Consider the following 46,206-nt stretch of genomic DNA (forward strand, 5'->3'; position numbering starts at 1 on the left):
AGTTCTTTTAGTTGTTGATTTCATAACACTCTCCAATTTTGGGGGTGGAAAGTGTCAACTTTATTTAGGACGGCACAGTTCCATATAAAAAAACGCCGGTAGTTACCGGCGTTTTTTTATACATACATTAGTTCAATTCTAGAAACTGTACTTGATGCCAACGGCGCCGCCAAGTTGCAAGTCAGCACCTTTGTAAAGATCTAGCTCTGGGTGTATTTGGCCATAAAGGTCCCAGCCGCGTGATAAATCCCAGTTCACACCAAGTGGTACTCTCACACCAAACTCGTCATCCCATTCATACCAGCCACCAACGCCGACATACCAAGTCACAGGCATGTTTTGATCGAATGTTCCACGCTTAGCGATGTAATCAAACGCCATACCATCGTTTCCGATAATGCCACGATATTTGTTATCTAACTCTACAACAACACTTAATTGTTGATCGACAGCCATACCAACTGATAGATCCGTTGGCTCGCTTGCCGCCATTGCCGTACTAGAAACTAGTCCCAAAACTAAAATGAATTTGTTCTTCATACACGTTATCAATTATTCAAAAAAACATTATTCGCTATTCAAACATAATGGCATATCAATATGTCAACGATGGGTAAGCTCGATGTATGAAAAAGCTGACAAAAGTAAAGATGAGTTTAGGATCACACTAAAAAAGGAACTGTCAGTTAATAAAATAGGAACTAAAAAAGGAGGCCGAAGCCTCCTTTTATGCATTACTATGAATGACTGCGATTAACCGTGGTTACGAATCCACTCATCCATTTCAGTTTTTAGGTTATCAGACTTAGTACCGAAGATAGCCTGTACACCACCAGCTACAACTACAACACCAGCAGCGCCTAGTTGTTTTAGCTTGTCTTGGTCAACAGCTGCTGTATCTGCAACTGCTACACGTAGACGTGTGATACATGCATCTAGACCAGTAATGTTAGCTTTACCGCCAAACGCTGCAACCAGTTCACCGCCCATATCAGAGCCAGAAGTTACAGCTGCACTTTCCGTTTCATCTTCACGGCCAGGTGTTTTTAGATCAAGCGCTGTGATTACACCACGGAACACTACGTAGTAAATTACTGCGTAAACTAGACCAACGGCAATCATTAGCACCATCTTCTGAGCGTTACCAGATAGAACTAGGAAGTCGATCAGACCGTGAGAGAAAGAAGTACCGTGTACAAAGCCTAGAGTGTTCGAAACGATGTATGCAGAACCAGCTAGTAGAGCGTGGATACCGTATAGTAGTGGAGCAACGAATAGGAATGAGAATTCGATTGGCTCAGTAATACCAGTTAGGAATGAAGTCAGTGCAGCTGACGCCATGATACCCATTACTTTTGCACGGTTTTCTGGTTTAGCACAATGAGCAATTGCGATTGCTGCAGCTGGTAGACCGAACATCTTGAACATGTAACCACCCGCTAGCTGACCGAAGCCATTACCAGCAGCACGAGATGCTTCATCAGCAACTAGGTAACAAGTTAGTACACCATTTTGAGCTTCACCGGCAGCGTTAACACAGGAACCTGCTTCGAAGAAGAACGGTACGTTCCATACGTGGTGTAGACCGAATGGGATTAGAGAACGCTCAACAACACCGTAGATACCGAATGCTAGCTGTGGGTTTTGGTGTGCAGCCCAATCAGAGAATGCAGAAATTGCACCGCCAATTGGTGGCCAGATAACAGAAAGGATAACACCTAGGATGATCGCAGCAAAACCAGTGATGATTGGCACTGCGCGCTTACCAGCGAAGAAGCCAAGGTACTCTGGAAGTTGGATTTTGAAGAAACGGTTGAATGCCCAAGCAGCCACACCACCGACAAGGATACCACCTAGTACACCTGTATCGATTTTCTCAACACCCATAACGCCCGCCATTACACCTAGCGTTGCCGTCATGATGCCGTAACCAACGATAGCTGCAAGACCTGCAACACCGTCGTTGTTAGTGAAGCCTAGAGCTACACCTACTGCAAATAGAAGTGCCATTTGGCCGAATACTGAACCACCAGCTTGTTCCATAAGATTAGAAACGATCTCTGGAATAAAGCTTAGATGGGCAGCACCCACACCTAATAAAATACCTGCAACTGGTAAAACTGATACTGGAAGCATCAGAGCCTTACCAACTTTTTGCAGGTTAGCAAAAAGGTTCTTAAACATGTTTATGCTCCTGATAAATTTATAAGTATTATTTGGGCACTAACGGCACACCCCCGTAGCCTAAAGGTTAGCACCCAATGAAAATGTAACCACAACTGCATTATATTTTCCGGCTCTAAATATATATTGATGACCCTCAAACTTTCCACACAGTTACGAAATTTAGTTTCAAAACAAGTCTTGGATCACACCCAAAAACAGCCGATGAAAAGGTTTGCATTGCACTTATATTACTGTTTTATAAAGAATTAATTATTTATATAATTAATTTTAAGGCGTAAATAAAATACGCCTCAATGTTATTTTTAGTAACAAAATTACATTTGTGATTTTTGAATGTTATTAAATCAACATTTTTAGTAAACATTAAACTCGTGAGCGTATCTGTTGTTTTTATCAACAAAAAAGGAGCCTAAGCTCCTTTTTTATGCTCTTATTATTTTTTCATCACAAAAAAAGATTTCGGAAGTTTTCGGTGGTTTTTTGTGCCACTTCAGAAAGAGAGCACGATTTGAGTTGCGCAATATAAGAAGCGACTTCGACAACGTAAGCGGGTTGATTCTCTTTGCCACGATGAGGGACAGGAGCCAAGTAAGGAGAATCTGTCTCAATAAGAAACTTCTCTAAAGGTAGAGTCTTCACCACTTCTTTTAACTCTGTAGCTTGACGGAAAGTAACAATCCCCGAGATAGAAATATAAAACCCCAGGTCCAGTGCAGCTTCAGCAAATGGAAGATCTTCTGTAAAACAGTGGATAACACCACCACATTTCTCTGCCCCACCCTTACGCAAAATATCTAGAGTATCCGCACGTGCGTTTCTGGTATGGATAATTAAAGGTTTGTTGAGCTCCACTGCAAGATCAACGTGTTGCTCAAAGCGCTCTTTCTGTAACGCGGCCGTTTCGGGCTTGTAATGATAATCTAAACCCGTTTCGCCAATAGCGACGACTTTTGCATTCGACGCATGGTGGCGCAATACGTCCATCGAAAAGTCGCTTTCAACATCAAGTGGGTGCACACCGCACGAAGCATAAACATTGTCATAAGGCTCGATCATTTCCATCATTTTCGGGAAAGAATCCAGCGTTACTCCAACAGAAAGTAGCTCAGTTACGTTTGCTTGTTTAGCTTTGTTAATAACGTCTTCCACATTGATGTGGAGATCGTCGTAATTCAATTTGTCTAAATGACAATGAGAATCTACGAACATAATGCCTCTCGTGATTCAATTAACCAATTCATTGATAGTAGTTCAAGGTTCAGGCCAGGAAAGGCTTGCACCTGAGCTTTCAGGTTCATCAGCGCCTTCGCTGATGAGTACAAACCGTTATAGTTGTCCGGTTGAAACTTTGTCGCGCCCGGAAGCATTTGAGCTTCTGATACACCAAACTGCGCTTTCTGAGCATCTGTCAGTAAATACCATGCCCAGTCTAATGATTGCTCTGAGTGTTTAGCGATTAAAGAAGCACACTCAGAAACGTCTGAAACAGGCGAAGACATTGCCTTAATAAAACTGCGTTCAAAAGCCAAGTAAGCTTCGAGCTCACCATTATTTAACGCATCCAATGTTTTTATTGGAGAGCCCATATTCAGTTTTAAGGCATAAGCAGGAACTTGCTTCGCCCCTTGTTCGTGCATCCATTGCATCGCTTGTTCCGCTGACGGAGGCGCAACAACCCAGTGTTGGCAACGGCTACGAATCGTTGGGAGCAGACGCTCCTGATTGTGGGTAACGAGCAAAAACAAGCACTTTGCCCCAGGCTCTTCTAGCGTCTTTAACAGCGCATTCGATGCCGACTCGTTCATAGAGTCCGCCGGTTCTATTACAAATAGGCGGTAACCATTAAGCTGAGATGATTCCTGAGCAAGACGGTTACAAGCGCGAATTTGGTCCACCGTTATCGCCTTTCCTTCTTTCTCTGGCTTGATCCAGTGTAAATCAGGGTGGTTTTGAGATTGATTTAGCTGGCAGCTATGACAAAAACCGCATGCTTCACTCGCGTAATTTTGGCAAAGAAGTGCTTGGCTAAAAAACTCGATAAGTTTTTCGATGCCCAAGCCCTGCTCGCTTTGTAATAAAAGCGCACCTGGTATTCTGTCCGACTCTAACCCTACTTTGAGGTTATCCCATATTGGCTGTAGCCATGGATAATCATTTAACATGAGTCACCTAAATTTACGTTTCACTTATTGACGAGCTAGCCACTCGTTTAGAGCGTCCCGAATATCACGCGACACGCCTTCAATCGTCTGTTCTGCGTTAATGATAACGATGGAAGGATCGGCATGAGCAATCTCCAAATAACGCTCACGTGTACGCTCGAAGAAACTAATATCCATCTTCTCTATACGATCTAACTCACCACGACCACGTGCACGCTCAAGCCCAACACGAGGGTCAATATCCATATAGAGAGTGAGAGCAGGTTTAAAATCACCAAGCGTTGTATCTCGGAGATTTTTCATTAACGATGCGTCAATCTGACGGCCACCACCTTGATAAGCTTGCGACGACATATCGTGTCGGTCACCAACCACCCACTGACCGTTTTCCAAAGCTGGTTTGATCACGTTCTCAACCAACTGAACACGTGCAGCGTACAGAAGAAGCAACTCCGTCATGTCCTTAAGTTCTTCGCCTTCGTGCTCTTCTTTCACCAGAGCGCGCATTTTTTCTGCTAGCGGTGTTCCTCCTGGCTCACGGGTATTTACGATATCCTCAATACCGGCCGCTTTTAGCGTATCTAAAACGGTTTTAATCGCAGTGCTTTTACCCGCGCCTTCTAGGCCTTCAACGACAATAAAGTTTGCTTTCATCATTTGTTCTTTCTTAGTTCTCTTAAATAGGCACGAACAGCACGGTTGTGCTCAGCAAGGGATTTCGAAAATACATGTCCGCCCTTTCCACTTGCTACAAAATATAAATAGTTGCTGCTTTCTGGATTCAAAGCCGCTTCAATGGAAGCTTCACCAGCCATCGCAATCGGTGTTGGTGGCAAACCATTGATGGTATAAGTGTTATATGGTGTCGGCGTACGCAAATCTTTCTTACGAATATTGCCATCGTATGCATCACCCATACCATAAATAACTGTCGGATCAGTTTGTAACCGCATGCGTTTGTTCAATCGGTTGATAAACACAGAAGCGACGCGCTCACGCTCAGAATCAATAGCCGTCTCTTTCTCGATGATAGACGCGAGAATCAAGGCTTCGTATTTGTCCTGTAATGGCAGCTTTTCTTGACGAGCTTCCCAGCTAGCGTCCAGTATTTTATTGAGTTTTCGATGCGCTCGTTTTAATAACTGGCTTTCACTCGCACCCGCTGTGTAATGGTAGGTTTCTGCTAAAAACAACCCTTCTAGCTTTTCTCTCTCAATTCCGAGCTTCGCAGCCATTTCTTTTTCTGAAAGATCGGTTAAATCATGCTTTAAATAAGGAGCACTTTTTAGTTGATCTACCCATTCAGAAAAGCGGCTGCCTTCAACAAAAGTGATCGCAAACTGGTATTCTTTTCCAGTATTCAGATGCTCCAATGTTTGCGAAAGCGACATACCAGGCTCAAGTTGGTAAGTACCCGCTCGCACTTGCAACAATTCTGGATATAAGTGAGGAATTAAACGGATGTACTCCGATGTTTCAATCACCTCATCTTCAACTAAGGCGCGCATGACATGATGAAAGCTTGTACCACTTTCTACAGTAAACAGCTGAGGTTGTTCCAATAGAATAGGCTTTTCAACGTATTGTTTAGCCTGTGAAATTATATAAAAAACAGCTGCTGCGCCTATCACTGCGATCAGCACAACAAAAGCCAACAGTTTTTTAATCACGTAGTTAAATTCCCTTGCAGTCGTTGAGTCAATTTTCCTATCGGAAATATAGTCTTAGAGTTCGATGTCACTATGCTGCGAATAGGTGCGACACCTAATATTGAGTTACACATGAAAGCCTCGTCAGCACTCAGCAAATCTGGAAGTATAAAACGCCCCTCGATGACTTCAATATGACTTACTTTAAGTAACTCAAGCACCTTACGACGCATTACGCCCGTAACACCTGATAAGGTTAGCTCCGGCGTAAATACTTTATTACCTTTAACCCAAAAAAGGTTGGCCATTGTAGTTTCAATGACATGGTTTTGCACATTTAACGTTATTGCATCTGCAAACTCTGTATTGTCGATTTCAGCCTTGGCGAGAATCTGCTCTAAACGGTTGTTGTGCTTATGTCCCGCAAGTAAAGGTTGAATCCCTAGACGAGTATTACAAACGCCCAAGTCCACACCTTGTTCTTGCCAAGATGAATAATGAGAAGGAAATGCAAAATTGGAAATCGTCACGATAGGGCCTTTAATCCCATTAGGGCTATACCCTCGCCCGCCAATACCGCGGCTAACGTGAATCTTCACCCCCGCTCGTGCGTCAGATAAAACCGCTTTGCTTGCCCAACCATGCACAACTTTCCAGTCAGGTGAAGAGATCTTCAAAGCGTCAAGGCAAGCACTCATGCGCTCAGTATGCTCCTGCCAGTAAACCAACTCTCCATTTTGGGTCAGGATGGTGGTAAAGCCTCCATCACCGTATTGGAATGAGCGATCACCTAGCTCTACATGCGTTTGCGGAACTCCATTTACCCAAAACATTCACGTACCTTCAAATTAGCAGACAACAAATAAAACAAAACGGCTCAATGCTAAGCATCGAGCCGTTAGAATACAAGTTTCGCTTATCTAAATAAGGTTAGATAGTGTTACTCAGCGAACTTCTTGAAGATCAAAGAACCGTTTGTACCACCAAAGCCAAACGAGTTACAGATAGCGTACTCCATACCTTCAACTTTGCGCGCTGTATGCGGCACAAGGTCGATGTCTAGACCTTCTTCTGGATCATCAAGGTTAATGGTTGGCGGAACAATTTGGTCAACCAAAGACATAACCGTGATAATTGCTTCAACAGAGCCTGCAGCACCTAATAGGTGACCCGTCATAGACTTAGTTGAAGACACAAGAACTTGCTTCGCACCTTCTTCACCAAGAGCACGTTTCACGCCCTTGATTTCTGCAACATCACCAGCAGGAGTAGAAGTACCGTGAGCATTCACATAACCTACTTGAGTACCTGTGATGTTAGCGTCACGCATCGCCGCTTCCATAGCAAGTGCACCACCAGAGCCGTCTTCGCTTGGAGATGTCATGTGGTAAGCATCACCAGACATACCAAAACCAACCAGTTCTGCGTAAATCTTCGCGCCACGTGCTTTTGCGTGTTCGTACTCTTCAAGCACCATCATGCCAGCACCATCACCTAGAACAAAACCATCACGGCCTTTATCCCATGGGCGAGACGCTTTTTGAGGCTCTTCATTACGAGTAGATAGTGCTTTAGCTGCACCGAAGCCAGCCATGCCAAGAGGCGTAGAAGCTTTTTCTGCACCACCAGCAACCATCGCATCTGCATCGCCGTAGGCAATCATACGTGCTGCATGGCCGATATTATGCAGGCCAGTAGTACATGCGGTAGAAATCGCGATATTTGGACCACGAAGACCACGCATGATAGATAGGTTACCTGCAACCATGTTTACAATTGTCGAAGGAACAAAAAATGGGCTAACTTTGCGAGGGCCTTTGTCTACTAATGCAGTATGGCCAGTTTCGATAAGGTCAAGACCGCCAATGCCTGAGCCGATAGCAACACCAACTCGAGCCGCATTTTCTTCGGTAATTTGTAAGCCAGAGTTATCAAGAGCTTGAATACCCGCTGCAATGCCGTACTGGATGAAAAGGTCCATCTTACGAGCATCTTTTTTAGACATGTACTCTGTGCAATCGAAATCTTTAACAAGACCTGCAAAACGAGTTGAGAAGTTCGTAGTATCAAAGTGCTCGATATTTACGATACCACTTTGACCTTCTAGCAGGGCTTTCCAAGATGATTCTACTGTGTTGCCTACCGGTGACAACATACCCATGCCAGTGACAACTACACGACGCTTGGACACGATATAATTCTCCGGGAATTGAATATTTCTATGAGAGGATAGAAGAAGTTAGAAAGAACACAGGCGGTCTAGGAGACCGCCTGGGAGAGCTAATTACTGAGCGCTGTTTACGTAGTCGATTGCAGCTTGAACAGTAGTGATCTTCTCAGCTTCTTCGTCAGGAATCTCAGTGTCGAATTCCTCTTCTAGAGCCATAACTAGTTCTACAGTGTCTAGAGAATCAGCACCTAGATCGTCAACGAAAGAAGCTTCGTTTTTAACTTCTGCTTCGTCTACACCTAGCTGTTCAACAATGATTTTCTTTACGCGTTCTTCGATGTTGCTCATTTTTCTTTTCCTTTACAGATTTCGCCTAATGCGATGATTCCGTAGTTTATTCGAACTATTGAAAGTTGCAAGGGGGTCCTTGCTGGTCAAACCACAAAATTAGCGAATTTAACCGAATTTCAATACATTTTTGACTTAAATCATGCACAAATCTTGCGCATAAGCATGACAAGTTCATGACAGTTAACTGCAACTATAGGCTATTTTTCACAATGTAAAATAGCTTATTTTGCATAAACTGTCGCATTAAACCATGTACATGCCACCATTTACATGCAAAGTTTCACCAGTAATGTACGCTGCTTCAGGAGAAGCAAGGAAAACTACTGCTGATGCAATTTCACGTGGGTCACCTAAACGACCTGCTGGCACGTTCGACAATGTTGCCGCACGTTGGTCATCATTTAGTGCCTTAGTCATGTCAGTTTCGATGAAACCAGGAGCAACAGTGTTCACTGTTACACCACGAGACGCAACTTCACGAGCCATTGATTTAGTAAAACCAATCACGCCCGCTTTCGCTGCTGCGTAGTTAGTTTGACCAGCATTACCCATGGTACCAACAACAGAGCCTACGTTGATGATACGACCCGCACGTTTTTTCATCATACCGCGTAAAACCGCTTTAGACATGCGGTAGATTGGCGTTAGGTTGGTATCGATGATGTCGTTCCACTCATCATCTTTCATGCGCATCAATAGGTTGTCACGAGTAATACCAGCGTTATTCACCAGAATATCGATCACACCAAATTCTTCGTTGATCGTTTTTAATGTCGCTTCGATAGACTCGACATCAGTCACGTTAAGCGCTAAGCCTTTACCGTTATCACCAAGATACTCGCTGATAGCAGCCGCACCACTTTCAGAAGTAGCAGTACCGATAACCGTAGCACCTCGCTCGACAAGAAGTTCCGCGATCGCGCGGCCAATACCACGGCTTGCGCCGGTAACTAGCGCGATCTTACCTTCTAGATTCATCATGTTGTGTTTCCTTTTCTTATCGCAAATTTATCGCTTGATGGATTACTTCGCAGCGTCTAGCGATGCGATATCATTCACTGCGGCTGCAGTTAGCGTTTTCACGATACGTTTTGTTAGACCTGTTAAAACTTTACCAGGACCAAGCTCAAGAAGATTTTCTACGCCTTGTTCGTGCATCAGTTCAACTGTCTCAGTCCAACGAACTGGGCTATGTAGCTGACGAACAAGCGCATCTTTGATTTTTGCAGGATCTGTCTCAGCAACCACATCAACGTTGTTGATAACTGGCAGCTGTGGTGAGTTAAATTCGATAGACTCGAGAGCTACAGCAAGTTTTTCCGCTGCTGGCTTCATAAGTGCACAGTGTGAAGGTACTGAAACAGGAAGAGGAAGCGCACGCTTCGCACCAGCTTCTTTACATAGCGCACCAGCTCGCTCTACTGCGTCTTTGCTACCAGCGATAACGACTTGACCAGGCGAGTTAAAGTTTACTGGAGAGACCACTTCGCCTTGCGCTGCGTCTTCACACGCTTTTGCAATCGCATCATCAGCCAAACCGATAATCGCGTACATTGCGCCAGTACCAGCTGGTACTGCTTCTTGCATAAGTTGACCACGTAATTCAACCAGCTTGATGGCTTCTTTAAAGTCAATAACACCCGCACATACAAGTGCTGAGTACTCACCTAGGCTGTGACCGGCTAGGTTTGCTGGTTGCTCTAAGCCAAGTTCCTGCCATACACGCCAGATTGCAACAGATGAAGCTAGCAAAGCTGGTTGAGTACGGAAAGTCTCGTTTAAATCTTCTGCAGGTCCATTTTGAACAAGCGCCCATAGATCGTAACCTAGTGCGTCAGATGCTTCTGCAAATGTTTGTTTTACTACGTCATATTGTTCGCCTAGTTCTGCAAGCATACCTACAGCTTGAGAACCTTGACCTGGAAATACGATAGCAAACTTGCTCATGTTGTTTTCCTTTAAGCAAAGTAAAAAGAAATAAGATGCACCAAGTGCACCTTAAATTTTGAATTCTTGTGAAACTTAGAACTTAACAAGGGCCGAGCCCCAAGTGAATCCGCCGCCAAACGCTTCAAGAAGCAGAGTTTGACCGCGTTTAATACGACCATCACGTACCGCTTCATCTAGTGCTGTTGGCACCGTCGCAGCTGATGTGTTGCCGTGTTTATCAAGTGTAATCACGACTTGGTCTAGTGACATCGAAAGTTTCTTCGCTGTCGCTGAAATAATGCGGTAGTTCGCTTGGTGCGGCACTAGCCAGTCTAGTTCAGACTTATGCATGTTGTTGGCTTCAAGCGTATCTTTTACTAGTTTCGATAGCTGAGTGACAGCGACTTTGAATACTTCGTTCCCAGCCATATGAAGCCATTTATCCGCATCTTGCCCCCGCACAGGTACAGGTAGGCTTAGAAGCTCTCCGAATTGACCATCCGAGTATATGTGGGTAGAGATAATGCCAGGCTCTTGGCTAGCGCCTACGACAACGGCTCCGGCACCATCACCAAATAGGATAATGGTTGAACGGTCTGTCGGATCACACGTTTTAGACAAAGCATCTGAACCAATCACAAGTACGTTTTTGCACATACCAGATTTGATATGTTGGTCTGCAACAGATAATGCGTACACAAAACCAGAACAAGCAGCGGCTAAGTCAAAAGCTGGACAACCTTTAATGCCAAGCTTTGCCTGCACCTGACACGCAGATGAAGGGAAAGTATGGCTACTGCTCGTTGTGGCTACGATAATCAGGTCGATATCGTTTTTATCAATACCCGCCATATCGATAGCGTTTTCAGCTGCGTAGAATGCCATGTCTGCTACAGTCTCGTTTTCTGCAGCAATTCGACGCTCTTTAATACCCGTGCGAGCAACGATCCACTCATCACTTGTATCTACCATTTTCTCTAGATCTGCGTTTGTACGCACCTGAGATGGCAGGTAGCTGCCAGTACCTAAAATTTTGCTATACATGAAGACTAATAATGCCTCTCGAGTAAAACCGCTTCCAAACGATCGCTAATACGGCTTGGTACTTGTCGTTTGACCTCGTGTACTGCCTCGCCAAGTGCATTGACAATCGCAGATACATCCGCACTTCCATGGCTTTTTATGACAATGCCGCGCAATCCTAGCAAACTTGCGCCGTTATACTGGTCGGGGTTCAGTGTTTTTAGTTCATTAAACAGCCTAGAAAACAACTTTCTAGCTATCCAACCCTTTATCGTTGATGCCATTATGCTGGTTTTAATTTTTTCGATAAAAAGTTGAGCTGTTCCCTCACTGGCTTTCAAGCATACGTTGCCGACAAATCCATCACAAACAATGACGTCAGCAACATCATGCAAAATTTGATTACCTTCAATATAACCGACAAAGTTAATCGCATCGGTCTGAGAAAGCATTTCTGCGCAACGTTTGACTAAATCGTTACCTTTAATCTCTTCTGCGCCAATATTGAGCACAGCAACGCGAGGAGGACGACCCAAGTGTTCTTCAGCTAATGCACTGCCCATTACAGCAAATTGGAACAAGCTATCAGCATCGCACGATACATTCGCCCCCAGATCTAGCATCCAAGTGCGCTTTCCGGTAATCGTCGGTAAAGCGGAAACTAAAGCAGGACGTTCAATGCCAGGAAGTAACTTAAGAATGAAACGCGATAGTGCCATTAATGCACCGGTGTTGCCACCACTAACACAAGCATCCGCTTTCTGCTCAGAAACCAAATCGATAGCCATACGCATAGAACTATTTTGGCTATTACGTAACGCCAATGAAGGTTTTTCTGAGTTCGAGATAACTTTCTCGCTGTGAAGAATAGTCAAGCGGGAACTGGTCGAGGTACCGAGTTGAGATAATTGAGACGTGATCAGAGATTGATCACCAATAAGAATCACTTTTAGCTCTGGGAAATGAGACAGTGCCTGCACGGCGGCAGGCACTGTTACGCGTGGACCGAAATCCCCGCCCATTGCATCAAGTGCAACGGTAATACTTTGCAAAGGTTCAACCTTACTTGTTGATAACCTTTTGACCACGGTAGTAACCTTCAGCAGTTACGTTGTGGCGTAGGTGAGTTTCACCAGAAGTCGCGTCTACAGATAGAGCAGCTGTAGTTAGCGCATCGTGTGAACGACGCATACCGCGCTTAGAACGAGTTTTACGGTTTTTCTGTACGGCCATTGACCCTACTCCTATACTATTGGGTTAAAAACCTGAAGAAGAATCGGCTACCACACCTATTACTTTTTCAGACTTTTCAAAACGTCGAATGGATTCGGTTTTTCTTCCTCAATTTCTTCAGGAATCTCACCAAAAACCATGTTATTTGAATCAACGCTACAATCCGCTTCATCGTGCATCGCAATTTGAGGTAATGCTAAGATGAACTCGTCTTCAACAAGTTGTATGAGGTCTAATTCACCATATTCATTTAGATCTACCAAATCATAAATTTCTGGTGCTTCCTGTTCTGTTTTCTCACCGTAGTAAGGAGTAGAAAGGAATTCAACTTCGCACTCATGTGCGAATACCTCATTACAACGCTGACACTCTAAATCGACTTCGATGTTAGCTTTACCAGAGATAACAACGAGTCGCTGTTCATCCATCCCAAATGACAATGAGACTTCTGCGTCGCGTTTTACGCCTTCAGTTGTTTCCACTAAGCGCTTGAAAAGACTAGCTTGGATGATGCCATCGTAATCCAATCGTTTCTGTGCAGCTTTAGCTGGGTCAACCGTTCGCGGTATTTTTACCTTTTGCATAGGGCGCGAATATTATCTTCCAAATCAAAATTAGTCAAAGAAAAAGGCAAAAAAGTTGTACTTTTTTACGCTTAACATACAGAGCATTAGCCAGAATCATTTTTGATCTATTATCCTATTGGAAATGCTCCCACGAATTGTAATTCAAAATGAAAAATTACCAACTGGTTTTAGCCTCAACCTCCCCTTTTCGTAAACAACTGCTTGAAAAGCTCTCACTACCATTCGTTTGTTTATCACCTGATTGCGATGAAACACCTTTTGACCAAGAAACGCCAACTGAACTTGTGCAGAGACTGGCCCAAGAGAAAGCAATATCTTGCCAGACGGATAAAGCAAGTTTAGTTATCGGCAGTGACCAAGTTTGTGTCATTAATGGTGAAATCGTTGGCAAGCCTTTAAATAGAGATAACGCGATAAATCAACTTTTGGCTCAAAGTGGAAAAGTCATCACTTTCTATACTGGTCTTGCGGTACATAACACCGTGACAAACCATACAGAAGTCGGCTTTGATTCTTTCGAGGTGCACTTTAGAGATTTAACGCTTGAACAAATCGAACGCTACGTCGACAGGGAAGAACCTTTTTACTGCGCAGGCAGCTTTAAAAGCGAAGGCATCGGAATTTGTTTGTTTACGAAATTAGTTGGTAAAGACCCGAACACACTTGTCGGACTACCATTGATTGATTTGATTGATATGTTGCATGTTCAAGGACTCGATGTCCTTTAACCCAAATACGATAAAAGGGAGCCACAGGCTCCCTTTTGCATCCGCGAGGAAAACATGGTTACGCGTTTCTTAAACCCGCCAACACTTTTTCTAGTTTCGGTTCCATCGGTGCGTTGATTTCCATCCACTCATCATTTGATGGGTGTTGGAACTTGATGTTTGCCGCGTGTAGGAACAAACGATCTAAACCAACTTGACCTGTGTAAGCGTCAAAGCGACGATCACCGTAGCGATCATCCCAAGCGATTGGGTGACCAGTGTATTGCGTATGAACTCGTATTTGGTGAGTTCGACCAGTAATCGGACTCGCCTGAATCAATGTAGCTTGTTCGAACTTTTCCAAAATCTTAAAACGCGTTTCTGACGGCTTACCATTAGGGTTAACACGAACAATACTGTTCACTTCGTTTTTGAGCAGTGGCGCGTTCACAACCTTACAACTGCTTTTCCATTGCCCCATGACAAGAGCTAAGTAAAACTTCTTTACTGTCTTTTCACGAAACTGGGCTTGCAAGTGACGAAGTGCAGAACGCTTCTTAGCAACCAGCAAAATCCCTGAAGTATCACGGTCAATACGATGCACAAGTTCAAGAAAGCGAGCTTGAGGACGCAGAGCCCTAAGCGCTTCAATCGCACCAAACTTTAAACCACTGCCACCATGCACAGCGGTGCCAGATGGTTTGTTTAGAATCAACATATGGTCATCTTCGAAGATAATCATATTTTCCAACTCAGCGACTTTGTTAAGTTTCGTACTTGGTGCGACATCGTCATCTTTTTTCTCGACGGTCACCGGTGGAATACGAACGAGATCGCCTGCTTTTAACTTGTACTCTGCTTTTATACGCTTTTTATTTACGCGCACTTCGCCCTTACGCACAATTCGGTAAATCATGCTTTTAGGAATGTCTTTTAATTGGTTGCGCAAAAAATTATCAATGCGCTGACCCGCCATATCTTCGTCGATGTCGACGAACTGGACTTTTGTTCTTATTTCGTTCATGGGCGGTATTGTAAACTCAATTTCGTGCGACTTCACATTATTCTTGTCGTAAAAGAAACACTCTGTGGCACATACTGGTCTAAATTTCGCCAAGCTTTTGTTTAAATTATTAAAACTCTCAATCAAGTTCTCAATTTGTTTTCTGTCCTGAACAGTTTGCACATCTCAATTGCTTATGAAACAGCCAGTTATAAATTAGAAATTTTGAGTTTAGCGGCAAATTTTCTATCGTTTGCGTGAAAGCAGATTGCTGATAGCCACGCGCACTGCTATAGTTCACAGCTGCTAAGGAAGGTTTGGTTACATTTTATTCATTACCAATCATTTATCCTCAAGCAATGTGAGTAGATCGTTGAAGGTCGAGTGCAGCATTGGCGTGAGACACATCGAATTCAACACTCTTGCCACCCTACTCCTCGCATATTCACGTTGAGTACCTACCGCCCAAATAGCGGGTCACAAGTCTACGTTTCCAACAGAAACCACAAGAGGCTTGTGATGACTGAAGTGCCCGAGAGCATCCCCTTCCAGCCGGGAGGCTGCAAAATACAAGCCATGGGATCAGGCACCGTGAAAGAGCGAAAAAACAGTGGCAAGTCGACAAGAAAGATATAAAAGAAAAGACAACGAGAATTTTCAATGAAAAGAATGTTAATTAACGCAACTCAAAAAGAAGAGTTGCGTGTCGCTCTGGTTGATGGCCAGCGACTTTTCGATCTTGATATCGAGAGTCCAGGTCATGAATCTAAAAAAGCGAATATCTACAAAGGACGTATCACACGTATCGAACCAAGCTTAGAAGCCGCATTTGTTGATTACGGCGCCGAGCGTCACGGTTTCCTCCCTCTCAAAGAAATTGCCCGCGAATATTTCCCTGAAGGTTACACCTACCAAGGTCGTCCAAGCATCAAAGAAGTGCTAACGGAAGGCCAAGAAGTTATCGTTCAAGTGGAAAAAGAAGAACGTGGAAGCAAGGGCGCAGCTCTTACTACTTTCATTTCTCTTGCTGGTAGTTACCTTGTTCTGATGCCTAACAACCCTCGTGCTGGCGGTATTTCTCGTCGAATCGAAGGTGACGAGCGTACTCAACTAAAAGCCGCATTAAGTACTTTGGAACTGCCTCAGGGCATGGGCCTAATCGTACGTACTGCTGGCGTTGGCAAGAGTGCTGAAGAGCTTGAGTGGGATTTGAATGTACTACTTAACCACTGGGGTGCAATCAAAGGTGCAGCGGACTCTAACCCTGCTCCATTCTTAATCCACCAAGAAAGTAACGTTATCGTTCGTGCAATCCGTGACTATTTGCGTCGTGATATTGGCGAAATCTTAATTGATAGCAACACCATCTACGAACGTGCAAAAGAGCACATTCAATTGGTGCGCCCTGATTTCCTTAACCGCGTTAAGAAATATGAAGGTGAAGTTCCACTATTCAGCCACTACCAAATCGAAAGCCAAATTGAATCGGCTTTCCAACGTGAAGTGCGTCTGCCATCTGGTGGTTCTATTGTTATTGACCCGACTGAAGCACTAACGTCTATCGATATCAACTCTGCTCGTGCAACCAAGGGCGGCGATATTGAAGAAACAGCTCTAAACACGAACCTAGAAGCAGCCGACGAAATTGCTCGCCAATTGCGTCTACGTGACTTAGGTGGCTTAGTGGTTATCGACTTTATCGATATGACCCCAGTTCGTCACCAACGAGAAGTAGAAAACCGTCTACGTGAAGCCGTTCGCCTTGACCGCGCTCGTGTACAAATCGGTCGTATTTCTCGCTTTGGTTTGTTGGAGATGTCACGCCAGCGCTTGAGCCCTTCTCTTGCAGAAGCAAGCCATCACATCTGTCCTCGCTGTAGCGGAACTGGTGTCGTTCGCGACAACGAATCTCTAGCACTTTCTGTACTTCGTTTAATTGAAGAGGAAGCGCTAAAAGACAATACAGCACAAGTACTTGCAGTCGTACCTGTACCAATCGCCTCTTACTTATTGAACGAAAAACGTCGTTCAGTAAACCATATCGAACGCATTCAAGAAGTGAAAATTACGGTTGTTCCTAACTCTGATATGGAAACACCGCACTTTGAAGTTATCCGTGTTCGTGAAGGCGAAGAGTTCGATCTGATATCTTACTTACTTCCTAAGAAACTGGAAGCAATGAAAGAAGCAGAAGGTAAAGAGCCAGCGGAAGTTGACGTAAAACCAAAACGAATTGAAGAGCCAGTTCTTAAAGGCTTTGCTGCTCCGTCTCAAACCGCACCTGCACCAGCAGCTAAACCAGCTCCTGAGGCGAAGAAGAAAGAACAAAATGTTGAACAAGAAGAGAAACCTGGATTGTTCAGCCGTCTGTTTAAAGCACTTGGTAGCTTCCTATTCGGTGGTTCTGAAGAAACAAAAGAAGAACAGAAACCTCAGGAAGAGAAAAAACCAAATCGCGATAATCGACGTAATAAGCGTGATCGCAACGATCGTCGTCGCAATAACAACCAGCGCGATAATCGTGATAACCGCGACAATCGCGATAACCGACGTCGTCGTAAGCCTCGTGATGAGCAAGCGAATGAGCAAAACGAAGCTCAACAACAAACCAATAAACAGCAAAACCGCAACCAAAAGCGTAAGCCTAAAGCTCAACAAGCAGACAAAGCCCAAGAGCAAAAAGCAAATGCAAAAGTAGCGGAAAAAGGCCTGCAGCTAGCGGCGGAAGCTCGAACTGAAACAAAACCAGAAGAGAGCAAACCAAAGCAACAAAACGCGAAAGCAGAAAAAGTGAAGGAGCGTCGCCAACGTCGCAAACTGAACAAGTCTGTACGTGTTAAAGACCAAGAAGCGGTTGAGAGGAAAGCCGAAGAAACAGCGGTTAAGACTCAAGAAACGGTTGAAACCAAAGTTGAGAAGCCAACAGAAGCAGCGGTAGAAGCACAGCAAGACAACAAGCAAGCAGAGTCTAAGCAACGTCGTAATCGTCGTTCGCCACGTCACCTGCGTGCAAGCGGCCAGCGTCGTCGCCGTGGCCGTGATCGCCGCCCTAACCCGTTCCGCCTACGTAAGGGAGGTGTCGCTTCTCCTGAAATGGCTATGGGTAAAGTAATGCCACGTTACATTCCGAAACCAGCACCTAAGAAGGAAGAGCGAGTTAAGGAAGAAGCTGTAGCAGCAGTACCTACAATCCAAGGTGGCTTTGCGTGTCCAGAAATGGCAATGGGTAAAGTGATTATTCGTCGCGAGCAACCTGTCGTAACAGATGCTCCAGTTGTTGAACACAAGGTTCAAGAAACCGTTGAAGCGAAAGTTGAATCTCCAGCAGTAGAAGCACCTGTTGTGGAAGCAGTAATCGCAGAAAAAACTGAATCGGCAGTAGTAGAAACAGCCTCTGTAGAGCCTATCGTTGAAACTCCTGCAACTGAACATGCTGAACCGGTTGATGCCATTGTAGAAACGGCACCAGCTGAAGAGCCTGTGGTTGAAGCAGCAAAAGAGATTGCAGCCGAAGCGCCAGTAGCTAAACCAGAGCCTAAAGTCGAAGCCATCAAAGTTGCTGCTAAGCTAAACGCTAGCGCACCGATGACAAAAGCACCTGGCCCTCAAGAGCTACGCGAAATCACGGTTGCAGCAGCACCGTTCAAAACCGAACGTTACCAAGCTAAAGGTGCGGGTAGCCAAGTGGCTAAAAACCGCGCATCGGCAGAGATGACAAAGCCTAACTTTAACTAGGCTAAATCATTACGTTCAACTGCTTAACGGCATAAATAAATTAAAGGCTACCATCTGGTAGCCTTTTTTATCTTCATATCTGCCCAATAAATTGTTCATATAAATACCAATTCGCGATCACATTTGTACGCCATTATTCGTATCATTCTTGAACTTAATCACACTTTTCGGTAGCATGCGCCGACTCAAGTTTTCGACACCATTCTGATGCTGCTCTTTTAATACTACGGTTTACACTGCAATGTTTGATTAGAAATCAACCACTCAGTGGCTTGTGCAAATACGAATATGTGTCGGGTTTAACTCATTGCAAAGAGAACTTAAAAACAAACATGTTCGAATTTCCCCAATTTTCTAAGCACTCCGTAAAAAATGATGTGCTATCAGGCTTAACCGTTGCGCTAGCATTGGTTCCTGAAGCTGTCGCATTTGCGTTCGTCGCAGGCGTAGATCCGATGGTCGGTCTTTACGCTGCATTCATCGTTGGTCTTATTACTTCCATTTTCGGTGGTCGTCCCGGCATGATCTCTGGTGCAACAGGTGCCATGGCAGTCGTAATGGTTTCGCTTGTCGCGACTCACGGTGTCCAGTACCTATTCGCAGCCATCATGCTCGCTGGTATTCTTCAAATTGCCGCTGGTATGTTTAAATTGGGTAAGTTCATCCGTATCGTACCTCACCCTGTGATGATCGGTTTTGTGAACGGTCTGGCTATTGTTATCTTCCTAGCTCAGTTGGGTCAGTTTAAAGCGCCTGACATCAACGGCATGCTTACTTGGCTACCACAAGACCAGATGCTGCTAATGCTTGGTTTGGTTGCGCTGACTATGGCAATCATTCACTTTCTACCAAAAATCACAACAGCTGTACCCTCTTCACTTGTTGCGATCGTAACGGTGACGGCTTTAGTGGTTGGCTTGGATCTGGAAACTCGCACTGTTGTTGACTTCCTGCGTACAATGTCTGGAGATGAAGCTGCAACACTCGCAGGTTCACTACCAACCTTCTCTATTCCTGCGGTACCATTTACACTAGAGACACTACAAATCATTCTTCCATACGCGATCATTCTCGCGGCCATTGGTCTAATTGAATCTCTACTAACACTGACAGTTTTAGATGAGATGACGAATACTCGTGGTCAATCTAACCGCGAATGTATCGGTCAAGGTATGGCAAACATGACGTGTTCTGTGTTTGGCGCAATGGGTGGTTGTGCGATGATTGGTCAGTCGATGATCAACGTAAACTCAGGTGGTCGCGGCCGTCTATCTGGTATCGTTGCGGCTATCGCTCTATTGATGTTTATCTTATTCGCTTCTTCGCTAATTGAAATGATCCCACTCGCTGCTCTGGTTGGTGTGATGTTCATGGTTGTCATTGGTACATTCGAATGGGCAACATTTAAGCTAGCACGCCGCGTACCGAAGCAAGACTTCTTCGTTATTGTTCTTGTGACCGTTGTTACTGTTCTTACTGACCTTGCTGTTGCCGTAGCGGTTGGTGTTATCGTTTCTGCATTAATGTTTGCATGGCAACACGCTAAGCACATCTATGCCGACACGTGCTTAAACGAGGAAGGTTCAAAAGAGTACAAGATTCACGGCCCTATTTTCTTTGGCTCTGCGGCTAACTTCCTGGAGTTGTTTAACGCGCCTGAAGATCCAAAAGATGTGATTGTCGATTTTGCAGACTCTCGCGTGACAGATCACTCTGCAATTGAAGCCATTGAAACACTGGCTGAGCGTTACAATGCTCAAGGTAAAACGCTGCACCTTCGTCACCTAAGCCCAGATTGTCGTAAACTTTTGGACAAAGCTGGCAGCTTGGTTGAAATTAACGTGAAGGAAGACCCAAGCTACAAAGTCGCAACCGACATACTAGCGGGTTAACACGAATAAAAAGGGATGAGCTGAGCTCATCCCTTTTTCTATTGTCTTCAAGCCCGGCGATTATAGCTTCTTCAAAATAGCATCTGATGCCTCTTCGATTAAATCAAGCACCAGTTCAAAGCCATCTTCCCCACCATAGTATGGATCAGGGACTTCGTCGTAACCTGACCCAGAATGACTTAAAAATAACGATACTTTGTGTCGATACTTCAACGGACAAATATCCAATAAATCGGCCAAATTTGCTTTATCTGCGGCTAATATAAGGTCAAACTTTTCAAAGTCATCAATGGTGACTTGGCGCGCTTGCATTCCTCTAAAAGAATAGCCTCGCAGCTTTCCTGCTGCCATCGCTCTTGAATCCGGTCGGTTTCCTGCGTGGTAGCCAATTGTACCTGCCGACTCAACCTCTACTTCAACGCCTAGCTTTTGAGCTTTCGCTCTTAACACTGCCTCTCCAGTTGGTGACCGACAAATGTTTCCCATACAAACAACAAGTATTTTCTTCATTTTATTCCCTGAATTATCGGTGGTTTTTCTTCACGATATGTTGGTCTATCATAGCGAGATAAATCAATGAACCCAAATTAGCTTGGGCACAGCACGAAAAGGAATTGAGGAAGTATTATGTCTATCGAAGAAAATAAAGAAGCACGCCATAAAGCTCGCCAACAAAAAGTCAAAGAACAGGTAGACGCAAAAATCGCTGCTGCTCAAGAGGAAAAAGGTCTGCTACTGATCATTACCGGAAATGGTAAAGGTAAATCGACATCAGGATTCGGTACGATCGCACGCGCAGTGGGTCATGGTTTGAATTGTGCTGTCGCGCAGTTTATTAAAGGTACTTGGGACAACGGTGAGCGCAACCTACTTGAGAAACTCGGCGTTGAATTCCAAGTAATGGCGACCGGCTTTACATGGGAAACTCAAAACAAAGCCGCTGATACCGAAGCAGCGCAAGGCGTATGGCAAGAATGTAAACGCATGCTGCAAGACGACTCTATCGATGTCATCTTGTTTGACGAGCTAACTTATATGGTGAGCTACGGCTACATCGACTTAGACGAAGTGGTCGAAGCGCTGAGCAACCGACCTAAAATGCAGTCGGTTATTATTACTGGGCGTGGCGCACATCGAACCCTGATTGAAATGGCCGATACCGTTTCTGAAGTGAAAAATGTAAAGCACGCATTTGAATCTGGCGTAAAAGCCCTCAAAGGCGTCGATTGGTAACACTCGCAGAGTAATTTAAAAAGGGTTGGCAAAATGCCAACCCTTTTGGTTTTCACGCACGGTTAGTTGAAAAGATTCTTCAATAAACCATCGACCGCATCTTTGGTTTTCTCGTCTTTGATTTTGTCCGTTAGCTTCTCCACGCCACGATCGATTTCTTTTTGAGCTTTCTGCTTCAGAACATCATCGAATACGAGCTTGAATTTAGGTTCTGCCCACTTACCAGACACATTGATTGGAATCGTGATGTCTTTCAGCTCATCTATATCTTTACCGCCCTGGCCTTCTAGGCTGCCTACAACTGACGTGCTGATAGTAAAGTCGACTGTTTCATTGATGTAGTTTGCGGTACCTTTACCACGAACACGTAACAATGGAGACTGAGCTTGCATATTATCCGTTGATACTACACCTTTGTTGAGTTTCAATGTCGCCGTCATCGCACTGAAGTCTGTTTTCTTAGCTTCATTGGTGCCTTCAACTTTTTGCCCTTTAAATTTCGCATAGTTTTCACGAATCAACTGAGCAACGTTGATGCCATTCACCGCACCGTCAGCAAAATTGATAACAACCGTACCAGATAGATTCTTCTTGATACCGGTAGGCGTGAGACTCTTACCTGTAACATTCACATCAATGTTACCTGTCCCTTCAAGTTTGTCGTTTTCAGCAACGTCTATAAGTAGCGGTTGAACTTTCACGCCTTTGATTGACTTTTTAACACTGTAAGTCGCTGGTGATTGGCGTGCATCTAACTTCGCTGTCGCTGAGATTGAGCCTTGGTACAACTTCGAACTAAAAGATGTAAGCTCAAACACGCCACGATTTACAGTGAAGCTCGTTTTTACCGCTTCCATCTTCGCATTTGCCGCTTTGAATTTGTCGATGGTAATGTCACCCTTTACATCTAACGTTTTCAACGCAGACAAATCAGGCTCAACCTCAGGTCCGGCAGGAGCACTCTCGCCACCAGAAGCAGGCTTATTACCTTCGGCAGCTTGCTTATCTAACCCTAAGAACTCATCAAGATCGATATTGGGGCTATGGAGAGCAAAGCGTACTTTAGGAATATCACCGAGTGTCACATCTGCCTTACCATCTAGGGCGATAGCATTCGCTGTTAACTTCTCTAGAACAAAACTCAGATGGTTTTTCGTTAGGTCGAAAGACAGATCAGACACCATGTCGAATTTCATCGGGGACTGAGGTAAGGCATCACCCTCAAAAGTCGATTTAAGAGTTAACTTATCCAACTGTACTTTGCTGATAGCCTTGTCCAAGCTAAGTTGACCAGCACCCTGCATATCTAACTTCATACCACCAGCGTCACCCTTAATGGCATAAGTCAGGTTATTTACTTTATCGAATTCAAACGTGTCTAAACCGATCGTTGCCGATTCAATTTTATTGGCAGGGTCAGAGTATGTCGCATCAAAGTTGATGTTCTTTAGCGCGTAGTTTGCCAAACCTTTTTCTAGCTTAAAGTCTGCCTGACCTTTCGCGGTGAACTTTTGGTCGTTCATTTCGCCCTTCACGCCAAAATCAGCCGTTGTCCAGTTGTCAAAAGCGAATTCGGAAAGGTTTAATGAAATATCATAAAGTTTGGTGTAACTACCGGCTTGCTTATCCTGCATTTCTAATGAACCGTTAGAAACAGTAACGCCAGCAAGATTAATACTCCAATCAGAACCAGAAGTTTGCGTTTCACCATTTTGCGTAGGCGCAGCATTGCTCTCTTGTTCTGCTTGTTGTGTTTGGGCTTTCGTCAATGCATCAATATTCTTGCTGCCATCTTTCTTGGTTTCAATGTAGGACTCAGCACCATCAAGCGTGACGTTTCCAATTTCAAGCTGCTGACTAAAAAGTGGCATAACAGAGATGTCTACACCAACGGTATCAACTTTGAATAAATTGGGTTTACTAAAGCCTTGTGGATTTCGCAATTCTGTATGTCCCAACTCAAAGCCAATCGATGGGAAAAATTGCCAACTGATATCCCCTTCAATCACCAACTCTAATCCCGTTTGCTTTTGCGCTTGCTCAACAATAAGGGGTTTAAACTGATTCGGATTGACGAAGATGGTTAACGCTAAAATTGCGACCAAAATGACCACAATCGGTATTGCTAGAATTAAGAGCAGTTTCTTCATTTGTTTTTCCTTGCTCGAGTGTTTTTACAATTATAAGCGCAGACTCCATTTACCGCTGACAGTTCCACAAAAGCGTGAAAAGTGTCTGGTTTTAACCTGCAACTGACTAATTTAAAAACAAAAAAAGAAGTGGCACTTAAGGTGCCACTTCTTCTCTTAAAAATAAAGCGATATAGCCGTCTATAGGCTTAAGCTTTCAAAAGTCTTGCAATGTGAGCTTTTAATACATCAATTGCGATACGGTTTTTACCACCGCGAGGAACAATAATGTCCGCATATTGCTTAGAAGGTTCGATAAACTGCATGAACATCGGACGTACTGTTTGTTGGTATTGCTTAAGAACAGACTCCATAGTTCGGCCTCGTTCTTCCACATCACGCTTAACACGGCGAAGCAAGCAAATATCTAACGGTGTGTCCATAAATACTGTCGCATGCATCAAATCACGAAGACGAGGGTCTGTAAGAAGAAGGATACCTTCTAGAATGATCACCTTTTTAGGTGTCATTGTGGTGGTGTTAATTGTTCTTGTGTGCTCAGTGTAGCTGTACTCAGGCACTTCTACTGCTTCACCACGTACCAATTTTTCTAGGTGCTCACACAGTAGGTCGTGGTCCAACGCACTCGGGTGATCGTAGTTCGTCTTTACTCGCTCTTCCATGCTTAGGTGGCTTTGGTCGTTGTAGTAGCAATCTTCCGTGATGACACCGATTTGATGATCGCCTACTTTCGCGCGAAGCTCATTATAAATAGTGCTCGCGATCAGACTTTTTCCAGAAGCAGAAGCGCCAGCAATACCTACGATGACGCATTGATTATTATCAGACATTAGTTTGCACCCGATGATGATTTCTAGTCACATAAAAAGATAAACTGCCTGATTATAGGGAGTTCACCCCATAGTTACTAGTTGGAATTAGGGTTTAGTCATAAGTTTCTGCCTGCTCAGAGGATTAACCTCCGAGCAAACGTTAAAATGTGCAATTATCAACCAGCAGGCATAGTAAACTTAGTTCACCATTGTAAAGCTAATCGCATCTGGTTTTGCTTTGCCTTGCCAAAACATCGTGCTACATACGCGATCGGCAAGTTGCTTATAATACCCTGCATGCTCACTTTCTGGGCGTCTTGCTACCGTTGGCACGCCAGCGTCAATATCTTCTCGCATAGAGATATGAAGCGGAATTTGTCCTAACAATGCTAAGCCAAATTCTTGCGACATTTTTTCAGCTCCGCCCATACCAAAAATATGCTCTTTCGCGCCACATTGACTACAAATGTGATAACTCATGTTTTCCACAACACCAATAACCGGGACATGGACTTTGTTAAACATTGCCGCTCCCTTCCTTGCATCGGCAAGGGCTAAATCTTGCGGTGTTGTGACTAGCACGCTACCTGTTACCGGAATTTGTTGTGACAGAGTCAATTGAATATCCCCCGTACCTGGCGGCATATCAATCACCAAATAATCCAAATCTGGCCAATCTGTTTCAGTTAATAACTGCGACAATGCTTTTGAAGCCATTGGACCGCGCCATATCGCCGCTTCTAATTTATCCACCAAATAACCGATAGAATGAGTATAGATGCCGTGAGCAAAAATGGGTTCCATCCACTTGCCATCACGAACTTCTGGTTTAGCATCTTCTTGCCCCAACATCATAGGTACAGACGGACCATAGATATCTGCATCCAACAATCCCACTTTCGCCCCAGATTGAGCAATCGCCAACGCTAAGTTAACTGCGGTAGTAGATTTACCAACGCCACCTTTCGCAGAACTGACGGCAATGATGTTCTTAACACCCTTAACCGAGTGAGCCACTTGAGTTTCTAAAGCTTTAACTCCAAGGCGAATATTAAATGGGAATTCAGCCACTTTACCCGAGGCTTGCTGCTGTTTGATCCAGTCATGCAGTACGGTTTGAAGCTCATTACTTGCGAATGGCAACGTTATATCAATAGAACCCTGTGTCGTAATCGAAATTGCGCCATGAATATCTGCCCAGTTTTCCACCAACTGTGGATGTTGGAATTGGTTAAACCAGTGACAAAAATCTTGTTTTGAAGTGAACTGATGCATAAGCCCTCCTTTTAGATGTCATGCTACCACCGTCCAGGCTCAACCAGAACCCCAAAAAAACTAAGGCATTCCGCAGTTTGACACCTTGGAGTTAGTCAGTTCATGGGGTAGTATTATCCATCAAAATTTATTTATACCTATCAAGAAAAGCGAATATTAAGTATGGCAAACGATCCAAAAAACTTTCCGTCAAGGAAAATGCTGGTAACTTGTGCCCTTCCGTACGCTAACGGTTCGATCCACCTTGGTCATATGCTTGAGCATATCCAAGCGGACATTTGGGTTCGTTACCAACGCCTACGCGGCAACACTGTAAACTTCATCTGTGCTGACGATGCTCACGGCACGCCAATCATGCTTAAAGCGCAACAGATGGGTATTACTCCTGAAGAAATGATTGCCGCAGTTAGCGAAGAGCACCAAAAAGACTTCGCTGGATTTGATATCAGCTTTGATAACTACCACAGCACACACTCAGATGAGAACCGTGAGCTAGCGTCACACATTTATCTTGAGTTGAAGAAAAATGGCTTTATCTCTAGCCGAACTATCTCTCAGCTGTTCGATCCAGAAAAAGAGATGTTCTTACCGGACCGTTTCGTAAAAGGTACCTGTCCAAAATGTAAGTCTGAAGACCAGTACGGTGACAACTGTGACAACTGTGGTGAGACTTACAGCCCAACAGAACTGATCAATCCTAAATCTGCGGTTTCTGGTGCGACGCCAGTAATGAAAGATTCTGAGCACTTCTTCTTCGACCTGCCTCAGTTTGAAAGCATGCTAAAAGAGTGGACTCGCTCTGGCTCGCTACAAGCTGAAACAGCGAACAAAATGCAAGAATGGTTCGAATCTGGTTTGCAGCAATGGGATATCTCACGTGATGCGCCATACTTTGGCTTCGAAATCCCAGGAGAGAAGAACAAATTCTTCTACGTATGGCTAGACGCACCTATCGGCTACATGGGCTCTTTCAAAAATCTATGTGACAAGCGCGACGACCTAGATTTCGACGAGTACTGGAAGAAAGACAGCTCAGCAGAGCTGTACCACTTCATCGGTAAAGACATCGTTTACTTCCACAGCCTATTTTGGCCAGCAATGCTAGAAGGTTCTGGCTTCCGCAAGCCTAACAACGTATTCGTACACGGTTACGTAACCGTAAACGGCGCGAAAATGTCGAAGTCTAAAGGTACGTTCGTAAAAGCAAGCACTTACCTAGAGCACCTAGACCCTGAGTGTCTACGTTACTACTACGCTGCGAAGCTAAACAGCCGTATCGACGATCTAGATCTTAACCTTGAAGACTTCACTCAGCGCGTAAACGCTGACGTTGTTAACAAGATCGTTAACCTGGCATCTCGTAACGCAGGTTTCATCGCGAAACGTTTTGAAGGCAAACTGTCTGACAACTTTGCAGAGCCTGAACTTTACAACGAATTTGTTGCTGCTGCTGACCGTATCGCTGAGCTTTACGAAACGCGTGAGTTTGGTCGTGCAATCCGTGAAATCACGGCATTGGCAGACAAAGCTAACCAATACGTTGATGAAAAAGCACCGTGGGTTGTAGCAAAAGAAGAAGGCAAAGATCAGGAACTACAAGACATCTGTTCTGTCGGTATCAACCTATTCCGCGTACTGATGACTTACCTGAAACCAGTAATGCCATCGCTAGCTGCGCGTACTGAAGCGTTTCTAAACCAAGAGCTAACTTGGGAAAACATCGCTGCTCCACTAACAGGCCACGAGATCACTAAGTTCAAAGCACTGTTCAACCGTATCGATCCGAAGAGTGTTGAAGCGATGATCGAAGCGTCTAAAGAAGATGCGGCGGCAGAAATGGCGGCGAAAGAGAAAGCTGAAGCGGAAAAGAACAAGGCTAGCCAAACCGAGCTAGACAAAGAACCAATCGCTGAAGAGATTGAGTTCGATGCTTTTGCTGCAGTAGATATGCGTATCGCTCGTATCATCTCTTGTGAAGAAGTACCAAAAGCCAACAAACTGCTTAAGTTCCAATTGGACATCGGTGGTGAAACTCGTCAGGTATTCTCTGGCATCAAGTCAGCTTACAAACCTGAAGAGCTAGAAGGCAAGCTAACGGTAATGGTAGCAAACCTAAAACCTCGTAAGATGAAGTTTGGTATGTCTGAAGGTATGATCCTAGCGGCAGGCCCTGGTGGTAGCGACCTGTGGATCCTTGAGCCACACGAAGGCGCTCAACCTGGCATGCGCGTAATGTAAGTTGTAGCTTTACGATCAAATTTAAAAAGTCCTCGCCAGTTCAGCGGGGACTTTTTTTGACTGAATTCACACTTTTGGGGAATTTGTGCACCAAACTTGTACAGCATCTTTCCCGTCACAAGCCTAACTCACTGTTTTAGTAGAAGTTAATTAGTGGCATCAAAACTGCAATCTTCCTTGTTAGGTCCAAACACTAACAAGGAGTTGGTTATGTTTGTTTTGATTTCCACACTATTGTCCATCGCTATTTTAGCCGGAATATATCACTTATCTTCTAAACGAGAGCAGCAACATGCGCGCAAATATCAGCTGTTAACATTGTTGCGAGATGTTGTTCACCTTCTGAGACACCACCGAGCTGCTACTCACTACTCGCTTCAATTCCAACAAAACGATCAACAAAAATTGGACGCTCTTCATGATGCTCTGACTAACAAGCTGCATCTTTTAGTCGAAACATCACGGTTTGAAAACAAACCCATGTATCGCGTATTACAGATTAAAGTAGGGAAACTACTTGAACAATGGAATGACCATAGTGTTGCAAGAAACCAGATGGAGCATGGTAAGTTAATTCGTCATTGCTTGTTTTTGATGGATGAAGTAACCATCGCATGGCTAGCGGTTGAGCAAAGAGATGACTTGCATAATGAGTATCACATGAACTGGCAAAACATTATAGATAGCTTGGAGACCCTGACTCAGTTACGAATCAGCATTCAAGATTTAGGAGAACAAGGCGGAAATGAGCGTTTCAAAAACTATGCATCGGTCATGATGCGTAAGCTAAACCAACTAGCGGTTATCGCTCCACTTAGCATTACCTCTCCTGCTTCCACGCGCTCAATACAGACGCTAAATGAATACGTGACAGGGAGTCATGTCGACTTAACAGAAGCAGAGCTTTATGGCGTCACATCGGACTTGTCATTGACCATCTTCAATACTTACGACCATGTCCTTTCAGATGTCGTAGAGTCATTATATCTACCGTTACCCAGACTCTCGCTAGCAGGATAAACGTTCCATGCCTTATTATTGGTGCTTGGTCCGTCGCCGACTTATAAATAAAAACAAAAAAACCGCAGGCCTAAGGCACTGCGGTTTTCGTTTATCCAACTTGTCAGCGCTTAGCTGTCGTCTTCCGTGAAGTTCGTTGGTAATTGCTTTTTCATTTCGTTCCAGATCAACGCACTTTCCATACCATAATGACGAATCACTACTGGTAGTTGTTCACGCTGGCCACTTTCACAAGTTTCGAGCAATTGATGGTAAAACTTCAGAGCTAGCTCACGAGAAGCTGGATTTGAGAAGTAGTAGCTACCGACACGATCGTAGAGCTTCTTCAAACCATTAAAGATCAAACCGTAAATTTGATTTCCTGAATGGAATGCTAGGCGCTGGAAAAGCATATAATCGTAAAAGTTGAACGTTTTAGCAATCAAGATTTCTTGACGCTTCGCTTCATCTTTCTCGTTATCTTCTTTCACATTCTGCAGAACTTTTTCAGCATACGGCGAAGAAGCGATGAATTCGTCCCAGGAAGCCGCATTCATTAAAGCTTCACAAGATTCGATTACGTTCTTAATTGTACGCTCAGAGCTCTCTTTGTTCGCTTTAAATGCATAGCGCATAAAGATAGGACTGATGTTAGTACGTGCCGCAAGCAGATCTTCTACAATGTTTGTCGCATTATCAACGTCTAGCGTCATTAAAGTATCCAAAATATGCAGACCAGAGGTCTCCATAAATTGGTTAACTTTCGTAGGTTTGCCGTGCTGGATAGTCAGCCATCCATCACGGGCTAGTCGTTGAAGAACCTCTCTTAAAGTCGTTCGAGTAACACCAATCAGTTCGGACAGCTCGCGCTCAGCAGGTAAAATTGAGCCTGGAGGAAAACGGCCGTTCCAAATGCTCTCGATAATATATTTTTCTGCGAATCCCGCAGGGCTTTTCGCCTTTATGACCATTCTACTTTTTATCCAATATTGATTTCTGAGGGTCGATACTACTCATCATACCACTACTTAGCGGTTTGAGAAAATTTACGATCAATAGTGGAAACGACTCCATAACATAGAGTTAATACTCTATATGTTGTGTCAATTTAAGAGGCTCTAACATGCGAGCGAAAGCAGTAAAATATGAATTTTCATTTAATTAAACAGCTCACAAATCTCGGAGAAATAAAGACAACCGTGTCACATTTTTATATTCAAAATATGAAAAATTACTTTGTATATCACAGTTAATATTCTTTCTTAATTTGCCTTTTCTCGTCACTGACCGTCATTTAAAATCCAAGAGGATTTTTTTAAGACTTTCATGGTATAGTAACGCCGTTTTGATCGCGTTATTACATTTAAAAAGTCATTTTAGTCGGTAGCATCACGTTTTGTTATTGACTAATAAATGCCTGAGTGTAGAGTTTGCGGTCGAAAGTGAGCGGTGCTTGAGTTCAGGGGAAGTAACTTGGCAAGACTACAATAAACAAAGGATTGTTGTTTTACTAAGTTATTGTTTTTAAAGACTAGTTAATAAGTCTAACAAACAGATACTTAAGCACTATTGTAGTGTCTATTCATAATTTTGTTATAAAGAGAATTATCATGCCGATATCGCTCGGAAACGCTTTTATCAAGAACTTCCTTGGTAAAGCGCCTGATTGGTACAAAGTTGCCATTATAGCCTTCTTAATAATTAACCCGATTGTATTCTTCCTAATAAACCCATTTGTAGCTGGATGGTTGTTGGTCGCTGAATTTATTTTCACGCTAGCAATGGCATTAAAATGCTACCCATTACAACCTGGCGGTTTACTTGCTATTGAAGCCATTGCTATCGGCATGACTAGCCCTGCGCAAGTTAAGCACGAATTAGTAGCAAATATCGAAGTACTGCTACTTCTGGTATTTATGGTTGCGGGCATCTACTTCATGAAGCAGCTATTGCTGTTCATTTTTACCAAAATTTTACTTGGCATTCGCTCTAAAACCCTACTATCACTCGCGTTCTGCTTTGCTGCGGCATTTTTGTCTGCATTTTTGGATGCCTTGACGGTTATCGCCGTTGTTATCAGCGTGGCGATCGGCTTTTACTCTATCTATCACAAAGTAGCGTCTGGTAACCCTATCGGTGACCATGACCATACACAAGATGACACGATCACTGAACTAACGCGTGATGACTTAGAAAACTATCGTGCCTTTTTGCGCTCTTTGTTGATGCATGCTGGTGTAGGTACTGCCTTAGGTGGCGTAACCACGATGGTTGGTGAACCTCAAAACTTAATTATTGCAGACCAAGCGGGTTGGTTATTTGGTGAATTCCTAATCCGTATGTCTCCAGTGACACTACCTGTATTTTTCTGTGGTCTCGTCACTTGTGCTTTAGTTGAAAAGCTTAAAGTGTTTGGCTACGGCGCAAAGCTTCCTAACAACGTTCGTCAGATCCTCGTCGATTTTGACCGTGAAGAGCGTAAAACGCGAACAAATCAAGATGTCGCAAAACTCTGGGTTCAAGGTCTTATTGCGGTTTGGTTGATCGTTGCACTCGCTTTGCACTTAGCGGCTGTCGGCTTAATTGGCCTTTCTGTGATCATATTAGCGACCGCATTTACTGGTGTCATTGAAGAGCACTCCATGGGGAAAGCGTTTGAAGAGGCCCTGCCCTTCACTGCACTGCTTGCAGTATTTTTCTCGATCGTTGCCGTAATCATTGACCAAGAGCTGTTTAAACCAGTCATCGATGCGGTGCTTGCCGTTGAAGATAAAGGTACTCAGCTAGCTCTGTTCTATGTGGCGAATGGCTTATTATCTATGGTGTCGGATAACGTGTTCGTTGGTACGGTTTACATCAATGAAGTAAAAACTGCACTCATTGAGGGTCTCATTACTCGTGATCAGTTCGACTTACTGGCGGTGGCAATCAATACTGGTACTAACCTGCCTTCTGTTGCAACGCCAAACGGTCAAGCGGCATTCCTATTCTTACTCACATCGGCTCTCGCTCCATTAATTCGTCTGTCTTACGGTCGAATGGTTATCATGGCGCTGCCTTACACCGTCGTTCTTGCGATTGTCGGTCTGATGGGAATCATGTTCTTCCTAGAGCCTGCAACAGCTTCTTTCTACGAAGCTGGTTGGATTTTACCTCATAGTGGTGATCTGACTCCCGTAGTATCCGGTGGTCACTAAAATTTGAGTTGATTAGGAAACTTATCCACGATAAAAAGCTCTGAGTATTCAGAGCTTTTTCTATTTCAGACAGGAACAAAAACGTGACTATTTTAAATTCACTTAACCAGTTTTCAAAGGGACGTTTATCGTGGCTACTGCTTCTGCTATTTGTCGTTTTCTTTGAAGCATGTGCCCTCTATTTTCAGCACGTCATGATGCTTGCACCATGTGTCATGTGTATTTATGAAAGAGTCGCGATGATGGGAGTGGGCGTCGCTGCAATGGTTGGTATATTGGCACCCAAGAACCCAATTTTCCGCTGGCTAGGTTTGATAGGCTGGGGATTAAGTGCTTACAAGGGTTTGTTACTTGCGATGCAGCACGTTGACTACCAGTTTAATCCATCACCATTCGCGACTTGCGATTTATTCGTCACATTCCCTAGCTGGGCTCCGCTCAATCAGTGGGTTCCTTGGATGTTTGAAGCATATGGTGATTGCTCTAAGGTTGTATGGCAGTTCCTTGATTTATCAATGCCACAATGGTTAGTCGTAATTTTTGCAGGCAATTTAATCGCTTTGGCATTAATTGTAATTGCACAATTCTTCCCTGCAAAACGCGTTAATCCAATTCGTTAATCCTACTGACGCGTAAAAATTAACAAAAAGCCGACCATCTGGTCGGCTTTTTGTTAAGTGGATAGCGCGGCGATTCGATTTAGCCGCGTGATTGACCACAGCACTGCTTGAATTTTTTTCCGCTCTCACAAGGACAGGGATCATTGCGCCCGATACCTTTGAATGGGTTTAGGCTTTGAGCTTTATTGCCTACCATCAACTCATCCGCGCCCAGCGCGACTTCACCGACCATTAAATCAAGCTGATCGACTAAATCTGTCAGGGCCGGTGGCGTTTCAATACCTGCGTCGCGCATCTGTTGCTGCGTTGCTGGCTCATCGATAGCCAGCATCAAAGTGGTCAGTAATGCTTGCAACATACGCTGTAATCCATCATTGAGCTCAACGTCTTGCCACTGCTCTTCAATCATTGGCCAAACAGACATAAAGCCTTCGGCAAAATCAGCAAGTTGTTCAGGTTCTTTGCCTGTTAGCTCTAGCACGGAATATTCGTTTCGTTGAATTCGGTTATGCTGCTTGTGAATTTGCTCTTCCACAGCTGGTTGAGTCGCTTTGAATCCCTCACCTAATAGCGGCTCTAACCACTTTTCAGGAGCGAGTGGTTTTGTCGTCAGATTCGCAGCTAACACTGCGCCTTCGATAAATAGGCAAGATTCATCGACGTGAACTTCACCTTTTTCAATCAATGTGTATTGCATGACATCTGGTTTCCCATAAATTTGGCGGCATTATACCTCAGAGCTCAAAAGCAAGTAACCTAACGTTGTGTGTTTGACGGCATTGGGCTCTTCGAGTCTTTTAATGACAAACTTAACTTACATCGCTACAATCGCCCTCTTTTTTACCACCAAACTGTATTAGGCAAGCTATGCGAGTTGTACTAGGCCCAATGGAAGGCGTTTTAGATCATTTGATGCGCCAAATCCTGACCGAGATAAACGACTATGACCTGTGTGTTACGGAGTTTGTTCGCGTAATCGACCAGCTATTACCCGATCATGTGTTTCACCGTTTATGCCCAGAGCTGTTGCAAGGTTCTCAGACTGCATCTGGTGTGCCAGTACATGTGCAATTGTTGGGACAAGAACCGAACTGGATGGCTGAGAACGCAATTAAAGCGGCAAATCTTGGCGCAAGAGGCATTGATATAAACTTTGGTTGCCCAGCCAAAATGGTCAACAAAAGTAAAGGTGGAGCAGCGCTACTCCAACATCCAGAGCTCATTCACCGTGTGGTTAAAGCTTGTCGAGAAGCCGTTCCAGAAGCCATTCCCGTAACTGCAAAAATTCGTCTTGGCTGGGAAAACCCTGAAGATTGCTTTGAAATTGTCGATGCCATTCAGTCTGCTGGCGCAAATGAATTGACCGTACACGCACGTACTAAACAAGGTGGTTATAAAGCTTCTGAGATAAAATGGGATTACATCAACCAAATTCGCGAACGTTTCTATATCCCACTGATAGCGAATGGTGAAATTTGGAATTATGAAGACGGTCAACGTTGCATTGAAACGACTGGCGTTAACTCTTTGATGGTGTGCCGAGGCGCTTTCAATATCCCTAACTTAGGCAATATGGTAAAACATAACCACCAGCCAATGTCATGGCCCGAGGTGGTTGAGTTGCTCATCTATTACTCCAAGTTTGAGATGAAAGGCGATAAAGGCTTGTATTACCCAAACCGCGTAAAACAATGGTTCTCTTATTTGCGTCAGGCTTATCCTGAAGCAAAAGACCTATTTAGAGAAATCAGAACGTTCAATAAAGCCGCACCAATTGTTGAGCATATTCAACGCTACCGCGATGACTTAAACTCTCAGGTTGCATAACTCCCGAACACAAAAAAGGACGAATATCTCGTCCTTTTTTGTACCTAAATCCTAGTAACAGATCTTATTTTTGCCGGTACTTTTGGCTTGATATAACTTTTCATCCGCCGCTTTAAACAATTCATCAAAGTTCTCTACTCGGCTCTCTTTACTAAACACCACACCGCCAGAGATCGTAAAGCCTTCTTTCGTTACGCGTATCGAGCGCTCATCTATGGCTTTTTTTACTCTGTCTAAAATGAGTTTAATGCCTTCTGAATCTTCGTCATAAATCGCTAAAACGAATTCTTCGCCACCAAACCTTGAGGCAACATCGGTATGGCGAATATTTTCACGTATACATTTTGCAACAAGCTGAATTGCAGAATCACCGACATCATGACCATAGGTGTCGTTGATCTTCTTGAAGTTATCAATATCGAACACTGCTAAAGCAACCTGTTTTTTTGTCATCTTATTACGCCACACGGTTTGCATACCTCGACGATTCAATAAGCTGGTCATTGGGTCTCTTGCTGCCAGTTCTTTAAAGTAACGTCGCTCGCTATGCATATTCACATAGAACAAGACGACGGTACTCAGCACGTAAATAAATAGTGCGACAATAAGGCTGTATTTTTCAAAAACCGCTAGGTTCTTAGCTTCATCCCAAAGGTTGTACTCGTAGTACATGCTGTGATTCGCACTCAATCGCTCTAACTCGACTGGTTTGATTCGTGTACTGTTTGAAGGAATGGATTGTAAATTGGAAACCAAATGAAACTGACCTACAAGACCTAGCGACGAAGCCATAAGCGTATTGATGTCAAAATCAATAGACAAAACACCTTGGTGTTCTCCTTTCTCATAGACGGGTACCGTCATACTAATGACTTGACCTTCCATCGAGTCCAACACAGGCCCTGGTCCAGCCAAGGTAATGTTCACTTTATCTTGCGCGGTTTTTTGCCAAAAAGGTCGGGCTTTTAGCGTTGACAAAAGCTCTCTTGTGAAATTTTTTGCGTAGGTATCTGGTGAGGAGATAACGTAACCGCGCTTGTCAATGTAATGGATTCCAACAATGTGCGATTCAATATCGTGCAGAAATGACAATGACGGCGCAAAACCCGCCTTTTGTTCAGCTAACTGGTTAATCGTTGAACCTTGCTGACATAAGCTTTCGTCCCCTACGATCATATAATCAAGGTCAACCGCAGGTAACCCTTCACTATAAACACTTTCGAGTAATAACACATCTATAGGCCAAAGATAACAAAGCCCTTCTTTGACTAAAGAATTATGTTCTTCAAACAGTGGGTTAGCGTAATTGGTATAGTTGGTGAAGCTGTAATCTAAAGCCGTGAGTACTTTAATACCGCGAGACATTGCACGCTCGATACGCGAATACTCAGAATCGATATAGCGGTTAACCGCATCATAGTAATTTTTCGTTGTCACGAGTAAAACCACTACAAATAACGCCAGAGGAAAAAAGATGACAAATGAGAGGCTAAATCGCCTTTGGTTTACCATTGAGTACCATGCATATGAAAGGTCAATAGTCTCTTATGACTGCTATTAAATTGATACTCGTTATCTGGTGACGCATGCAATGCAGCACCAGATAACAAGAGACCAAACAAATGTGTGCGCGCTGTTTGAGACCGTTTATATATTAAAGGAGTTTAATCAATATAGAGTGTGGTGTCACTTTAGTCGCCATAATTTGCAGCTCTGTGCCGACATATTGACAGAGATATGACCTTTATAATCAACCTGTTCTGTGTCATCTAACAACGATATAACTTGGCTAACCTCCAAGCCCAGTTGCCACATAGGTAAATCGATTGAACATTCATTACCACTGAGATTAATCATAACAACGACTGCTTCACGACCCAGTACACGTGCGTACGCCAACTGGTTGTTAGTGCAATGCAGCCATTGAATACAGCCCGACTGTAAAGGCTTACATTGTTTACGTATCTTGATCCATTGTTGGTAAAGCGATAGCCATTGTGAACTTTCGATTTCATTCCAAGGAAAACAACGACGATTATCCGGGTCTAGACCTCCTTCTAGACCGACTTCACTCCCGTAGTAAATACAAGGCGTGCCAACGTAAGTCATAAGCATTGCTAGCGCGATGTTCATTTTACGCTTATCACCATCAACCAGTGTGATAAACCGAGCAGTATCGTGACTATCGAGTTGATTCAGCTGCGATAGCTGATTCGAAAATGGGATTTTTGCTCTGGCTTCGTCCAACCATACTTTAAACTCCAAACCATCAATGTTGATTGGATCGTACATAATGTCTTGTCGTGCGATAAAAGCTCGGACTGGATGAGCAAAACCGTAGTAGTTCATCGCCCCATCCTCTTGATCACCTTGCAACCACTGCGTTGCTTCAAAAAAGTGCTCACCTAACACATAAGCATTCGGGTTTACTGACTTAGTTGCATGACGAAACGCTGCCACATAATGAGCATTGTTTTTCGCGCCTTCCCCTTCGCCAAGCATATGGATTACATCAAACCGCCAGCCATCAACCAAGTACGGTGGCTTCAGCCAATACTTGATGACAGACTCTTCACTTTGGTAGATGTAGTCGCGCACCTGTTCATTTTCAAAGTTCAGAACCGGTAAGTTACCAATGCCTTTCCAACCCATGTAGTGATTGGTTTCGCCTTCGAAAAAGTAGTAATCACGGAACTTTGACTGCGGATTGCCATACGCTCCTTCTCCTTTTTGTTCGATATCAAACCAAGGATGATGCACTGACGTGTGGTTAAACACCGCGTCTAAGACAATCTTCATATTCTTACCACGGATTTTCTCACACAGTTCAGCAAACTGATCATTGGTGCCGAACATAGGGTCAACAGTGAAGTAATCAGTGGTGTCGTATTTATGATTACTTGGTGAAGAAAAGATCGGATTAAAATAAAGCGCAGTAACGCCGAGCTGTTCAAGATAGTCCAACTTTTGCTCCACACCTTTGAGGTCGCCGCCAAAGAATTCACGCGCCCCGGTATTTTGGTGAGAGCCTACCGCGTCTCCCCACGGCTTGACGATCGATGCAGAATCATACTGAGCATAAGCGTGGCGAATATCAGACTCACTTTTACTAGCAGAAAAACGGTCAGGAAAGATTTGATAGAAAACTTGCTCTTGGACCCAGCTTGGTGGTTGATGCTCTACATTCAACTTAAAGTGGAACTCTTTGGGTGGAATACGCTTTTGTACGCCTCGTGCATCGAGCCAGTATTGTTGTCCGTCTTTGAGGAGCTTAAACACATAATGCGTGACATCTCGATCTTGATTTGGTCGAAACGATGCCTCCCATAGTAATAATTCACCAGCCGTTCCTACTTGAGCCATGTCGACCAGATATTCTTCGTTGTCCGGCTCAATACGCACATAGACGGAATCAAAATCCAATGTCTCGGTTTTCAGTCTGACTGTAACTTGCTCGTCATTAAAAGCTAAACCATCAATAGTTTGACTATGAAAAATAAATGGCAGGTTCATTATGGGCACTCCTCGTCATCGGATATGCCACTATGTTATTGAAGAATTAGAGACAAGAAATCCTCCTTGCGAGTTGACATATCAGCCAATTTTCTCAAGGAGGATCACACTTAGTAGGCGTAGTGACTTGTCGGATACCGCTTAGTTCAACAAAAGACTGTCATCTGCCAGCTCTTCACCACGCACTTTGGAGAACATATCCAACAAGTCTGGTACTTGCATGTTAGCGCGCTGCTCTCCAGCCACATCAAGCACAATTTCACCTTGGTGAAGCATTACGGTCCTATCGCCACATGCTAATGCGTCTTTCATCGAATGCGTCACCATCATCACGGTTAAATCGAACTCATCGACAATACGTTTAGTTAAGTCGATAACAAACGCCGCCATACGAGGATCAAGCGCAGCCGTGTGTTCATCAAGCAACAACAACTTACTCTCCGATAACGTCGCCATCACAAGGCTAACGGCTTGTCGTTGTCCACCAGACAGCAACCCAATGCTATCGCCTAAGCGGTCTTCTAAACCAAGACCGAGGATGCTAATTCGCTCTTGGAACAGCTTACGACGTTTGGTAGAGAGCGCCAACCCCCAGCTGCGTTTTTTACCACGCATGTGCGCTAGAGCCATGTTCTCTTCTATCGTCAGTTCACCACAAGTCCCGGCCAATGGATCTTGAAACACTCGGGCGCATTGCGTCGCACGTTGGGCAACCGTCTGCTTGGTGACGTCTTTGCCATCAATGATCACCTGACCACCTATCATCGGCGTCTCACCTGTCACCGCACCAAGCAACGTCGATTTTCCTGCGCCATTAGAACCAATCACGGTAAGAAATTGATGCTCTGGAACCTCTAAAGAGACGCCTTTCAATGCACGATTTTCCAAAATCGTCCCAGGGTTGAACGTGACCTGAATATTATTTAGTTCGATCATAATGCCTCCCCAGAACCATTTTTTGATGCCGCTTGTTTAGCATCAGTAACGCGTTGTTTCGCTCTCATGCTCTGTTTTAGCTTTGGAGCAATAAGCGCCACAGCCACCAATACTGCGGTAACAAGGTTGAGGTCTGAAGCTTGTAAACCAAACATGCCAGAGCTCAAAGCGAAAGCCACTGCAAGGCGATAAAGTACCGAACCGATGATGACCGCAAATACCGCAACCCAAATCTTGCGCCCGGGAATAAGGGTCTGCCCCAAAATCACAGCTGCCAAACCAACGACAATGGTGCCCACGCCAGAGGTCACATCCGCAAAGCTGTTCGTTTGTGCAAACAACGCGCCTGCGAATCCCACAAACCCGTTGGATAAAGCCAAGCCAAAGTAGGTATAAAAGCCAGTGCTCGCCCCTTGCGCAGAAACCATACGCGCATTCACACCCGTGGCTCGTAAACCAAGACCAAAGTCGCTGTTCAGCAGGCGAATGACAAAGAGAGCGGAAAGAAGAACTAAGACCCCAACAACCAGAGGGCGAATAAACATCGCATCGCCCAATGCTTCAAACGGAGTGAGAATCGTATCCTCTCCAAGCAACGCCATATTAGGTTTGCCCATAATACGAATATTAATTGAAAATGCAGCGATCATGGTAAGAATGGAAGCTAACAGGTGTAAAATACCACACCGAACAGCCAGAAAAGCGGTTACCCACCCCGTCATACTACCAGCTATCATCGCCATTATTGTCGCAAGCCAAGGATTAATACCTGCGACAATCGCCGTTGCAGCCACCGCCGCTCCCATTGGAAAGCTGCCATCCACACTCAAATCGGGGAAATCGAGAACACGGAACGTAAGATACACACCCAGAGCGACTAGGCCATAAATCAAGCCAATTTCGAGTGCGCCAAAAAAAGCAAATGCAGACATAACTGCTCCTTTCTGCATGCTCAGGCTGGCTAATACCAACCTGAACTTAAGACTTCTAACGTATACTCCCCTTCTTCTCTAGCAGAATGCTCTACACGAGAAATCCGGCGAGTATCAATTTTGGGGCAAGCGTCTACCAACCAACGTGACAGGCTTAACCCCAAAAAGCGTTACTTATTGCATGCTTGTCGCACGTTCAACCACAGAACTTGGCAGCTTGATACCGAGCTTAGATGCTGCGCTTTCATTAATTACAAGGTCAGAGCCCGTCGCGACTTTTACATCCAGCTTGCCTGGTTCTTGACCATCAAGAATCGCCGCCACGTAATCCGCGGTTTGTACACCAACCTGGTAGTAGTCAAAACCTAAGCCTGCAATAGCACCCTTTTCGACATACGACGTCGCGCCACCAAATACAGGTTTCTTCGCTTGATTCGCTGCCACAATCATCCCTTCAATCGCACTTGCAACTGTATTGTCTGTTGGGGCGTAAAGAATGTCTGATTTCGCTGCAATCGCTTGAGTCGCAGACTGAACATCAGCACTTTTTAGTGCGGTCGCTTCAACCACTTGTATGCCTTTTGCTTTTGCGCTTTCTTTTAATAATTCAACTAAAGTCACGGCATTAGCTTCACCGGGATTAAATACAACCCCGATGCTTTTCACCTGAGGAAGAATTTCTTGGATGAGATCGACATGCTGAGCAACGGGTGAAAGATCAGACAGGCCAGTTACGTTTTTGCCTGGTTGTTCCATCGACTTAACCAATTTCGCACCAACCGGATCTGTTACCGCAGTAAAGACAACAGGAATAGAGCGAGTAGCCGACACCAAAGCTTGTGCCGAAGGTGTCGCGATGCCAACTAACACATCAGGATTTTCACCGACGTACTGACGGGCAATTTGCACCGCAATCGCTGGATTACCCTGTGCGGTCTTATAATCAAATTCTAGATTTTTGCCTTCTTCGTAGCCTTTCGCTTTCAAACCATCAAGCAATCCTTGGCGCGTCGCGTCTAACGCCGGGTGTTCGACAATCTGTGAAACTGCGACAGTTGCAGTGGCGGCCAGTACATTGGTAGAAGAGAAAATAGCAGTAGCTGATAGAACGGCAGTGGCTAATAAACGTTTCGTTTTCATCATAACTCCTTGATGTGACTTCGTCCTTGTTTCACGAGCTTTCAATATGTGTATCGACTCGTGAATTCAAATGTTTGAAGGCGGTATTGTTGTGTTCATATAACTGTGCACTTCTTGCGCATCTTGTTTTTATTATTACTACTAAGTCTTAGTAAAGAAAAGAAAGATTTAACACTAAAGCAACATTTGTGATCGGGGGGACTTCTTCATCCGGAAAGAATCTTTGGTAAACAAAGCTTCGCTCGCTTCATCAACGACCGTCAAAGTAGGTAATAGAGGCAGGATCAAAAATGGAGCGGCCAGTGCACACTCCATTTCAAACAATTTAAATTAGGACCAACGCTCTAATGACGATTTATCGAGCTGGCGAAACGCTCGGTTCAGTATTATCGCAAGCTCTTTGTAACGAGGGCGAGCTTTGACAGGCTCTAATGCAAAACCTGTTTCCACAATTTTTTGATGCAACTCCCGATACCAAGAGGCCAAAGAAGGCGGCAATTTCGTGTTGGATCGAGCACCAAGCCACCAAATGCCTTGAAGTGGCAAGCTAATCGCAAACAAGGCAACAACAATGGATTGAGGTAACGCGTGGTAATTGTTGAATGCCATTTGAGTGAGTACGCTGATCGCAGCAACGGCCGGCATGACTTTAATGCCAAAGCGAGTCGCCTTAATGATACGCTGTTCCGGAAATATGGCGCTTAGCTCTTTACGAACTGGCCAGATCTCCATGTAATTCTGGCCATCTTTCAGGCTATGGATCAATCCGACTTTATTACTCATACCGCTCTCTCACTAAAAAATAGTTGAACATTTCAACTGAAGGTACAAAAAATTGATGAAAGTTAATATTCTTTCAAATTTTTTTTGTTATCATTGCTTATTATCGCTATCCTTTGCAGACCCTCAATCTCATTGTTGCTGTTATTTACAATTTAAGCAACTCCGAGATATCTATCTGCACGGATCGCATCATAGTGATGGAAGGGTTCATCACTATTTCTTTATATGGAATTAGAACAATTTTTGACCAGGATTAGTACGCAGCCTTCTGGGTATCGGCTATTCTTGTGATTAATTTTTCATTCTTTAACTGATTTTTTTATCAGACGAATAACAGGTAGTCATACATGTCTAAGCTAGTTTTAGTTTTAAACTGCGGTAGTTCTTCTCTTAAATTTGCCGTTGTTGATGCCGAGAACGGCGACGAGCACTTGTCAGGTCTTGCTGAGTGTCTTCACCTTCCTGAAGCTCGCATCAAGTGGAAACTTGATGGCAAGCACGAAGCTCAACTAGGCAATGGTGCAGCTCACGAAGAAGCACTAGCGTTTATGGTAGAAACTATTCTTGCTTCTAAGCCAGAGCTTAAAGCTAACCTAGGCGCAATCGGTCACCGTATCGTTCACGGCGGCGAGCAGTTCACTCAATCTGCACTAATTACTGATGAAGTTCTAAAAGGTATTCAAGACGCTGCAACATTTGCACCTCTTCATAACCCTGCTCACATCATCGGTATCGAAGCGGCTAAGAAAAACTTCCCAGAGCTGAAAAACGTTGCTGTATTTGACACTGCGTTCCACCAAACTATGCCTGAAGAGTCTTACCTATACGCTCTTCCATACAACCTATACAAAGAACACGGTATCCGTCGTTACGGCATGCACGGTACTTCTCACTTGTTCATCACTCGTGAAGTTGCAGGCCTACTAAACAAACCAGTTGAAGAAGTAAACATCATCAACTGTCACCTAGGTAACGGCGCATCTGTATGTGCGATCAAGAACGGTCAATCTGTAGACACTTCTATGGGTCTTACTCCACTTGAAGGTCTGGTAATGGGTACTCGCTGTGGCGACATCGACCCTGCTATCGTCTTCCACCTACACGACGCTCTAGGTTACTCTGTTGATCAAATCAACACGATGCTAACTAAAGAGTCTGGTCTTCAAGGTCTAACTGAAGTGACTTCTGACTGTCGTTTCGTTGAAGACAACTACGGTCAAAAAGAAGAAGCAACGCGCGCAATGGACGTGTTCTGTCACCGTCTAGCTAAATACGTTGCTGGCTACACTGCTTCAATGGAAGGCCGTCTAGACGCAATCACTTTCACTGGCGGTATCGGCGAGAACTCTGGCCCTATCCGTGAAATGGTTCTAAACCGTCTTGGCATCTTCGGTATCGAAGTAGATAGCGAAGCTAACCTTAAAGCTCGCTTCGGCGGCGAAGGCGTTATCACGACTGAAAACAGCCGTATCCCTGCAATGGTTATCTCTACTAACGAAGAGCTAGTCATCGCTGAAGACACTGCTCGCCTGACAGGTCTTTAATTGAATTCCTGGCTAGCCACTCGGCTAGCCAGATTTTCAATCAAACGAATTTCTTAGGGGCTCAACTCCTATTCTTCGAGCTTCATGGAATAAGAGTTGAGCTTTTATCCCCCAAATAGCTAAAGGTACTCTACGAATGTCTCGTACTATTATGCTTATCCCTACTAGCGCAGGCGTTGGCCTAACAAGCGTTAGCATGGGTGTTCTTCGCGCTATGGAGCGTAAAGGCGTTAAAGTTTCTTTCTACAAGCCAATCTGTCAGCCACGTTCAGGTGGTGATCAGCCAGATCTGACTTCAACTATCGTTGGTCGTAACAGCGATATGAAGATCGGTGAACCAATGGCGATGTCTGTTGCTGAAAGCCTAATCGGTAACGACAACATGGACGAGCTGCTAGAAACCGTTGTTGAACGTTACAACCAAATCAACAAAGACGCAGACGTTACGCTAATCGAAGGTCTTGTACCTACTCGTAAGCACCCATTTGCAAACCAAGTAAACGCGGAAATCGCGGCAACACTTGGTGCAGAAATCGTGCTAGTTGCGACTCCAGGTACTGATAACCCTGCGCAACTGAAAGAGCGTATCGAAGTAGCATGTTCTAACTTCGGCGGCACTAAAAACAAAAACATCTCTGGTGTTATCATCAACAAACTAAACGCTCCTGTTGACGAAGCTGGCCGTACTCGCCCTGACCTATCTGAAATCTTTGACGATGCAGACAGCGCGAAACAAAACGAATTGAAAGTGATGGAAATTTTCAACACTTCTCCAATTCGTGTACTAGGTTGTGTGCCATGGAGCATTGATCTGATTGCGACTCGTGCAATCGACATGGCTAAACACCTGAAAGCAGATATCATCAACGAAGGTGACATCAACACTCGTCGCATCAAGAGCATCACTTTCTGTGCACGTTCTCTGCCAAACATGATTGAGCACTTCAAACCGGGTTCTCTACTTGTTACTTCTGCAGACCGTCCTGATGTTATCGTTGCTGCTTCTCTTGCTGCAATGAACGGTGTGGATATTGGTGCAGTACTGCTAACTGGCGGTTACGATATCCCTAGCGAAATCGAAGGCCTATGTAAACCAGCATTCGACACTGGTCTACCTATCTTCAAAGCACAAGGTAACACTTGGCAAACGTCTCTAAACCTACAGAGCTTCAGCATCGAAGTACCTGCAGACGATAAAGAGCGTATCGAGTTCATCAACGAACACGTTGCTGGCCACATCGACGGTAACTGGATCGAGTCTATGACTGAAGGCACTCAGAAGTCTCGTCGTCTAAGCCCACCAGCGTTCCGTTACCAGCTAACTGAACTTGCTCGTAAAGCAGGTAAGCGTATCGTTCTTCCAGAAGGTGACGAACCACGCACAGTTAAAGCAGCGGCAATCTGTGCTGAACGCGGCATTGCAGACTGTGTACTTCTAGGTAACCCAGATGAAATCCGTCGCGTAGCGGCTCAACAAGGCGTTGAGCTAGGTACTGGTGTAACCATCATCGATGCAGATGCTGTTCGTGAAAACTACGTTGCTCGCCTAGTTGAGTTGCGCGGTGCGAAAGGCATGACTGAAGTTGTGGCTCGTGAGAAGCTACAAGATTCAGTATTCCTAGGCACAATGATGCTTGAGAACGACGAAGTTGACGGCCTAGTTTCTGGTGCTGTTCACACTACGGCGAACACTATCGTTCCTCCGTTCCAAATCATCAAGACGGCACCAAATGCGTCTATCGTATCTTCAGTATTCTTCATGCTTCTACCTGATCAAGTACTGGTTTACGGTGACTGTGCAATCAACCCAGATCCAACTGCTGAACAGCTTGCTGAAATCGCTATCCAATCTGCTGACTCTGCAGCAGCATTCGGTATCGAACCACGCGTTGCAATGATCTCTTACTCTACTGGTGAATCTGGTAAGGGTGCAGACGTTGATAAAGTACGTGAAGCAACAAAACTGGCTCAAGAGAAACGTCCTGATCTTATCATTGACGGTCCTCTGCAGTACGACGCTGCTATTATGGAAAACGTTGCTGCTTCTAAAGCACCAAACTCTCCAGTTGCAGGTAAAGCGACAGTATTTGTATTCCCAGACCTAAACACGGGTAACACAACTTACAAAGCGGTACAACGTTCAGCTGACCTAGTATCTATCGGTCCAATGCTGCAAGGTATGCGTAAGCCTGTAAACGACTTATCTCGTGGCGCGCTAGTAGACGACATCGTGTACACCATCGCTCTAACAGCTATCCAAGCAGACCAAGAAGCTAAATAATCGCTTCTGACATCTAGTTGGATGACCCGTCCTGATATGGGTTGACACTTTTTAACTAAAACGCTCGATGTACTTCATCGGGCGTTTTGTATTTTAAA

At 44.4% G+C, this 46,206-nt stretch carries 39 protein-coding genes; 11 read left to right on the plus strand and 28 right to left on the minus strand.

The features are described from left to right. Window positions 1–138 precede the first annotated feature (138 nt). The 15 genes from R8O10_RS21690 to yceD form a co-directional block, all read right to left on the minus strand. Window positions 139–540, minus strand: a complete 402-nt coding sequence (locus R8O10_RS21690) for a hypothetical protein (RefSeq protein WP_005372960.1) — start codon at window positions 538–540, stop codon at window positions 139–141. 213 nt (window positions 541–753) lie between these two features. Next, the gene (ptsG, locus tag R8O10_RS21695; RefSeq protein ID WP_005372959.1) at window positions 754–2,184 is read right to left on the minus strand and encodes a PTS glucose transporter subunit IIBC; all 1,431 of its coding nucleotides are present in this window, start codon (window positions 2,182–2,184) and stop codon (window positions 754–756) included. A 447-nt stretch (window positions 2,185–2,631) separates the two neighbouring features. After that, window positions 2,632–3,396 carry a YchF/TatD family DNA exonuclease gene (locus tag R8O10_RS21700; RefSeq protein WP_318191725.1) on the minus strand — a complete coding sequence of 255 codons (765 nt, stop codon included), beginning with the start codon at window positions 3,394–3,396 and terminating at the stop codon, window positions 2,632–2,634. Beyond that, the gene (locus tag R8O10_RS21705; protein WP_054729226.1) at window positions 3,387–4,349 is read right to left on the minus strand and encodes a DNA polymerase III subunit delta'; all 963 of its coding nucleotides are present in this window, start codon (window positions 4,347–4,349) and stop codon (window positions 3,387–3,389) included. The genes R8O10_RS21700 and R8O10_RS21705 overlap by 10 nt, the downstream gene beginning before the upstream one ends. 24 nt (window positions 4,350–4,373) lie before the next feature. Next, the gene (tmk, locus tag R8O10_RS21710; protein WP_005387350.1) at window positions 4,374–5,006 is read right to left on the minus strand and encodes a dTMP kinase; all 633 of its coding nucleotides are present in this window, start codon (window positions 5,004–5,006) and stop codon (window positions 4,374–4,376) included. Next, entirely contained in the window at window positions 5,003–6,019 is a 1,017-nt protein-coding gene (gene mltG, locus R8O10_RS21715) for an endolytic transglycosylase MltG (protein ID WP_005372950.1), read from the minus strand. Before mltG ends, tmk begins: the two co-directional genes overlap by 4 nt. After that, entirely contained in the window at window positions 6,016–6,831 is an 816-nt protein-coding gene (gene pabC, locus R8O10_RS21720) for an aminodeoxychorismate lyase (RefSeq protein WP_042523095.1), read from the minus strand. The genes mltG and pabC overlap by 4 nt, the downstream gene beginning before the upstream one ends. A 107-nt stretch (window positions 6,832–6,938) precedes the next feature. Continuing rightward, window positions 6,939–8,189, minus strand: coding sequence for a beta-ketoacyl-ACP synthase II (gene fabF, locus R8O10_RS21725; RefSeq protein WP_005372948.1), 1,251 nt, complete (start codon window positions 8,187–8,189; stop codon window positions 6,939–6,941). A 93-nt stretch (window positions 8,190–8,282) separates the two neighbouring features. Further along, window positions 8,283–8,516: an acyl carrier protein gene (gene acpP / locus R8O10_RS21730; protein ID WP_004406112.1), complete on the minus strand. Its 234-nt coding sequence runs from the start codon at window positions 8,514–8,516 to the stop codon at window positions 8,283–8,285. 246 nt (window positions 8,517–8,762) lie between these two features. Continuing rightward, window positions 8,763–9,497, minus strand: a complete 735-nt coding sequence (gene fabG / locus R8O10_RS21735) for a 3-oxoacyl-ACP reductase FabG (RefSeq protein WP_031781117.1) — start codon at window positions 9,495–9,497, stop codon at window positions 8,763–8,765. A 45-nt stretch (window positions 9,498–9,542) separates the two neighbouring features. Next, entirely contained in the window at window positions 9,543–10,466 is a 924-nt protein-coding gene (gene fabD / locus R8O10_RS21740; RefSeq protein WP_005387313.1) for an ACP S-malonyltransferase, read from the minus strand. Window positions 10,467–10,541: 75 nt separating this feature from the next. Continuing rightward, window positions 10,542–11,492, minus strand: coding sequence for a beta-ketoacyl-ACP synthase III (locus R8O10_RS21745; protein ID WP_017821385.1), 951 nt, complete (start codon window positions 11,490–11,492; stop codon window positions 10,542–10,544). Between the two features lie 5 nt (window positions 11,493–11,497). Further along, on the minus strand, window positions 11,498–12,523 hold the full coding sequence (gene plsX / locus R8O10_RS21750) for a phosphate acyltransferase PlsX (protein ID WP_017633846.1): 1,026 nt from the start codon (window positions 12,521–12,523) through the stop codon (window positions 11,498–11,500). 10 nt (window positions 12,524–12,533) lie between these two features. Next, a complete protein-coding gene (gene rpmF, locus R8O10_RS21755; protein WP_005396978.1) occupies window positions 12,534–12,704 on the minus strand; it encodes a 50S ribosomal protein L32 in 171 nt (56 codons plus the stop codon). Window positions 12,705–12,763: 59 nt separating this feature from the next. Next, window positions 12,764–13,288: a 23S rRNA accumulation protein YceD gene (gene yceD / locus R8O10_RS21760; protein WP_005387307.1), complete on the minus strand. Its 525-nt coding sequence runs from the start codon at window positions 13,286–13,288 to the stop codon at window positions 12,764–12,766. A 149-nt stretch (window positions 13,289–13,437) separates the two neighbouring features. Here yceD and R8O10_RS21765 point away from each other — a divergent pair, with 149 nt between their 5' ends. Then, window positions 13,438–14,019, plus strand: coding sequence for a nucleoside triphosphate pyrophosphatase (locus tag R8O10_RS21765; protein ID WP_318191726.1), 582 nt, complete (start codon window positions 13,438–13,440; stop codon window positions 14,017–14,019). Window positions 14,020–14,077: 58 nt separating this feature from the next. On the opposite strand, the gene rluC is transcribed toward R8O10_RS21765, so the two are convergent. Next, window positions 14,078–15,022, minus strand: coding sequence for a 23S rRNA pseudouridine(955/2504/2580) synthase RluC (gene rluC, locus R8O10_RS21770; protein WP_021033985.1), 945 nt, complete (start codon window positions 15,020–15,022; stop codon window positions 14,078–14,080). A gap of 639 nt (window positions 15,023–15,661) precedes the next feature. Here rluC and rne point away from each other — a divergent pair. Both rne and R8O10_RS21780 read left to right on the plus strand, forming a co-directional pair. Then, the gene (gene rne, locus R8O10_RS21775) at window positions 15,662–18,736 is read left to right on the plus strand and encodes a ribonuclease E (protein ID WP_193837603.1); all 3,075 of its coding nucleotides are present in this window, start codon (window positions 15,662–15,664) and stop codon (window positions 18,734–18,736) included. Window positions 18,737–19,068: 332 nt separating this feature from the next. Next, window positions 19,069–20,628 carry a SulP family inorganic anion transporter gene (locus R8O10_RS21780; protein WP_005380840.1) on the plus strand — a complete coding sequence of 520 codons (1,560 nt, stop codon included), beginning with the start codon at window positions 19,069–19,071 and terminating at the stop codon, window positions 20,626–20,628. 60 nt (window positions 20,629–20,688) lie between these two features. Here R8O10_RS21780 and R8O10_RS21785 read toward each other — a convergent pair whose 3' ends face one another. After that, window positions 20,689–21,138 (minus strand): low molecular weight protein-tyrosine-phosphatase, encoded by a 450-nt coding sequence (locus tag R8O10_RS21785; protein ID WP_176311094.1) that lies wholly within the window; start codon window positions 21,136–21,138, stop codon window positions 20,689–20,691. Between the two features lie 117 nt (window positions 21,139–21,255). Between R8O10_RS21785 and cobO the strand changes: the two genes are divergently transcribed. Then, complete coding sequence (gene cobO, locus R8O10_RS21790) at window positions 21,256–21,861, plus strand: cob(I)yrinic acid a,c-diamide adenosyltransferase (protein ID WP_005380837.1); 606 nt, start codon at window positions 21,256–21,258, stop codon at window positions 21,859–21,861. 62 nt (window positions 21,862–21,923) lie between these two features. Here the strand turns inward: cobO and R8O10_RS21795 are convergent, their stop codons facing one another. The 3 genes from R8O10_RS21795 to apbC form a co-directional block, all read right to left on the minus strand. Beyond that, window positions 21,924–24,011 carry an AsmA family protein gene (locus R8O10_RS21795; protein ID WP_318191727.1) on the minus strand — a complete coding sequence of 696 codons (2,088 nt, stop codon included), beginning with the start codon at window positions 24,009–24,011 and terminating at the stop codon, window positions 21,924–21,926. Between the two features lie 188 nt (window positions 24,012–24,199). Then, window positions 24,200–24,841, minus strand: coding sequence for a uridine kinase (gene udk, locus R8O10_RS21800; protein ID WP_005380833.1), 642 nt, complete (start codon window positions 24,839–24,841; stop codon window positions 24,200–24,202). 180 nt (window positions 24,842–25,021) lie between these two features. Beyond that, window positions 25,022–26,098, minus strand: coding sequence for an iron-sulfur cluster carrier protein ApbC (apbC, locus tag R8O10_RS21805; RefSeq protein WP_262592379.1), 1,077 nt, complete (start codon window positions 26,096–26,098; stop codon window positions 25,022–25,024). A 162-nt stretch (window positions 26,099–26,260) separates the two neighbouring features. On the opposite strand from apbC, the gene metG reads away from it, so the two are divergent. Then, a complete protein-coding gene (metG, locus tag R8O10_RS21810) occupies window positions 26,261–28,336 on the plus strand; it encodes a methionine--tRNA ligase (protein ID WP_308386778.1) in 2,076 nt (691 codons plus the stop codon). Window positions 28,337–28,546: 210 nt separating this feature from the next. Continuing rightward, on the plus strand, window positions 28,547–29,356 hold the full coding sequence (locus R8O10_RS21815) for a hypothetical protein (RefSeq protein ID WP_318191728.1): 810 nt from the start codon (window positions 28,547–28,549) through the stop codon (window positions 29,354–29,356). A gap of 110 nt (window positions 29,357–29,466) precedes the next feature. Here R8O10_RS21815 and fadR read toward each other — a convergent pair whose 3' ends face one another. After that, window positions 29,467–30,306 (minus strand): fatty acid metabolism transcriptional regulator FadR, encoded by an 840-nt coding sequence (gene fadR, locus R8O10_RS21820; RefSeq protein ID WP_005380824.1) that lies wholly within the window; start codon window positions 30,304–30,306, stop codon window positions 29,467–29,469. A gap of 639 nt (window positions 30,307–30,945) precedes the next feature. Here fadR and nhaB point away from each other — a divergent pair. Further along, window positions 30,946–32,532 (plus strand): Na(+)/H(+) antiporter NhaB, encoded by a 1,587-nt coding sequence (nhaB, locus tag R8O10_RS21825; RefSeq protein ID WP_154205151.1) that lies wholly within the window; start codon window positions 30,946–30,948, stop codon window positions 32,530–32,532. 83 nt (window positions 32,533–32,615) lie between these two features. Then, window positions 32,616–33,152 (plus strand): disulfide bond formation protein DsbB, encoded by a 537-nt coding sequence (gene dsbB, locus R8O10_RS21830; protein ID WP_017821379.1) that lies wholly within the window; start codon window positions 32,616–32,618, stop codon window positions 33,150–33,152. Between the two features lie 79 nt (window positions 33,153–33,231). Here the strand turns inward: dsbB and R8O10_RS21835 are convergent, their stop codons facing one another. Then, a complete protein-coding gene (locus R8O10_RS21835) occupies window positions 33,232–33,849 on the minus strand; it encodes a YecA family protein (protein WP_318191729.1) in 618 nt (205 codons plus the stop codon). 170 nt (window positions 33,850–34,019) lie between these two features. Between R8O10_RS21835 and dusC the strand changes: the two genes are divergently transcribed. After that, on the plus strand, window positions 34,020–34,979 hold the full coding sequence (dusC, locus tag R8O10_RS21840; protein WP_167415359.1) for a tRNA dihydrouridine(16) synthase DusC: 960 nt from the start codon (window positions 34,020–34,022) through the stop codon (window positions 34,977–34,979). A 51-nt stretch (window positions 34,980–35,030) separates the two neighbouring features. Here the strand turns inward: dusC and R8O10_RS21845 are convergent, their stop codons facing one another. The 6 genes from R8O10_RS21845 to yfbV form a co-directional block, all read right to left on the minus strand. After that, window positions 35,031–36,491 (minus strand): sensor domain-containing diguanylate cyclase, encoded by a 1,461-nt coding sequence (locus R8O10_RS21845; RefSeq protein WP_005387278.1) that lies wholly within the window; start codon window positions 36,489–36,491, stop codon window positions 35,031–35,033. A 174-nt stretch (window positions 36,492–36,665) separates the two neighbouring features. Next, window positions 36,666–38,492: a maltodextrin glucosidase gene (gene malZ / locus R8O10_RS21850; RefSeq protein ID WP_025767213.1), complete on the minus strand. Its 1,827-nt coding sequence runs from the start codon at window positions 38,490–38,492 to the stop codon at window positions 36,666–36,668. Between the two features lie 141 nt (window positions 38,493–38,633). Next, entirely contained in the window at window positions 38,634–39,428 is a 795-nt protein-coding gene (locus R8O10_RS21855; protein WP_005387275.1) for an ABC transporter ATP-binding protein, read from the minus strand. Next, window positions 39,425–40,360, minus strand: coding sequence for an ABC transporter permease (locus R8O10_RS21860; RefSeq protein ID WP_318191730.1), 936 nt, complete (start codon window positions 40,358–40,360; stop codon window positions 39,425–39,427). Before R8O10_RS21860 ends, R8O10_RS21855 begins: the two co-directional genes overlap by 4 nt. A 174-nt stretch (window positions 40,361–40,534) precedes the next feature. Then, window positions 40,535–41,500, minus strand: a complete 966-nt coding sequence (locus R8O10_RS21865) for an ABC transporter substrate-binding protein (RefSeq protein WP_017633858.1) — start codon at window positions 41,498–41,500, stop codon at window positions 40,535–40,537. Window positions 41,501–41,830: 330 nt separating this feature from the next. Beyond that, a complete protein-coding gene (yfbV, locus tag R8O10_RS21870) occupies window positions 41,831–42,283 on the minus strand; it encodes a terminus macrodomain insulation protein YfbV (RefSeq protein WP_318191731.1) in 453 nt (150 codons plus the stop codon). 347 nt (window positions 42,284–42,630) lie between these two features. Between yfbV and R8O10_RS21875 the strand changes: the two genes are divergently transcribed. Both R8O10_RS21875 and pta read left to right on the plus strand, forming a co-directional pair. Then, window positions 42,631–43,827 (plus strand): acetate kinase, encoded by a 1,197-nt coding sequence (locus R8O10_RS21875; protein WP_005380807.1) that lies wholly within the window; start codon window positions 42,631–42,633, stop codon window positions 43,825–43,827. 136 nt (window positions 43,828–43,963) lie between these two features. Next, on the plus strand, window positions 43,964–46,108 hold the full coding sequence (gene pta / locus R8O10_RS21880) for a phosphate acetyltransferase (protein ID WP_005380805.1): 2,145 nt from the start codon (window positions 43,964–43,966) through the stop codon (window positions 46,106–46,108). Window positions 46,109–46,206 lie beyond the last annotated feature (98 nt).

This window comes from Vibrio sp. 1727 (genome assembly GCF_033344415.1).
In the GTDB taxonomy this organism is placed as follows: Bacteria; Pseudomonadota; Gammaproteobacteria; order Enterobacterales; family Vibrionaceae; genus Vibrio; species Vibrio alginolyticus.

Coding starts and splice junctions, on each gene's coding strand:
- R8O10_RS21690 (WP_005372960.1), bottom strand. CDS start 540: ATGAAGAACAAATTCATTTTAGTTTTGGGACTAGTTTCTAGTACGGCA.
- ptsG (WP_005372959.1), bottom strand. CDS start 2,184: ATGTTTAAGAACCTTTTTGCTAACCTGCAAAAAGTTGGTAAGGCTCTG.
- R8O10_RS21700 (WP_318191725.1), bottom strand. CDS start 3,396: ATGTTCGTAGATTCTCATTGTCATTTAGACAAATTGAATTACGACGAT.
- R8O10_RS21705 (WP_054729226.1), bottom strand. CDS start 4,349: ATGTTAAATGATTATCCATGGCTACAGCCAATATGGGATAACCTCAAA.
- tmk (WP_005387350.1), bottom strand. CDS start 5,006: ATGATGAAAGCAAACTTTATTGTCGTTGAAGGCCTAGAAGGCGCGGGT.
- pabC (WP_042523095.1), bottom strand. CDS start 6,831: ATGTTTTGGGTAAATGGAGTTCCGCAAACGCATGTAGAGCTAGGTGAT.
- acpP (WP_004406112.1), bottom strand. CDS start 8,516: ATGAGCAACATCGAAGAACGCGTAAAGAAAATCATTGTTGAACAGCTA.
- fabG (WP_031781117.1), bottom strand. CDS start 9,497: ATGAATCTAGAAGGTAAGATCGCGCTAGTTACCGGCGCAAGCCGTGGT.
- fabD (WP_005387313.1), bottom strand. CDS start 10,466: ATGAGCAAGTTTGCTATCGTATTTCCAGGTCAAGGTTCTCAAGCTGTA.
- R8O10_RS21745 (WP_017821385.1), bottom strand. CDS start 11,492: ATGTATAGCAAAATTTTAGGTACTGGCAGCTACCTGCCATCTCAGGTG.
- rpmF (WP_005396978.1), bottom strand. CDS start 12,704: ATGGCCGTACAGAAAAACCGTAAAACTCGTTCTAAGCGCGGTATGCGT.
- yceD (WP_005387307.1), bottom strand. CDS start 13,288: ATGCAAAAGGTAAAAATACCGCGAACGGTTGACCCAGCTAAAGCTGCA.
- R8O10_RS21765 (WP_318191726.1), top strand. CDS start 13,438: ATGAAAAATTACCAACTGGTTTTAGCCTCAACCTCCCCTTTTCGTAAA.
- rluC (WP_021033985.1), bottom strand. CDS start 15,022: ATGAACGAAATAAGAACAAAAGTCCAGTTCGTCGACATCGACGAAGAT.
- rne (WP_193837603.1), top strand. CDS start 15,662: ATGAAAAGAATGTTAATTAACGCAACTCAAAAAGAAGAGTTGCGTGTC.
- R8O10_RS21780 (WP_005380840.1), top strand. CDS start 19,069: ATGTTCGAATTTCCCCAATTTTCTAAGCACTCCGTAAAAAATGATGTG.
- R8O10_RS21785 (WP_176311094.1), bottom strand. CDS start 21,138: ATGAAGAAAATACTTGTTGTTTGTATGGGAAACATTTGTCGGTCACCA.
- cobO (WP_005380837.1), top strand. CDS start 21,256: ATGTCTATCGAAGAAAATAAAGAAGCACGCCATAAAGCTCGCCAACAA.
- R8O10_RS21795 (WP_318191727.1), bottom strand. CDS start 24,011: ATGAAGAAACTGCTCTTAATTCTAGCAATACCGATTGTGGTCATTTTG.
- udk (WP_005380833.1), bottom strand. CDS start 24,841: ATGTCTGATAATAATCAATGCGTCATCGTAGGTATTGCTGGCGCTTCT.
- apbC (WP_262592379.1), bottom strand. CDS start 26,098: ATGCATCAGTTCACTTCAAAACAAGATTTTTGTCACTGGTTTAACCAA.
- metG (WP_308386778.1), top strand. CDS start 26,261: ATGGCAAACGATCCAAAAAACTTTCCGTCAAGGAAAATGCTGGTAACT.
- R8O10_RS21815 (WP_318191728.1), top strand. CDS start 28,547: ATGTTTGTTTTGATTTCCACACTATTGTCCATCGCTATTTTAGCCGGA.
- fadR (WP_005380824.1), bottom strand. CDS start 30,306: ATGGTCATAAAGGCGAAAAGCCCTGCGGGATTCGCAGAAAAATATATT.
- nhaB (WP_154205151.1), top strand. CDS start 30,946: ATGCCGATATCGCTCGGAAACGCTTTTATCAAGAACTTCCTTGGTAAA.
- R8O10_RS21835 (WP_318191729.1), bottom strand. CDS start 33,849: ATGCAATACACATTGATTGAAAAAGGTGAAGTTCACGTCGATGAATCT.
- dusC (WP_167415359.1), top strand. CDS start 34,020: ATGCGAGTTGTACTAGGCCCAATGGAAGGCGTTTTAGATCATTTGATG.
- R8O10_RS21845 (WP_005387278.1), bottom strand. CDS start 36,491: ATGGTAAACCAAAGGCGATTTAGCCTCTCATTTGTCATCTTTTTTCCT.
- malZ (WP_025767213.1), bottom strand. CDS start 38,492: ATGAACCTGCCATTTATTTTTCATAGTCAAACTATTGATGGTTTAGCT.
- R8O10_RS21855 (WP_005387275.1), bottom strand. CDS start 39,428: ATGATCGAACTAAATAATATTCAGGTCACGTTCAACCCTGGGACGATT.
- R8O10_RS21860 (WP_318191730.1), bottom strand. CDS start 40,360: ATGTCTGCATTTGCTTTTTTTGGCGCACTCGAAATTGGCTTGATTTAT.
- R8O10_RS21865 (WP_017633858.1), bottom strand. CDS start 41,500: ATGAAAACGAAACGTTTATTAGCCACTGCCGTTCTATCAGCTACTGCT.
- yfbV (WP_318191731.1), bottom strand. CDS start 42,283: ATGAGTAATAAAGTCGGATTGATCCATAGCCTGAAAGATGGCCAGAAT.
- R8O10_RS21875 (WP_005380807.1), top strand. CDS start 42,631: ATGTCTAAGCTAGTTTTAGTTTTAAACTGCGGTAGTTCTTCTCTTAAA.
- pta (WP_005380805.1), top strand. CDS start 43,964: ATGTCTCGTACTATTATGCTTATCCCTACTAGCGCAGGCGTTGGCCTA.